Origin of the sequence: Microbacterium sp. NPDC091676, assembly GCF_044756645.1 — a bacterium.
Lineage (GTDB): Bacteria > Actinomycetota > Actinomycetes > Actinomycetales > Microbacteriaceae > Microbacterium > Microbacterium paraoxydans_D.
Window position 1 is genome coordinate 2,321,527 of sequence record NZ_JBIVTI010000001.1, and the last position, 55,210, is coordinate 2,376,736.

The following is a 55,210-nucleotide window of genomic DNA, read 5'->3' on the forward strand; positions in this document are numbered from 1 at the left end:
TCACCCGCATCACCATCCCCCTCGTCGCCGGATACGTCGTCATCAACGTGATCCTCGGCTTCAAGGGCTTCCTCAACGCCTACGACATCATCGTCGGCCTCACCAACGGCGGCCCCGGCACCGCCACCCGCAGCGTCGCGATGACGATCATCGCGGGCTTCAACGGCGGCGACTACGCCTACCAGATGGCCAACGCCACGATCTTCTTCATCGTGGCCGTGCTCATCTCCGTCCTCCAGCTCTCGCTGACCCGCGGAAGGAACACGTTCTGATGTCGACGGAGACCCTCACCACCATCCCCGCGGACGGACGCCGGAAGCGGCAGAAGATGGAGCGCGTCAACTGGTCGGGAACCATCATCCTGATCCTGTGCACAGCGACCATCCTCATCCCGCTGTACGTGACGATCTCGATGGCGTTCAAGACCACCGGGCAGGCGGTCGACGGCAACGCGTTCTCGCTGCCGGCCCCATTCAGCATCGACGGGTTCGTGCAGGCGTGGACGTTGACGAAGTTCCCCGTGGGGGCCGCGATCTCGCTGCTCGTCACGGCGGGGACGGTCATCGCGACCATCGTCCTCGCGGCCTTCGCGTCGTACGCGATCGTGCGCAACTGGGACCGCCGGCTGTTCCGGTACTCGTTCTTCTACCTGCTGGCGGCGATGTTCATCCCGTTCCCCGTCGTGGCGCTTCCGCAGATCCAGCTCACCGGACGCGTCGGCCTCGACAACCCGTTCGGCGTGATCATCCTCGCCACGATGTTCCAGCTCAGCTTCAGCGTGCTGCTGTTCACGGCCTTCCTGCGCTCGATCCCCATCGAGCTGGAGGAGAGCGCGCGGATCGACGGCGCCACGACCTGGCAGACGTTCTGGCGGCTCATCTTCCCGCTGCTCGCGCCGATGAGCGCCACGGTGGGCATCTTCGCCTTCCTCTACGCCTGGAACGACTTCATGATGCCGTCGCTCATCATCTCCGATCCGGCGCTGCAGACGCTCCCGGTGCGGCAGAACCTCTTCCAGAACCAGTTCAGCAACAACTACAACGTCGCCTTCGCCTCGTACCTGATGGCCATGGCTCCCGCGATCGTCGCCTATCTCTTCACTCAGCGCTGGGTGATGGAGGGCGTCACGCAGGGTGCCGTCAAGGGCTGACCCGACCCCCGCAAGAAACAAGGAGAGCCTCTTCCTCATGACCGATTCGCTGCTCACCGCGACCCGCGAAGACGACAAGACCGCGACCTGGTGGCGTCAGGCCGCCGTGTACCAGATCTATCCGCGGAGCTTCGCGGACGCCGACGGCGACGGCCTGGGTGACATCCCCGGCATCGTGTCGCGCGCCGACTACCTCGCCGAGCTCGGCATCGACGCGGTGTGGCTGAGCCCGTTCTACCCGTCGGAGCTCGCCGACGGCGGGTACGACGTGGCGGACTACCGGAACGTCGACCCCCGTCTCGGCACCCTCGACGACTTCGACGCCATGGTCGAGGCGCTGCACGCGCGGGGCATCCGCGTCGTCGTCGACATCGTCCCCAACCACACCTCCGACCAGCACGCCTGGTTCCAGGAGGCACTCGCCGCCGGCCGCGGCTCGGCCGCCAGGGAGCGCTACATCTTCCGCGAGGGCACCGGTCCCGACGGCGCGGAGCCGCCCACCGACTGGGTCTCGGTCTTCGGCGGCAGCGCCTGGGAGCGCGTCGCGGACGGTCAGTGGTACCTGCACAACTTCGCCGTGGAGCAGCCCGATCTCAACTGGGACCACCCCGAGGTGCGCGAGGACTTCCTGACGACGCTCCGCTTCTGGTCGGACCGCGGCGTGGACGGGTTCCGCATCGATGTGGCCCACATGCTGACGAAGGACCTCACCGAGCCGCTGCCGTCGCGCGCCGAGCTCGACGCGATGGACCGCACCTCGGGCACGCACCCGATGATCGACCGCGACGACGTGCACGAGATCTACGCGCAGTGGCGCGCAGTCTTCAACGAGTACGACCCGCCGCGCACCGCGGTCGCCGAGGCGTGGGTGGAGACCCCGGAGCGCCGCGCGAAGTATGCCTCCGCGGAGGGGCTCGGACAGGCGTTCAACTTCGACCTGCTCGTCGCCGACTTCGACGCGGCCGACTTCCAGCGCATCATCGCCGACAACCTCGCCCAGGCGCAGGCCGCGGGCTCGTCGACCACCTGGGTGCTCTCGAACCACGATGTGACGCGGCACGCCACCCGCTACGGCCTGCCGCCCCTGCGCGGGCGCGCGGTCAAGCAGGGCACGGAGTGGGTGCGCGCCGGAGGCCCGGAGGAGGGTCTCGACCGCGAGGGCGGCCTGCGCCGGGCGCACGCCGCGACCCTGCTGCTGCTCGGCCTGCCGGGCAGCGCCTACCTCTATCAGGGCGAGGAGCTGGGCCTGCACGAGGTCGCGGACATCGCGCCGGACCAGCGGCAGGACCCCGGGTTCTTCCGCGGTGCGGACTTCGACGGCCTCGGCCGCGACGGCTGCCGCGTGCCGCTGCCGTGGACGGCGTCCGGCAGCTCGTACGGCTTCGGCGCGGCCGGCGCGCATCTGCCGCAGCCCGGCTGGTTCGCGGAGCATGCGGTCGAGGTGGAGGACGCCGACCCCGGCTCGACCCTCAACCTGTACCGCGAGGCGCTGCGGCTGCGGCGGGTGCTGCAGACCGGGGAGACGCTCGAGTGGGTCGACACGGGGCGCGAGGACGTGCTCCGGTTCCGGCGCCCGAACGGCTGGGAGGTCGTGACGAACTTCGGCACCGCGCCGTTCGAGCTCGGCGCTGCGGCGGACGACGCCGTGCTGTCGACCGTGGCGCTCGATGGCTCCGTGCTGCCGGGCGAGGCCACGGCGTGGATCGCTCCGGGAGCTCTCGCGCGCTGACCGGGTCGGCGGGGCGAGGACGTCGGTTTGATAATGGTTCTCATTAGCGTTTAGAGTGGGACTCATGAAGAAGCCCGTCCTCGCCCTCACACTCGCCTCGGTCGCCGCCCTCTCCCTGGCCGGATGCTCGTCGACCTCCGGTGCGGCGGAGGACGACGGCGCGGTGACGGTGGTCGCGAGCACCAACGTCTACGGCGACATCGCCGCGCAGGTCGGCGGGGACCGGGTCGACGTCACCTCGATCATCGACTCGGTCACCCAGGACCCGCACTCCTACGAGGCGAGCGCTCGCGACCGCCTCACGCTGCAGAAGGCCGACCTCGTGGTGGAGAACGGCGGCGGCTACGACGCGTTCATCGACAGCCTCCTGCAGGATGCGCAGGACCCCCACGTCGTCACGGCCGTGGAGTTCTCGCACGACTACCCGGGCAACGAGGGTCACGACGAGGGCGAGGACCACGATCACGCCGACGACGAGACGACGGACGAGGCGCACGATCACGAGGCCGAGGGGGAGGACCACGCCGGCCACGATCACATCGAGGGCTTCAACGAGCACGTCTGGTTCGACCCGCACACGATGATCCACGTCGTCGAGGCGATCGCCGACGAGCTCACCGAGATCGACCCCGACGGCGCCGACACGTTCCGCGCGAACGCGGACGAGCTCGTCGCGGAGCTGGAGGGCTTCGAGGGCGACCTCGAGGCGATCAAGGCGGATGCCGCCGGTGCGACGGTGTTCCTGACCGAGCCGCTGCCCGGCTACCTGGCCACCGCCGCCGGACTCACGGACGTCACCCCCGACGGCTTCGCGGAGTCCGTGGAGGAGGGCAGCGACGTCGCGCCCGCCGTGCTGCTCGAGGCGCTCCGGGTCGTCGGGTCCGGCGATGTGACCGCCGTGCTCACCAACGCTCAGACCGGGGGCGCGGAGACCGAGCGCGTGGAGAAGGCCGCAGAGGATGCGGGCGTGCCCGTGGTCGCCTTCACGGAGCTGCTCGAGGACGGATCGTCGTACTCTGAGTGGATGAGTGACGCGATCCAGAGCCTCGCCGCCGCCGTCCAGTCGTGAGCGGAGCCGTTCGGCAGGCTCAGGGACCCGCGGGGGTCCCCGGTCCGGTCCTCGAGATCGCGGACGGCGCCCTGCAGCGCGGCGACCGTGAGCTCTGGTCGGGGCTCGACCTCACGGTGCAGCCCGGGGAGTTCATCGCCGTGCTCGGCCCGTCGGGATCCGGGAAGACGACGCTCCTCCGCAGCATCCTGGGACTCCAGCCCCTCTCGCGCGGCAGCATCCGCGTGGCCGGCGAGCCCGTGCACCGCGGCAACGCCCGCATCGGGTACATCCCGCAGCAGCGCGCGCTCGCTCCGGACACGAGCATGCGGGCCCGTGATCTCGTCGCCCTCGGCGTGCAGGGCAGCCGCTTCGGGTTCCCGGTCCCGCACCGCGGTGACCGGGCGAAGGTCGACGCGCTGCTGGCCGCGGTCGGGGCGAGTTCGTACGCGGACCGTCGGGTGGGCCTGCTCTCCGGCGGGGAGCAGCAGCGCCTCCGGGTCGGACAGGCGCTGGCCGACGAGCCCGCACTGCTCCTCTGCGACGAGCCGCTGTCGAACCTCGACCTCGCCAACCAGGTCGCCGTCACCGACATCATCGACCGCCAGCGTCGCGAGCGCGGGGCCGCGGTGCTCTTCGTCACGCACGACGTCAACCCGATCCTGAACCGCGTCGACCGCATCCTCTACATCGCCGGGGGCCGGTTCCTCCTCGGGACCCCGGAGGAGGTGCTGCAGACCCGCGTGCTGACGGATCTCTACGGCACCCCGGTGTTCGTGCTCCGCGCCGGCGACCGGCTCGTCGTCGTCGGCGTCCCCGATGCGGAGCCGCACCACGACCACGACCACGAGCACGGGGGAGCCGCATGACCGTCGGGTCCGCCCTCGTCCCCCTGGTCGGCTGGGACGACATCTTCTCCTTCCAGGACTACGGCGAGCTCGTCGCCCTGCTCTCGAACTCGATCATCGCGGGTGCCGTGCTCGGCATCGTCGGCGGCCTCATCGGGGTCTTCGTCATGCAGCGCGACCTCGCCTTCGCTGTGCACGGGGTGAGCGAGCTGTCGTTCGCCGGGGCGGCGGCCGCGCTCCTGTTCGGCGGCAGCGTCGTGCTCGGCTCGCTCGGCGGTGCCCTCGTCGCGGCGATCCTCATCGGGGTCCTCGGCGCCAGAGCCAGGGACCGCAACTCGATCGTGGGCGTGCTCATGCCGTTCGGCCTCGGGCTCGGCATCCTGTTCCTGTCGCTGTACGACGGCCGCAGCGCCAACCGGTTCAGCCTCCTGACGGGGCAGATCGTGTCGGTCTCGAGTCCCGACCTCGGCTGGCTCATCGGCATCAGCGTCGTGGTGCTGGTCGGCCTGCTCGTGATGTGGAATCCGCTGCGCTTCGACTCCCTCGACCCGGAGTCGGCGGCCGCCCGCGGGGTGCCCACCCGCACCGTGAGCCTGCTGTTCATGGTGCTGCTGGGGCTCATCGTCGCGGTGAGCGTGCACATCATCGGCGCGCTGCTGGTGATGGCGCTGCTGGTGACACCGGCCGCCGCGGCCATGCGGGTCACGGCGGGTCCGGTCGCGGTGCCGTTGCTGGCGGCGCTGTTCGGTTTCGTCTCGGCGGTGGGTGGGATCCTGCTCGCTCTCGCCGGAACCCTCCCGGTGAGCCCTTACATCACGACCCTGTCGTTCACGATCTACGTCGTGTGCTGGATCGTGCAGCGCGTCCGTTCCCGGGTCACCCGCGTCTGACCCCGTTCAAGTCGCGCACTGTGCTCCATCTCGGCCGGGGATGCCGCCAATCGGGCGATTCGAAGCGGGGGCGGGCCGCTCCCAGCCCTCGCCAACCGTCCCGGCCTAGAATCGAAGGCATGGCTCAGCGGAACACCTGGCAGCGCGAACGCGTGCGCGAAGCGCTCGCCGACGCGCGCGGTTTCGTGAGCGCGCAGAGCCTGCACGCGACGCTCCGCGACGACAACACCGGCATCGGCCTGGCCACGGTCTACCGCGCTCTCGCCGGGCTCGCGGCCGCGGGCGACGCCGACTCGCTGCAGAGCCCCGAGGGCGAGGCGCTCTACCGGGCGTGCACCACCCAGGGCCACCACCACCACCTCATCTGCCGATCCTGCGGCCTCACGGTCGAGATCGAGGCGAAGGACGTGGAGCAGTGGGCGCATCGCACGGCCGCTCTGCACGGGTTCACCGAAGCCGCCCACGTGGTCGACATCTTCGGGCTCTGCACCCCGTGCGCGAACAAGCGCGACGCCGAGAGGGCTGCGACAGCGTGACCGCCCCGGCACGAACGGCCACCCGTCCGGGCCACACGCACCGTCGAGCGCCCTCGCCGCGCTCGACGTGGATCGCCGTCGGCATCGGCGCCGTGATCGTCGCGGCGCTGTTCCTCATCGACGCCTTCCTCCCCACCCTCTTCCCCGCCTCGCTGCCGACCCGGGCGCAGGACGGTCTGACGCTCGCCCTCAGCGTGCTCATCGGGGCGCTGCCGTTCGTCGTTCTCGGGGTGCTGCTGTCGATCGTGGTGCAGGTCTGGCTCCCGGCGGACGTCATCCACCGCTGGCTTCCGCGACGGGCCTGGGCCCGCCGTGCCGTGCTCTCCCTGCTCGGCATGCTCATCCCGGTCTGCGAGTGCGGAAACGTCCCGTTCGCCCGCGGGCTCATGATGCGCGGACTCGCCCCCGCGGAGGCACTGACGTTCCTCATCGCGGCGCCGATCGTCAACCCGATCGTGATCCTCACGACGCACGCCGCGTTCGGATGGGACGGCGGCATCCTCGTCGCCCGTCTCGTCGGCGGCTACCTCATCGCGAACCTGATCGGATGGATCTACAGTCGCCACCCCTCGCCGGAGTCGCTGCTCACTCAGCGCTTCGTCGACACGTGCGAGCGCGTCACGCACGAACCGGGGACGCCCGTGCGTCGCAGCCTCACGCAGTTCCTCGTGGAGCTGCGTGCCGTGATGCCGGCGCTCGTGATCGGCTCCGCGCTGGCGGGGGCCGTGCAGGTGCTCATCCCGCGCGACGTCCTGCTCGCGATCGGCGCCAACCCCGTGCTCTCGATCGTCGCGATGATGCTGCTCGCGATCGTCGTGGCCATCTGCTCCAACGTCGACGCCTTCTTCGCGCTCTCGTTCGCGTCCACCTTCTCCTCGGGGGCGCTGGTGGCGTTCCTCCTCGTCGGTCCGCTCGTCGACATCAAGATGCTCGCGCTGATGCGCACGACCTTCACCACCCGCACGCTCGTCGGCATCACCGCCGTCGTGCTGGCATCCGCCTTCGCGATCGGGATCGGGGTGAACGTCCTTGCCTGAGCTCTCCGCCCGCTCCCGCGCCCTCGCCACCCGGTGGCTGGGCATCGGTCTCGCCTCGGTCGTCGCCGTCGTCACCCTCGGACTCGCGGTGACCGATCGCCTCAGTCTCTACATCAGCCCGGAATCGGTGTGGTTCGCGTGCGCCGCCGCCGTCGTGACGCTCGCCGGGGCGATCTGGTCGTGCGCCCTGCCGTTGGGTGCCGAGGAGGACCACGGGCACGACCACGGTCCCGCGGCCTCGCGCTCCGCCGAGCCGGAGGCATCCTCGCCCGCGGAGACCGCGCACCCCTCCGCGTCGTCCCGCCGGCGTCTCGCGGGCGTCGGTGCGCTGGCCGGCGGCGTGGTCGCGACCGGGGTCGTCGTCTCCGCGCTCGTCCTCCCGCCCGCCTCGCTCTCGGTGGAGCTCGCGATGTCCCGCGCCGGGGAGGAGACCGCGCTGTTCGCCGGGGCCGACACCGTCGCCCTCGGGGTCGCGGACACGTCGACCTTCGGTGTGGGCGACTGGGCGAGCGTCTTCGCCGCCGCGACGAACACCACGGCCTATGACGGTGCCGACGTCACGTTGCAGGGCTTCGTCACCCCCGGGGACGGAGACGGCGTCAACCTCACGCGCCTCGTGATCACCCACTGCGTGATCGACGCCCAGACCGCGGCGCTGCCGGTGAGCGTCGACGCCGACGCCTACAAGACCGGACAATGGGTCGAGATCACCGGCACGGTCCGGGCGGACGACGACGGCTCCCTGCGCATCGAGCCGACCGACGTGGTGGCGATCGACGAGCCGAAGGACCCGTATGAGTACTGACGACGAGCGGCCGGAGCCGCCCGCCGTCCCGCGGACCCGCGCCGAGCTGCGCGCCGCCCGGGAAGCGGACGAGCGCGCCGCGGAGGAGCAGACCGCGGCCGAGCGCGCCGCGGCCGAGCAGGCCGAGGCGGAGCAGGTCGCCGAGGAGCGAGCGGCCGTGGAACGCATGGCGGCGGAGGTCGCGGCCGAGCAGGCGGCCGTCGACCGGGAAGCCGCAGCCGAGCGCGAAGCCGCCGAGCGCGAAGCCGCCGAGCGCGAAGCCGCAGAGCGTGCGGCGGCCGAGCGGGAAGCCGCCGCGCGCGCCGCGGAGGAGTCGGCCGCGGGCATCCCCGCGATCCCGCAGGCGCCCGAACCGGTGTTCACCCCCGCGGGCCCGACGTCCGCCTCCCGAGCAGACGGCGTCGTCGAAGACACGTCGGAGCCGGGCTGGACGCCCACCACCGACCTTCCCGCCGACGACGAGGCGCCGCGGAGTGCCCCGTGGTCCCGTCGCCGGTTCCTTTTCACGATCGGAGCCGTCGTCGGGGTGCTCGTTCTCGTCGGCACCGGGCTCGGGATCGTGAGCCTGCTCCAGGGCCCGCGCGTCACCGACGTGCAGGTCGACGCCGCGCAGGCCATCGAATCGTCCGGGAGCCGCGTCATCCTCACGGCGAACCAGCCGCTCTCCGCCATCGACCCCGAGCAGGTCACCGTCGAGCCGTCCGTGCCGTTCACGGTCGACGCCGCCGGCCGCGGGGTGGGCGTGCGCTTCACCGTGCCCCTCGACGACGACACGACCTACACGGTGACCGTCTCCGGGGTGACCGGCGCCGGGGGCGGCCCGGCCGCAGACCTCACGACGTCCTTCGAGACGCCGCCGTCGTCGATCTTCCTCCTGCGGCGTGATCCCGACGGCGACGACATCATCTTCCGCACCGACCTGACCGGAGAGAACGCGCAGCCCGTGTTCTCCCACCCGCGCATCGACGACTTCCGGGCCACGTCCACGCAGCTCGTGGCCGCGGTGGAGGACGACGACCAGTCGCGGCTGCTCGTGATGGACAGGGACGGCTCCGACCAGCGCGAGCTCCCGCTGCCCGGCGAGGGCTTCGTGGGCGGGATCCAGGTGTCCGAGCGCGGCAACCTCGTGGGCTACAGCTACTCCGATCGCGAGCTCAGCGACACCGAGGGACGCGCGAGCGTGCTCGTCACCCAGTCGCTGAGCGGTGACGACGAGCCCCGCATCATCGAGGTCGGCGACAAGCAGGTGAGCGTCTTCGTGTGGCAGTTCGTGCCCGACAGCGCCGCCGTCCTGTTCATCGACTTCGACGGGGCGCTGTCGCTCGTCGATCAGTCCGCCGACACCGGCGTGCAGTCCCTCGGCCTCGCGACGACGATCCAGGGCATCTCCCGCGGCACGTACACCGCCATCGTCGAGCGGCTGGACGGATCGGTCGTCGAGCTCGACCTCGCGGACGGCTCGGAGGAGCCGCTCGCCCCCTCCGAGCCGGACTACGGCAGCGCCACCTCCATCACCCCGTTCCCCGGAGGGACCCTGCGACACGTCGTCGCCCGGGACGAGGGCGGTCTCCCGGTGGGCCAGGCCGTGGTCCGGGTCGACGACTCCGGTGCGGCCACCCCGCTCGTCGAAGTGAGTGCGGCCGACTCGATCCTCCAGGCCTGCGCCTCGCCGAGCGGCCAGTACGCTGCCGTCGTGATCGCCCCGGACATGGCCGACAACGCCTACGACGGGATGCTCCTGCCCCTCCCGGAGCAGCTCGAGACGCACCTGATCGACATGAAGACCGGGGACGAGCTCGTGGCGCTGACCGGGTTCGACGCATCCTGGTGCCAGACGGCACCGCGGTTCTGACGTGACGGAGTCCGAGGTCCTGCGCCGCGCCACCCGTGACGACGTGATGCGCTCCGCCGTGGACGTCGCGCCGACGCTGCTCGGCGCGGAGCTGCGGACCGTCGTCGTCGAGGACGGCCTCCCGGTCGAGGTGCGCGTGCGCATCACCGAGGTCGAGGCGTATCACGGGCAGGGCACGGGCGCCCTGGCCGACCCCGGGTCGCACGCCCGCATGGGGCGCACGGCCCGGAACGCCACGATGTGGGGGGAGCCCGGGCATCTGTACGTGTACCTCAGCCACGGCATCCACTCCTGCGTCAACGTGGCCTGCGGCCCCGAGGGGCAGGGCGACGGGGTGCTGCTGCGTGCCGGGGAGATCGTGTCCGGCGTGGAGGCGGCGGCTCGACGACGACGTGCGGTCCCGCCGCTCGGCCGCACCGCCCTCCGGGACCTCGCGCGCGGACCGGGACGGCTCGGACAGGCCGCGGGGCTGCGGCACTCCCTGCACGACGGCATCGACGCCGTCACGGGCGACGAGCAGAACGGCGCCAGGGCGGAGCTGTGGCTCGGCCCTCCCGTGGTCGACGTGGCCCAGGGTCCGCGGGTGGGGGTGGCGGGTGTCGCCGGGACGGACGCGTTCCCCTGGCGCTTCTGGATCCCCGGCGACCCGACGGTCTCCGCCTTCCGGTGGGGGCGGGGTGCTGCCGACGCTTCGAGTCGCGCGAATGGTGGCTTTTCGGGCTGAGATGGGACCATTCAGGCGATTCGAACGGCGGGCCGAGGCCGTGCTAGACTGACTCTTCGTCTGCGCACGCTCCTGTGCGCAGTTCGTGTGCTCCCCCTTCTTCCGCCGAGAGATCGGCATGCGGGGCGGCGTGCAGACAAGGGATCTTGGGTGAGGCCGTCCGGTCTCACGGTAATGAAGGAGTCATCATCATGGCAGCAGTGTGCCAGGTGACCGGAGCTGTTCCCGGCTTCGGTCACAACGTCTCGCACTCGCACCGCCGGACGAAGCGTCGCTTCGACCCGAACGTGCAGAAGAAGACCTATTTCGTGCCCTCGCTCGGTCGTAAGATCACGCTCAACGTGTCCGCCAAGGGCATCAAGGTGATCGACGTGCGCGGCATCGAGAACGTCGTCAAGGACCTCCAGGCGAAGGGTGTGAAGCTCTAATGGCCAAGAAGGCTCAGGACGTCCGTCCGATCATCAAGCTGCGTTCGACGGCGGGTACGGGTTACACGTACGTGACCAAGAAGAACCGCCGCAACACCCCCGACCGCCTCGTGCTCAAGAAGTACGACCCGGTCATCCGTCAGCACGTCGAATTCCGAGAGGAGCGTTGATCCATGGCTAAGAAGAGCAAGATCGCGCGCAACGAGCAGCGCAAGGTCATCGTCGAGCGCTACGCCGAGCGTCGTGCCGAGCTGAAGAAGACCCTGGTCGACCCGAACGCCACCGACGAGGCCCGCGAGGCCGCCCGCGTCGGCCTGCAGAAGCTGCCGCGCAACGCGTCGCCGGCTCGCGTGCGTTCGCGCGACGTCATCGACGGCCGCCCCCGTGGTGTCCTCACGAAGTTCGGCATCTCGCGTGTCCGCTTCCGTGACATGGCGCACCGTGGCGAGCTGCCCGGCGTGACCAAGTCGAGCTGGTAAGCATCGAGCGAAGAAGGGCGAGGATCTCGGATCCTCGCCCTTCTTGCATGCCCGGCGACGCAGGCGATCGCGCGGGATCAGGCACGTAGGCGGGCGAGCGCCTGATCCCGCGCGGGGGCCTGAACCGGCGAGCGAGCGTCCGAAAACCTGTGACGCGAGTGGCCAATGTGACGCGACACGCCGGGAAATCGGTCGAAACCCGCGAAATGACGCGGAAATCCGGGTGGCCGTTGGTACATTCGAGGCGGTCACACGACCAACGGGGAGCACCCGCTCCTCGCACCCACACACGATGCGACGGTCCTTCGTCGCTGGAGGATGACATGGCTGACAAGTCCATCACCAAGACCGAGCTCGTCGCGAGCATCGCTTCCGCCACCGGCCAGAGCCAGGCCACCGTCTCCGGTGTCCTCGACTCGCTGTTCGCCACGGTCTCCGACGCCGTCGCCAAGGGCAGCAAGGTCTCCATCCCGGGCTGGATCTCGTTCGAGCAGGTCGACACGGCCGCCCGCACGGGCCGCAACCCGCAGACCGGCGCCGAGATCAAGATCCCGGCCGGCAAGCGCGTCAAGGTGACCGCCGGTTCCAAGCTCAAGGCTGCCGTCAAGTAAGACCGCACCCTTTCGAAGGCCGCCCTCGATCCGGGGGCGGCCTTCGTGCTTCCTCCCTGCTGCGCGCGCCTAGGCTGGAGGGGTGAGTTCCCGCACCGAGACGCCGCGCTCGACGTCGGCGTACCGTCTCGCCGGCATCGTCATCCTCCTCGCCGCCGCCGGCGTCGCCCTCGCCTGGGCGCTCCTGGTCGGCGGAGGGGCGAACCCGCCGCTGCTGCAGGACCCCGGACCCGTGGTGCTGTGGGGCACACCGCTGGCGAAGCTCGTGATGAACCTCGCCGGCGCGCTCATGCTCGGATCGCTCGTGCTGGCCCTGTTCGGACTGCGGGCCGGAGAGCGCGCGTTCGACACGGCCCTGAACATCGCCTCGGTCGGCGCCGCCGTCTTCACCGTCTCCGCCGGACTCGCCGGATTCTTCTCCTTCATGGCGGCCTTCAACCCGCAGCTCAGCATCGAGCGCGAGTTCGGCTCGCAGCTCGGGCGCTTCCTGCTCGAGCTCCCGCTGGGACAGTCGTGGCTGATCACGACGATCCTCGGTGCGGTCATCACGGTGCTCGCGTTCGCCTGGCGCACCTGGACGCCCACACTGCTCACGGCGCTGCTGGCCGCGGTGTCGTTCCTGCCGCTCGCGACGCAGGGACACGCGGGGGACCTCGACGGACACAACATGGCCGTCAACTCGATCCTCCTGCACACGATCGGCGCGGCGGTGTGGCTGGGCGGCCTGCTCCTCCTCGTGCTCCTCCGCGGGCAGCAGGGGGTCGACCTGCCCGCACTCGTCTCGCGGTACTCCTCCCTCGCGATCGCCGCCTTCGCGGTCGTCGCGGTCTCCGGCTTCACCCGATCGATCGTGGCCGTCGGAAGCTGGGAGGCCGTGTGGACCACCCCGTACGGGCTCATCGTCGTGGTCAAGGCCGCTCTCCTCGTCGGCATGGGGCTGCTCGGCGCCTGGTACCGCACGCAGCTGATCCCGAAGCTGAGCGGCGCCCGCGCCTCGCGGTGGTTCTGGGCGCTCGTGCTCGGCGAGGTGGCGCTGATGGGTCTCGCCTCCGGTGCCGCCGCCGCGCTCGCCCGCACACCCCCGCCCACCGGCGAGGTCGCGGCGTTCGCGCAGACCCCGGCCCAGATCCTCACGGGATCGCTGCTGCCGCCCGAGCTCACGCTGGAGCGCTGGTTCACGGCGTGGGACATCGACGTGCTGTGGCTCGTCGCGGCGGGTCTCGGACTCTTCTTCTATCTCGCAGGGGTGCGCCGGCTCCGGCTCCGCGGCGACCGCTGGCCGATCCACCGCACCGTCTTCTGGGTGCTCGGTCTGCTCCTGCTGGTGTGGGTGACCGGCGGTCCCATCAACGCCTACCAGGAGTACCTCTTCAGCGTGCACATGCTGGGGCACATGATGCTCTCGATGGCGATCCCGCTGCTGCTCGTCTCCGGGGCGCCGATCACCCTCGCGCTGCGCGCCATCCACAAGCGCGACGACGGCACCCGTGGCGGCCGTGAGTGGATCATGTGGGCCGTGCACTCGCCGTTCGCGCGGGTCGTCACGCATCCGATCGTGGCGGCGGCGATCTTCATCCTCTCGCTCTGGGCGTTCTACTTCACCGACCTCGTGCGCTGGTCGATGTACGAGCACCTCGGGCACGAGTGGATGGTCATCCACTTCCTCATCTCGGGCTACCTGTTCGTGATGAGCCTGATCGGCGCCGATCCCGTGCCGTACCGACTGCCGTACCCCGGCCGGCTCATCACCCTCATCGCGGTGATGGCCATGCACGCGTTCTTCGGCATGGCGATCATGATGCAGGAAGGACTCATGGTCGCCGACTGGTTCGGTGCGATGGGCCGCGACTGGGGCGCCGACCCCATGACCGACCAGTACGTGGGCGGCGGCATCGCGTGGTCGATCGGCGAGATCCCGACGCTCATCCTGGCCATCACCGTCGCGATCCAGTGGAGCCGGAGCGACACCAAGCTCCAGCGCCGCCGCGACCGCCACGCCGACCGCACGGGCGACGCCGAGCTGGAGGAGTACAACGCCCGGCTGGCCGACCTCGCTGCCCGTGATCAGCGCGCCGCGGAGCGCCAGCGCCGCTGACGCGGCGAGGGTCTCACTGCCCGAGGTCGTCCGGCGATCCGACGCGGATCGAGGCGGAGCCGTCGGGGAGGATGGCGATCGACCCGTTCACGCGGAACGGCACGTCTTCGGAGACCGGCTCGACGGAGCCGTCGAAGAGCGACTGGATCTCGACCTCGACGTGGGCCACGGCGTTCGCGGCCGGGATCTGCCAGTGGCCGTCGTCGGAGGGCGCGACCATGATCTCGGGCTGCTGGGTGATCGACCACTTCGGCGGCGCCGCGATCCGGTTCTCGACGCGGAGCCCGAACGGGCAGGCCGTGGGCTGCAGCACCTCCTGCGTGGTGCAGCGGGTGAGGAACTCCTCGACGCGCTGCTGGACGACGTCGACGAACTCCTCCGTCGGCTCCGACTGCACGTCCAGAGGGGTCACCGCGAGCGGCGTGTCGGCGAGGACGCCGTGGCCGGACGACTCCGAGATCGCCGTGTCCACCGTGACGGAGTACACGCCGGGGGTGAAGACCAGCAGGGGCAGAGGCTCGAGCGGAGGAGCGGCGGTACCGGCGGCGGAGACCTGCCGACGGTCGACCTCGAAGCCGTTCACGGCGAAGCGGTCGGACCCGCGCACGGTGAGCTCGACGACCGCCAGCGGGCTCGTGGTGAAGCGCCAGTTCGGCGTGATGCCGGCCCAGCCGTCCTGCGCGACGTGGAAGGTGGTCGTCCCGGAATGCCCACCCGCCTGGTAGCTCACCGTGACCGCGGTGTCGTCGCCGGAGGTCTGCTCCGACTCGACCTCGATGTCGGTGAGGGGGCCGAGGGCGGAGCGGCGCAGCAGGGCCTCCGATGCGGCGGGGTCGATGCCCGCGTCATCGAGGGTCTCCCGGTCGATCGCGACGCCGGGCACGCGGAGGGCGTCGGCCGCCCGCCCCTCGGCGAGCAGATCGAGATAGCGGACCACGAACGCCGACGGGCCGTAGAACTGCCGGTAGAGCGTGGCGCCTCCGGCGCCGATCGCGGCCAGCAGGAGGACGCCGATGAGCCCGAGGATCGCCAGATCGGCGCCCAGGCGCGACCGCCGGGGCGCGCGCGTCCCGGCCCGCTCCATGCCGGCCAGTCTAGGAGGGCGTCCTGGGGGGACGCCGAGCGTCGGCGGGCCCCCGCCGGACGGGGCACGTAGCATGGGGGAGCGTCCCGTGTCCGCCCCGCCAGCCCTGTGAGAACCGTGTCCCTTCCCGCCCTGTCCGAGGAGCAGCAGGAGCTGTTCCGGCTCATCGAGGACACGAGGGAGCACGTCTTCATCACGGGACGCGCGGGCACCGGCAAGTCCACGCTCCTGCAGCACTTCGCCTGGAACACGAAGAAGCAGATCGCGATCTGCGCCCCCACCGGCGTCGCCGCGCTGAACGTCGAGGGGCAGACGATCCACTCCCTCTTCCGGCTGCCGATCGGGCTGATCGGGGACGGGGACATCGACCAGAACGATGCGACCCGCCGCATCCTCAACGCGATCGAGACCCTCGTCATCGACGAGATCTCCATGGTCAACGCCGACCTCATGGACGCCATCGACCGATCGCTCCGGCAAGCCAGGGGGCGGCGGGGGGAGCCCTTCGGCGGGGTGCAGATCGTCATGTTCGGCGACCCGTACCAGCTCGCCCCTGTCCCGCCGCGCGGGGACGAGGCCCGGTACGTGAAGGATCACTACCGGTCGTTCTGGTTCTTCGATGCGAAGGTGTGGGCGGGCCCTTCGACAGCCCCTTCGACAGGCTCAGGGACCCAGGGGACCCAGGGGGCGCTGTTCGAGGTGGACACCCGGGCCGAGCTGCACGTGCGGGAGCTCGTGCAGATTCATCGCCAGTCGGACGACGGCTTCAAGTCCATGCTCAACGCCGTCCGCTATGGACGGGTGACAGCGGAGATCGCCGGGATCCTCAACGCTCAGGGCGCGCGCACCCCTCCGGAGCCCGAGCCGGGCGAGGTGCCGATGATCACCCTCGCCACCCGCAACGACATCGTGAACAGCATCAACAGCCGGCATCTCGCCGCGCTGCCCGGCAAGGAGCAGACCGCGCGAGCGGAGGTCAACGGCGACTTCGGCCGCGGCGAGGCCTCTCTCCCCGCCGAGTCCGAGCTCAAGCTCAAGGTGGGGGCGCAGGTGATGTTCCTGCGCAACGACACCGCGATGACCGGAGAGCCGCCGCGCTGGGTCAACGGCACCATCGGGACGGTGACCCGGATCCTCGGCGGGACCGTGCGCGTGGAGATCGACGGCGAGGAGGTCGACGTCGAGCCGGCCGTCTGGGAGCGGTTCCGGTACGCCTACGACCCGAACACGAAGAAGCTCTCCCGTGACGTCGTCGCCGAGTTCACCCAGTTCCCGCTGCGGCTGGCCTGGGCCGTGACGATCCACAAGTCGCAGGGCAAGACATACGATCGGGCGGTGATCGACCTGGGCTCCGGGGCGTTCGCGCCGGGGCAGACCTACGTCGCGCTGAGCCGGCTCACATCCCTGGAGGGGCTGTACCTCTCGCGTCCGCTGCGGCCCAGCGACATCCGCGTGGACGAGGACGTGCGGCGGTTCATGCGCGACGCGTGGCTCGCGGCCTCCACGCCGGAGCTGCCGAGGACCTGAGGCCGGCCGGTCAGGCGGCGGCGCGGGCGCGGTCCAGGTCTTCGAAGAGCTCCGTGTTGAAGCGGTACGCGAGCAGCACCTCGTCGATGACGCGCTCGCGCTCCGCCTCGTCCCAGGGGGCGGCGTCGAGCTGGTCGCGATAGACGTCCTTGAAGGCGGAGGGGTCGGCGATGTCGTCGAAGAGGTAGAAGCCGATGCCGTTCGTCTCGAAGCCGAAGCGCCGCGCCATCACCCGGCCGATGAAGATGCCGCCGGAGAGGTCGCCGAGGTAACGGGTGTAGTGGTGCGCGACGAAGCCGCCCGCCCAGGTCGCGCCCACCTGCCGGATGCGCTCGACGTAGCGCTGCGTGGTGGGCAGCGGGGCGATCCGCTCGCGCCACTCGGGCCCGAGGAGGAAGGCCAGGTCGGCCTCGAGCGCCGGGAGGCGCGTGAGCTTGTCGCTGAGGAACACCGACGCCACCGGGTCCTGGCGCATGCGCTCGCCGGCCTCCTCGAGCGCGTCGTAGATGAAGTAGTGCTGTGCGACCAGCGCGATGTAGTCCTCGCGCGATCCCTCGCCCTTGAGCAGATCGGACATGAAGCCCGCCGTCTCGCTGCGGGAATGCGAACCGGAGGAGCGCTCCCGGAGGGCGGCGGAGAAGGAGAGGATCTCGGGCATGGCTTCAGTGTAAGGGCAGCCTAACCTTGGAGGGAAGCCCGCGGCCGCAGCGACGGTCAGTCGTGGGGCCGGGGCTCCACGCCGAGGCGGGAGCAGGCGTCGTCGTACAGCGCCACGATCTCCCGGCGCACCTCCCGGCGCTCGGTGATGGGGCCGCCCGGCCACGGCACCCGGAGCTCCGACGCCGCGGCGTCGCGCGAGACCTCCCACACTCCGGCCTCCCCGTCGAACCCGGTCATCACGGCGCCGTCGACGTCGTCCGTGGGCGGTGCGGAGAAGGCGCGGGCGATCAGCAGGTTGTCGTCCGTGTGGTCGTCGTTCATGTGGCGGAGGACGGCGGCGATCACGTCGGCGGCGAAGTCATGGGGCACAGGGACACCCTACGACGGCTCGCGGGGCCGACTTTCAGCATCCGCGCTCTAGACTCAGGAGACACGTCTTCGGGGGTTCCCACACATGCACCTTCTCTCGTCGCGCCGGTGGCGCGCCGCAGCGGCCACGGCGGCCGTCCTCGGTCTCGTCCTCACCGGATGCTCCTCTGAGGAGACCTTCAGCTATACGCCGCCCGAGCAGGTCGACGCGACCCTTCCCGACGAGACCGTCGCCGCGCTCCAGGGGGCGGTCGACAACGCCATCGCCGCCTCCGGCGCCAGCGGTGCGATCGTCGGCGTCTGGGTGCCGTGGAGCGGGACCTGGGTCGCGGCCACCGGCACGCAGAGCAAGGCGGACGGCGGCGAGCTCTCCACCGACATGTCGTTCCGCATCGCCGACGTGACCCGCCTGATGACCTGCGACGTGCTCTACGCGCTCGCCGACGAGGGCACGGTCGAGCTGGACGCGAAGGTGCCGGAGTACGTCTCCGGCGTCGCCGACATGGACGACATCACCCTGCTCGACCTCTGCAACGGGACCAGCGGTGCCGGCTCCTCGGAGAAGACGGTCAAGGCGGCGTGGAAGAACACCCCCGACCGGGTGTGGGCACCGCTCGAGCTCGCCGGCTACGGCCTCGGTCGTACCCGGGTGGCTCCGCACACCACGTTCCGCGACTCCGACGCCGGATACCTCCTGCTCGGGCTCGCCCTCGAGCGCGCGTCCGGGATGAGCGCCCGCGAGCTCATCGCGGAGTACGTCACCGAGCCGCTCGGGCTCGCCGAGACCTCGCTCCCGCCGGCGGCCGCGGCGCCGCCCTCGGACGGCCCTGTGCTCGAGGGGCACTACATGAACAAGGGCGAGGGCGGGTACGACTGCGCCGCCCCGGTCGACATCACCACCCTGTCGTCGAGCACCGGTTTCACCGACTCCGGGGCCGTGTCCACCATCACCGATCTCGGCCGTTACATCCAGGCGGAGGCGACGCAGGCGCTGCGCACCAAGGACGACCCCGACCGGTTCGCGACGCCGCTGCCCGTGGCCGAGGACGCGCCCACCTGGTATCAGGCGACCGGGGGAGCGTACATCGCCGGCTCGATGATCGGCCAGCACGGCTGGACGCCCGGATACGCGACCGCGGCCTACTCGGATCCGACCACCGGGTTCACCGTGGCGGTCGTGCTGAACGACTCCACCGCCGGAGCCGTGTTCGCCCAGCAGCTCTCCTGGGAGCTCGCGGCGATCGCCTCCAAGGCGCCGGCCGCGTCCGGGGAGACGGCCCCCGACTTCGGTCTTCCCTTCACCGCGGAGCAGTACCACGCGGCGACGGCGGAGGCCGCTCTCCCCTGCATCCCCCCGGCGGAGTGATCCCGGCCCGAGCGAGCGAGGTCCGCATGGCGATCGTCGACAACGCGATCTACGTGGACGGTGTGCGCGCCGAGAACCCGCGCAGCCTCAACGAGACGTTCGAGCGGATCCGCGAACGGCGGGGCATGGGGTGGATCGGCCTCTATCGTCCGAGCGCCGAGGAGGTGCGGGCCGTCGCCGACGAGTTCGGCATCCACGAGCTCGTGGTGGAGGACGCCCTGTCCGGGCATCAGCGCGCCAAGCTGGAGCGGTACGGCGACGTGCTGTTCATGGTGCTGCGGCCCGCGCGCTACCTCGACGAGCGCGAGGAGGTCGAGTTCGGCGAGGTGCACGTGCTGGTCGGGCCGGACTTCGTCGTGACGATCCGTCATGCGGAGTCGCCGGACCTCGGCCGCGTGCGTCGCCGGCTCGAGGCCGACCCGGCGCTGCTCGCCCACGGCCCCGAGGCGGTGCTCTACGCGATCCTCGACGAGGTGGTCGACGAGTACTCCCCGGTCCTTGCCGGTCTCGAGAACGACATCGACGAAATCGAGGGTCAGCTCTTCGAGGAGGACGCCGACGCGACCCAGCGGATCTACGACCTCGGCCGCGAGGTGATCGACTTCCAGCGGGCGACCCAGCCGCTGGCCGGCATGCTGGAGGCGCTGCTCCGCGGCTCCGAGAAGTACCGCGTGAGCGAGGAGCTCCAGCGGTACCTGCGCGACGTTCTCGACCACACCCTGCGCGTGAGCGACAAGGCGGCCACCTTCCGCTCCGTGCTCGACAACGCCCTCACGGTCGAGTCGACCATCGTCGCACGGCGGCAGAACGACGAGATGCGCCGGATGACGGAGCTGAGCATCCGCCAGAACGACGAGGTGAAGAAGATCTCCGGCTGGGCGGCGATCCTGTTCGCCCCGACGCTGGTCGGCACCGTCTACGGCATGAACTTCGACCACATGCCCGAGCTGCACTGGGTGTTCGGGTACCCGATGGCGGTGCTGCTCATGGTCGCGATGGGGGTCGGACTCTACGCGGCCTTCAAGCGCAAGGGCTGGCTGTAGCGGGATCCGGGTCGCGGCCGGCCAGCGCGACGGGCGGTGCGGTCGGGCATGGGATGATCGCACCATGGAACTCGTGGCGGGAATCGACTCCTCGACGCAGTCCTGCAAGGTCGTCATCGTCGACGCGGTCTCCGGCCGGGTGATCCGGGAGGGTCGCGCTCCCCACCCGCCGGGGACCGAGGTCGATCCCGAGGAGTGGTGGCGTGCTCTGCAGGCGGCGATCGCAGCCGCAGGCGGCTTCGACGACGTGGAGGCCTGGGCGCTCAGCGGTCAGCAGCACGGCATGGTCGCGCTGGACGCCCAGGGCCGGGTCGTCCGGCCCGCTCTGCTGTGGAACGACCTGCGCTCCGCCGATGCCGCCGCCGCGCTCATCGCCGAGCACGGTGCGGCGGTTCTCGCCGCGCGTACGGGACTCGTGCCCGTGCCCTCCTTCACGCTCACCAAGGTGCGCTGGCTGCGGGAGCACGAGCCCGCGAACGCGCGCCGGGTGGCCTCGGTGGCGCTCCCGCACGACTGGCTCACGTGGCGCCTGCGCGGCTTCGGACCGGAGAGCGAGCGCGGCGCCGCGCTGGAGGAGCTCGTCACCGATCGCTCGGAGGCGTCCGGCACCGGGTACTGGACCGATGCCGGGTACGACCGCGACCTGTTCTGCGCGGCGCTCGGACAGGATGCGATCCTGCCGCGGGTGCTCGCGCACGACGCGGCCGTCGACGACGCCAGGGGGCGCCCGGTCGGTCCCGGGTCCGGGGACAACGCCGGCGCCGCACTCGGTCTGGGCGCGGGCGCCGGCGACGTGGTGCTCTCGCTCGGCACGAGCGGCACCGTCTTCGCCACGAGTGCGCACCGCACGGTCGATCCCACCGGAACCGTGGCGGGCTTCGCGGATGCGGCCGGCGGCCATCTGCCCCTCGTCGCCACGGTGAACGCCGCCCGGGTGCTCGACGTGGTCGCGGCCCTTCTCGGCGTCGACCACGAGGGGCTCGGCCGACTCGCGCTCGCCGCGGAGCCCGGCGCGGGCGGACTGACGCTCGAACCGTACTTCGAGGGGGAGCGCACGCCGAACCTCCCGGATGCGACCGGGACGCTCTTCGGCATGACACTCGGGTCGACGACGCGGGAGAACCTCGCCCGCGCCGCGTTCGAAGGGGTGCTCGGCGGTCTGCGCTACGGCCTCGACGCCATCCGGGACCTCCGGGTGCCGGCGGAGCGCGGGATCCTCATCGGCGGCGGTGCCCGGTCGGCGGCGGTGCGGGCGATCGCGCCGCTGATCCTCGACATCCCGATCGACGCGCCGCCGCCCGGCGAGTACGTGGCGTGGGGCATGGCCCGGCAGGCGGCGCGGACGCTGGGGCGGGATCTGCCCCCGGCCGCCTGACCGCGATCAGGCGAGGATGTCGGCCCAGGCCGCGGTCCGGTCGCCGACGAGATCGGTGCCGACGACCACCCAGTCCGCCCCGGCCGCCGCGAGGGCTGCGGCATCGGCCCGGCGCACGCCACCGTCGACGCCGATGCGACGCGACGGCGAGGATTCCCGCAGGGCGGTGACCTTGGCGAGGACGGCGCGGTCGAAGGCACTGCCGGCCTGACCCGGCACGATCGACATGCAGAGCACCGCCATGTCCGCCGGCACGCTCGTCGCCGGTGTCTGCGGTGACACCGCCAGACCGGGCGTGCCGCCGCGACGCGCGATGCGATCGACCGCGGCCTCCCAGTCGTCGCTCTCGACGTGCACGATCACGAGATCGCAGAAGTCGGTCCACGGGTCGACCTCCACTGCCGAACGCCGCGCCATGACGTGTGCCTCCGCCGTCAGACCGGTCTCGGTGGCGAGGCTCGCCGCCTCCTCGGGGCGAAAGCCGCCCGCTGCGGCGAACCGTCCGTCGGTCGTGTCCCAGTGCAGGCGGCGCAGTCCGGCCGCCCGCAGCCGCGCGGCGGTCGCCCGCCGTTCGGTCGCGGGCACCGACCACAGCGACCCGGCGACCTGGATCACGCGTCCTCCGCGAGCACGGCCTGGGCGAGCGCGTGATCGGTGAACAGCTCGGTGATGAGGCCCACCCGGGAGACCGTGCGGATCGCGTCGGCTTTGGCGGCGCCGCCCGCCACAGCGACGACGCGGGGCACCTTCTGCAGCTCCGCGTAGGAGATGTTCACGCAGCGGTCCTGGAACTCCTCGTCGACCGGGGTGCCGTCGCTGCCGATGAGGATCCCTGCGATGTCGGCCACGCATCCCTTCTTCAGGGCATTCGCCAGATCGTCGATGGGGAGCACGTCCCGCACCTGCGACACGGGCGGGTCCCAGGCGCCGACCGAGAGCAGGGCTGTCGTGACGGAGGGGAACAGGTCCATCGCGGAGCGGATGTCGGGGTGATTGCGCAGGCTCGCCGCGGTCTCGCGATCCCCGACGATGAGCGGCGAGAAGATGGGGTAGACCGCGCCGCCCGCGCGCCGCGAGGTCTGCCGGACGACCTCGATGGGGGAGGACGCGAGATCGCCGGCGACCACACCGGTGAGCTGCACGATCGACAGGCGCGGCAGATGGGCGAACTGGCTCGCGGTGGCCGTGAGCGTGCGCCCCCAGGTGACGCCCAGCACCTCGTCCTCATGGAGGGTGTCGCTGAGGGCGCGGGCCGCGGCAGCGCCGATCTGGCGGCGGACGTCGTCGTCGTCGCCATGGGAACGGACGACGAGGCAGTTCTCGAGGCCGAGCTTGTCCTGCAGGCGCTGACTGAGCTCGACGTCCGGCAGACCCCAGTCGTGGATCTCGATCGTGACCACGCCCTCCTCCTTGGCGCGAGCGAGCAGCCGGGCCACCTTGAAGCGGGAGATACCGAGGGCATCGGAGATCTCGACCCGGGATCGGTCCTCGAGATAGTGCGCCCTGGCCACCGCGGCCATCAGTGCGCGCTCGTGTTCCAGGCCCTTCGGCACCTCGCTCGTTTGAGCGCTGAAATCACGAAATTGTGACATATGTGATTCTGCCTTCCTCCGGCTCCGGCCGCTTTCCTATGCTCAAACGTACATCCAAGCATCACAGATGAGCGAAGTGAATCTTCACGCGCGATCAAAGGAGACGTGTTGACGGTCAATGACGACATCCTGGCGGTGGCGCGCGAGCGCTTGCGGGCCGAGGCCGATGCCGTGACGGCGCTCATCGACACGATCGACGACACCCTCGTGACCGCCGCGTCGCTGATCCTCGCCGGTGCGGGCAAGCTCTTCGTCGGCGGCTCGGGAACGTCCGGCACCGTGGCCCGTCGCATGGCGCACATCCTGTCCGTCACCGGCACTCCTGCACTGCCGTTCTCCCCGATGGACGGCCTTCACGGCGCGTCCGGAGCGATCACGGCCGACGACGTCGTCCTGCTCATCTCGAACGGCGGGGCCTCCGACGAGGTCGTGCAGCTCGCCCGCATCACCCGCGGTCGCGGTGCCCGCGTCATCGCGCTCACCCGGAGCCACACGACCCCGCTGGCGCAGCTCGCCGACCACAGTGTGGCCGTCGCGGTGTCGCCCTCCGCCGACATCGGCGGCATCGTGGCCACCGGCATCACCATCGCCCAGTCCGCCTGGGGCGACGCGCTCGCCGAGGTGCTCATGCGCGGCCGCGGGTACACGTGGGCGGAGTTCATGACCACCCACCCCGCCGGTGCGGTCGGTCGCCTCGAGGACCTGCCGTCGGACCCCGCGCGCATCGTCATCCCCGCTCCCGGCGGAGGTGCGCGATGATCGACGTCGTCGCCGGAGTCGACAGCTCGACGCAGTCCTGCACCGTCGAGCTCAGGGACGCCACGACCGGAGCCCTCATCGGCACCGGCCGGGCGCCGCACCCGATCACCCACCCGCCCGTGAGCACGCAGGACCCCCAGGCATGGTGGGAGGCGCTCGTCCTCGCCATGGCCGCGGCGCGGGCCGACCACGACGTCCGCATCGTCGGCGTCGGCGTCGGGGCGCAGTGCCACGGACTCGTCGTCTCCGGCGCCGACGGAGGCGTGCTGCGCCCTGCGCGCCTGTGGAACGACACGACCTCCGCCGGTCAGGCGGCCGCGCTGGTCCAGGCCCGCCCCGCGGCGTGGTGGGCCGAGCAGATCGGCGTCGTGCCGTCGGCGGCGCTCACCCTGCCCAAGCTCGTCCAGCTCGCGGAGACGGATGCCGAGACGTGGGACCGCACCCGTCACCTCGCCGTGCCGCACGACTGGCTGACCTTCCGCCTCACCGGCCGCCACGTCACGGACCGCTCCGACGCCTCGGGCACCGGCTACTACGCGGCCGCCGCAGGGCGGTGGCGCACCGACATCCTGGACGAGTGCGTAGGACCCCGCGACTGGGCGGCCCTGCTGCCCGAGGTCCTCGGACCCGACGAGGCCGCCGGCCGCATCCTCCCCGAGGCCGCTGCGGCGCTGGGCATCGATCCTGCGGCCGTCGTCAGCGCGGGCGGAGGCGACCAGCACCTCGCGGCGCAGGGCATCGGTCTCGGCGCCGGCGACATCGCCTACAGCCTCGGCACCTCCGGCGTGGTGTTCGCCACCACGCCCGACCCGATCGTCGACCCCCGCGGAGCCGTCGACGGCGTCGCCAACGTCACCGGCGGGTACCTGCCGCTCGTCTGCACGCTCAACGCCACCAAGGTCACCGACACGATGGCGCGGCTGCTCGCCGTCGACCATGCCACGCTGACGGCCCTCGCCCTCGACGCGCCGCTCGACCCCGAGCGTCCCGTGCTCGCCGCCTACCTCGACGGGGAGCGCTCGCCGCGGCTCCCCGCCGCGCGGGGCATGCTCGCCGGACTCACCACCGCGACCAGCCGTGAGCAGCTCGCCCTGGCCGCCTTCGAGGGCGTCGTGCTCGGCCTGGTCCGCGGCGAGCGGGCCCTCGCCGACCTCGGCATCCCGGTGACGGGGAACACCATCGCCATCGGCGGCGGCGCGCGGTCGCTCGCCTACCGCCAGGTGATCGCCGACCTCACGGGTCGCCCGGTGCACACCGTCGACGCGCCCGAGGGCACCGCGCGCGGCGCCGCCGTGCAGGCCGCGGCCGTGTGGCGCGGGACCACGGTCGCCGCCGTGACCGCGCAGTGGCGACCGGAGATCACCTCCGTCACCGCCCCCGCCGCCGATCGCACCGACATCGCGGACCGCTACCTCGAGCTCGCCGAGCTCCAGGCCGACGGCCGACGGTTCTAGGCGGACGCATGCCCGCTTCCACAGGAGAGAGAGGACACCCATGACGGAGATCCCCACCACCATGACCGCCAGCGTGCTGCGGGGGGTGAAGGACCTGGCGCTCGAGGAGCGCCCCGTCCCGGTCCCCGCGGCCGACGAGGTGCTGATCGAGGTCGCCAGCGTCGGCGTCTGCGGCTCCGACGTGCACTACTACGAGCACGGCCGCATCGGCCCGTACGTCGTCGACAGCCCGCTCATCCTCGGCCACGAGGTGAGCGGACGCATCGTCGCGGTGGGTGCGGACGTCGACCCGGCGCGGATCGGCCGGCGCGTCGCCATCGAGCCGCAGCGGCCCTGTCGTCGCTGCGACTTCTGCCGGGCTGGCGACTACAACCTCTGCCCGCAGATGGCCTTCTACGCCACCCCGCCCGTGGACGGCGCGTTCTGCGACTACGTGCTCATCCAGGACGACTTCGCCTACGACGTCCCCGACGCGATCAGCGATCACGCCGCCGCCCTCATGGAGCCGCTGTCGGTCGGGATCGCGGCCGCGCAGAAGGGCGGCATCAAGGTCGGCGACACCGTGCTGATCGCCGGAGGCGGTCCCATCGGCATCATCACGGCGCAGGTCGCGAAGGCGTTCGGTGCGGTCGACGTCGTGATCGCCGACATCAACCCCGCCCGCCGCGAGCTCGCCGCGTCCTACGGCGCGCGCACGATCGATCCGGCCGCCGACTCCACGGTGGAGCTGGAGGCGAACGTGTTCATCGACGCCTCCGGCGCGACGCCGGCCATCGTCAACGGCATCCGCTCCACCCGCGCCGGCGGCACGGTCGTGCTCGTGGGCAGCGCCGACGAGTTCCCGCTGTCGGTGCCCGAGGTCGCCATGCGCGAGCTCAACGTCACCGGCATCTTCCGGTACACCGGCACGTGGCCCATCGCCCGCGCGCTCCTCGAATCCGGTCAGGTGGAGCTCGACTCGCTCGTGACCCACGTGTACGGCATCGAGCAGGTGGAAGAGGCGCTGTCGGGCGAGGGATCGATCGACTCCCTCAAGCGCATCGTCCTGCCCCGCGTCCGGCGCGTCGACGAGCCCGCCGTGAAGGCGGCGTCATGACCGAGACCCTGCTGTCCGTCGAGGGCGTCTCGAAGTCGTTCCCCGGGGTGAAGGCCCTGGACGACGTCTCGTTCGACGTGCGTCCCGGCACCGTCCACGCCCTGTGCGGAGAGAACGGCGCCGGCAAGTCGACGCTGATGAAGATCATCAACGGCATCTACCAGCCCGACGCCGGGACCATCCGGGTGCGCGGCGAGGAGGTGCGGATCAAGAACCCCATCGACGCCCGCGCTCGCGGCATCGCCATGATCTCGCAGGAGCTCAACTACGTGCCCGGCATGACCATCGCCGAGAGCTTCTTCCTGGGCCGCCTGCCGATGAAGTTCGGCAAGGTCGACTGGCGGTTCATCCGCAGCGAGGCCCGGCGCATCCTCGCCGAGGAGGGGCTCGACTTCTCCATCAACCGCCGCCTCGGCACCCTCACCGTGTCGGAGATCCAGACGCTCGAGATCCTCCGCGCCGTGTACCACAGCGCGGACGTGCTGATCATGGACGAGCCGACCTCGGCGATCGCGCACAAGGAGGTCGAGTCGCTCTTCGCGAAGATCCGCGACCTGCGCGCCCAGGGCAAGTCGATCATCTACATCTCGCACAAGATGGACGAGGTCTTCGAGCTGGCCGACGACATCAGCGTGCTGCGGGACGGCACGGTGGTGAGCTCGCAGCCGGCCTCCGAGATCACGTCGAGCCAGGTGATCGCGCAGATGGTGGGCCGTGACCTCGACCACCAGTCCTACCCGAAGGAGCACGTCGAGATCGGCGACACGGTCTTCCGGGCCACCGGGCTGTCCGCCGAGCACATGTTCGAGGACATCGACCTGCACATCCGCGCCGGCGAGATCGTCGGGCTTGCCGGGCTCATCGGCGCCGGGCGCAGCGAGGTCATCCGCGCCGTGTTCGGCCTCGACAAGCTGGACGCCGGGGAGATCGAGGTCGACACGCAGACCGTGAAGATCAAGAACCCGACCCAGGCGATCAAGGCGGGTGTCGCGATGCTGTCCGAGGACCGCCGCCTGGTCGGGATCGTCCCGCAGCTGAGCATCATGAAGAACGCCACCCTCGCCAGCCTCCGCAAGGTGATCCACGGCGGCTTCGCCCGGCGACGGGAGGAGGAGGAGCTCGTCACCGAGTACTTCCGGAAGATGAACGTCAAGGCGCCGAGCCTGCAGACACGCATCGCGAACCTCAGCGGCGGCAACCAGCAGAAGGTGCTCCTGGCCCGCTGGCTGATCGCCGATCCGAAGGTGCTCCTCCTCGACGAGCCCACGCGCGGCATCGACGTGGGTGCGAAGTTCGAGATCTACAAGATCATGACCGAGCTCGCCCGCCAGGGGCGCGGCATCCTCATGATCTCGTCCGAGCTCCCCGAGCTCATCGGCATGTGCGACCGCATCTACGTGATGTCGGCCGGACGCCTCACCGCGGAGCTGACGCCCGATCAGTTCTCGCAGGAAACCATCCTCACCTACGCCATGAATGAAATCGAGGTGGCATGACAATGCTCCAGACACTGAAGAGACTCGAGGTGAACCGCTTCTCGATCTACATCATCTTGCTGGTGGTGATCGTCGCGGCGAGCTTCCTGAGCCCGAACTTCCTGAGTTCGGACAACATCTTCAACGTGCTGCGCCAGGTCGCGGTGATCACGATCCTCGCCTTCGGGGCGATGACGCTGATCATCGGCGGCATGATCGACCTGTCCGCCGGCGCCGTCATGGCGTTCGCCGGTGTCGTGTCGGTGCTGGTCTACAAGTCGACGGGCAACCTGCTGCTCGCGATCCTCGCCGGGATCCTCATCGGCATGCTCTGCAACCTCGTGAACGCCTTCCTCGTCGCGACGTTGAAGACCCCCGCGTTCATCGTGACGCTCGGCATGATGCTGATGGCCCGCGGCGCGGTGCTGGAGCTGACCCAGGGGCAGAACGTCCTCCAGCTGGGCGACTTCATCCTCATCGGCCAGGGCAACCTCGGCTGGCTGCCGATCCCGGTGCTCGTGCTGATCGGCGTGACGATCGTGATCTGGTATCTCATGAACCAGACCAGGTACGGCCGCTCGGTCTACGCGGTGGGCGGCAACGAGGAGGCGGCACGCGCCGCCGGAATCTCCGTGGAGCGCGTGAAGTACCAGGCGTTCCTCGTGAACGGCGCCCTGGTCGGCATCGCCGGTGTCATCTTCATGTCCCGCGTCAACGCCGGTCTCCCCAACGCGGGCGTCGGCTACGAGCTGCAGGCCATCACCGCCCCGATCATCGGTGGCACGAGCTTCTCCGGCGGCGTCGGCACCGTGATGGGCACCCTCGCCGGTGCGCTCATCGTCGGCATCCTCGGCAACATCATGAACCTCATCGGGATCGGCTCGTACATCCAGCAGATCGTGATGGGCGCGATCATCGTCGTCGCCGTCGCCTACGACGTGTTCAGCAAGCGCGGCAAGGCCAAGACCACGATCCTCAAGTCCGACGCGAAGGGCGATCCCTTCCCCGTCGGAGCCTCCGCCTCCGCATCCTCATCCGACCCGGGAGGCGGCAGGACGTCGTCCTGACCGCTCCCACCCGACCGCTTCACCCCACCCAGAGAAACAGGAGAAGACAATGAAGAGTCTTACCCGCAGGATCATCGCGTTCGGCGCCGCTGCCGCCGCGGCGATCAGCCTCGCCGGCTGCGCCGTCACCACCGGGAACCCGACCGGGAACGGCGGAGGCGGTGGCTCCGAGGACAAGGACGAGTACCGCGTCGCGTACATCGCCCGTGCGCAGGCCGACTCGTTCGCCGCCTGGCTCGCGAACGAGATGAAGACGGCCGCCGGCGAGTACGACGACATCACCCTCGAGGTCTTCGACGGCCAGGCCGACGACGAGATCGAGAACAAGATGATCGAGAACGCGATCGCGAACAAGTTCGACGCGATCATCGTCCAGGCCAACAACGCCGACGCCCAGCTGCCGTACATCCAGCAGGCCATCGACGCGGGCATCGTGACCATCACGACCAACCCGCGCGTCGAGGGCCTGACCGGTGGCGACTCGGTCGACGCCGACCCCTACAAGCAGGGCGCGGTCGTCGCCGAGCTCGCGGTGGAGCAGATCCCGGACGGGGCCAACGTCGTGGTGCTGAACGGCCCGGCCGGCAACTTCCACAGCACCGCCCGCCGCGACGCCTGGGAGAAGGAGTTCTTCGCCGAGCGTCCTGACGTGACCATCGTCGCCGAGGACATCGCGAACTGGAACAAGGACGAGGCGATGACCCTGATGGAGGACTGGTCGCTGGCCAACTCCGACATCGACGCGATCATCTCGATGAACGACAACATGGCCTCCGGCGCGCTGGAGGCGGTGAAGGGCAAGGGCGGCTTCGACGGCATCCTCGCCTACGGCGTCGACGGCACCCCTGAGGCCGTGCTGCTGATCGAGGCGGGCACCATGACCGCCACCTCCCTGCAGAACGCCCGCGAGCTGGCGGAGCTCAACCTCAAGGCCGTGCACGATCTCCTGACGGGCGCGGAGGACGAGGTGAACGTCGACATCGGCAACCCGCTCATCACGAAGGACGGCGTCCAGGAGTACATCGACCTGTACAAGGACGCCGGACTGCTCGACCAGTGACACCGGTCGGGGAGCGGGCGCCCGCCCGCTCCCCGATCCGTGCCCGACCACCGCCGAGGACCGCTGATGCACGCACTCACCGCCGCCGATGCCCTGACCCGGGTGCGGGAACTGTCCCGCGACGGGCGGCCGTTCCTGCTGGGCGTCGTCGGGCCGCCCGGGGCCGGCAAGTCCACCCTCGCCGAGCGGCTCGGGATGCCGGTCCTCCCGATGGACGGGTTCCACCTCGCCAACGACGACCTCGATCGCCGCGGACTCCGCGACCGCAAAGGGGCACCGGAGACGTTCGACGTCGCCGGTTTCGCGGCCCTCCTCGGCCGCCTCCGCGCGGGGGAGGACGTGCGCGCCCCACGGTTCGACCGCGACATCGACGCCGCAGTCGCCGAGGTGCTGCCGCTCTCCGCCCGGGACCGCGTGATCGTGGTGGAGGGCAACTACCTGCTGCACGACGCCGACGGGTGGGAGCACGTGCGCCCCCTGCTCGACGAGACCTGGTACCTCGACGTGCCCGAGGACCTGCGGCTGCGTCGTCTCGTCGCCCGCCACGAGGCGTACGGGAGATCGCACGCCGACGCCGTCGCCTGGGCGGCCGACGTCGACGGCCCCAACGCCGTCCTCATCCGCGCGACCCGGCATCGGGCCGACGCCCTCATCACCCTGAACGAAGGAGACGACGCATGAGCGTCATGGATGCATTCGCCCTCACCGGCAAGACCGCGCTGGTCACCGGCGCCACCCGCGGTCTCGGCCGCGAGTTCGCCCGTGCCCTCGCCGAGGCCGGCGCCGACGTGGTCGTCCACGGTCGGGACGAGGCCGCAGCGCAGGAGACCGCGGCCGAGATCGAGGCCGTCGGGCGGCGGGCCTGGGTCGTGCTCGGCGACCTCACCGAGCGTCCCTCCGTCGACCGCATCGCGGCGGAGGCGATCGAGGCCGTGGGCGGACGTCTCGACATCCTCATCAACAACGCGGGCGCCTGCATCCACCGCCCGGCGCTCGAGGTGACGGACGACGAGTGGGCGCACGTCATCGACACGAACCTCACCGCCTTGTGGCGACTGTCGCAGACGGTCGGTGCGCACATGGTGGCGCGCGGCTCCGGATCGATCGTGAACGTCGGCTCCATCTCGGCCCAGATCGTCAACCGTCCGCAGATGCAGCCCGCCTACAACGCCTCCAAGGCCGCGGTGCACCACCTCACCAAGTCGCTGGCGGCCGAGTGGGCGCCGGCGGGGGTGCGCGTGAACGCCGTGGCGCCCGGCTACATCAAGACCGACATGTCGCCGGTGGACGAGCCGCGCTTCCGACGGTTCTGGATCGAGGACTCCGCGCAGCAGCGCTACGCCACGCCGAGCGAGGTCAGCCCGTCGGTGGTCTTCCTCGCGTCGGATGCCGCGAGCTTCATGTCCGGCACCGTCCTGGTGGTCGACGGCGGGTACACGCTGTTCTGACCGCCCTGCACGTGCGAGCGCCCGCTTCCGGGGAGGAGAGCGGGCGCTCGTGCGTGTACGGGGTCAGTCAGTCCTCGCCGTCGGCCTCGGGCATGCCAGGGCCGGGGCCCGGACGCACCTCGGCGTCGTCCCTGATGTCGATGCGGGTGTTGCCGTCGTGCTCCGAGACGTCCACGCGCGGCGCGGCGTCGGCCTCCGTGGCGTCGGGGGCCGAGGTCAGCTGGTCGTGACGGTTCTCCTCGAACGTCTCGTCGGCGGTGTCGTCAGGCGTGCTCATGGCTCTCCTTCGTGTCGGTGGTCTGGGAACGGTTGCGGGTCCATCGGGCGAGAGCATAGAGGACGCCCCCGACGGCGAGGAGGATGGCGCCGAACAGCCACACCTGCGGGCGCTGCTGGGTGAGCAGCAGGATGCACGACGCGACGCCGAGCACCGGGACGAACGTCCACACGCGGAAGTGGTCGTGCTCGACCTTGTCGCGGCGCAGCACCAGCACCGAGATGTTGACGCTGAGGAAGACGACGAGCAGCAGCAGCACGACGGTCTCGGCGAGGGTCGCGAGGTCTCCGACCAGCGTGAGGCCCATCGCCACGAGCGTCGTGGTGAGGATCGCGACCCAGGGGGTCTTCCGCTTCGGCAGGACGCGCCCGAGCGCGGACGGCAGGAGGTTCTGCTCCGCCATGCCGTAGGTGAGGCGGCTGACCATGATCATCGTCAGCAGGGCCCCGTTGGCGACGGCGATGAGCGCGATGAGGCTGAACAGCCAGGACGGGACGCTGACCCCGGTGGCCTCGACGACCGCGAGCAGCGGACCGCTGGACTCCTGCAGCTCGGAGGCCGGCAGGGCGACGGCGCTGGCGATGCCGACGAGCACGTACACGACACCGGCGGTGAGGAGCGCACCGAACAACGCGCGCGGGTAGGTGCGCCGCGGGTCCTTGACCTCTTCGATCATGTTGGCCGAGGTCTCGAAGCCGACGAAGGAGTAGTACGCGATCACCGCGCCGGAGAGGACCGCCAACGCGACGTTCGCCCCCTCGGGCACCTGCGTCGCCCGGGACAGGTCGCCGCCCCCGCCGCCGACGAACACCGCCACGACGACGATCACGATCACGAGGCCGCTGAGCTCGATCGCCGTCATCACGAGGTTCGCGCCCATCGACTCGCGGATGCCGCGGGCGTTGAGCAGGCCGACGATCGCGAGGAAGATGATCGCGACCGGGATGGTCGGCAGGTCGATGAAGGTGCTGAGGTAGTCGCCGGCGAAGGCGATGGCCAGTCCGGCCGCACTCGTCACCCCGGCCGCGAGCATGCTGAAGCCGACGAGGAAGGACACCAGCGGGCTGTGGAACGCCCGCTCGGCGAACACCGCGGCGCCGCCGGCGCGGGGGTACTTGGTGACCAGCTCGGCATATGACCCTGCGGTGAGCATGGCGAGGAGGAGCGCGAGGACGAGGGGCGCCCAGAGCAGGCCGCCCACGTCCTCCGACAGCACCCCCATGAGGGCGTAGATCCCCGCCCCGAGGACGTCGCCGAGGATGAACGCGAACAACAGGGGGCCGGTGATGGCGCGGCGCAGCCGGGTGGGTGTCTCGGCGCGCGGCTCGGTCTGGACGGTCATCCTTGCACCGTAGGGTCCGGAACTCCGGCGGGCGACGGGCTTGACAGTTCCGCCGCCAATGAGCCAGCGGGAGAGGACGGCGCGCTATCCTCGGTGCCGCAAGGCGGGTCGTCGCCCGGGCCGTTCCGGGGAGACGGGGGGCCGCCTGCGATCCCACAGAAGGACACCATCATGATCGGTACACCTCGCAAGGCGCTCGCGGAAGCGGTCGCCACGTTCCTCTTCGTCCTCGCGATCATCGCCGCGGTGAACAGCGGAAGCCCGCTCACCCCGCTCGCGATCGGCTTCACACTGATGGTGCTCGTGTACTCCACGGGCCACATCTCGGGCGCCCACCTCAACCCGGCGGTCTCGCTGGGCGTGTTCCTGCGCGGCGGGCTCAGCGTCGCCGACTTCGTCTCCTACCTCGTCGCGCAGTTCGCCGGCGGGGCGCTCGCGGCTCTCGTGGCCCTCGCCGTCTGGCCGGCCGGCGAGAAGGCGATGGTCATCGAGGTCGGCCCGGCATTCCTCGTCGAGGCGCTGTTCACGCTGATCCTCGTCTGGGTCGTGCTGAACTCCGCCACCTCGAAGGACACGGCGGGCAACTCGTTCTACGGACTCGCGATCGGTGCGACCGTCTTCGTCGGTGCGGCGACGGTCGGCTCCATCTCGGGCGGCGGATTCAACCCCGCGGTGGCCCTCGGCCTCTCGGTCAGCGGGCACTTCGCGTGGGGCTCGCTCTGGCTGTACATCGTGGCTCCCGCGGTCGGTGCCATCATCGCGGCCCTGCTGTTCCGCGTGCTCAACGCCGACGATGCGCGGAAGATCGCGGCGGACGCCGAGTAGAAGCACACCCTGCGGAGCGCCGCATCCCTGCCGGGGTGCGGCGCTTCGTCGTGTCGGCCCTCAGCGGCGGCGGCGTCGGCTCCGGCGACGCAGCGCCGCGGACGTGACGGCCACGACCGTCCCGACCACGACGCCGATGATCGTCTCCAGCACGCGGTCGGTCAGCAGGTCGGCGACCGGGGTGGGTGCGGCCAGGTGCACCATCAGGAGGGCGAGCGGGGTGACGAACACCATCGCGATGCCGTAGTTGCGGCCGATGAACAGTTCGGCCGTCCCCTGCAGGACCACGACGACGGCGATCACCGCGAGCGGCGGCATGTCGAGGGCGAGGATCCCGGCGGCGACCAGCACGCCGAGCAGCGTGCCGACGAGGCGCTGGATGCCGCGGATCACGCGGGCGTTGAGCTGCGCGCCGCTGACCGCCGCCACCGCGCCGACCGCCGCCCAGTACCAGTGGGTGCCGCCGAGGAGCAGGCCGACGACGCCCGCTCCGACGATCGCGGCGGCGACCGAAGCGGCCATCTCGGCGGCGACCGGCCCGACGGACGGGCGCGCCTTCGGTGCCGCCTCCGCCGTGGTCCGGGTGACGACGGCGACGAGGGCGGTGAGCGCGAGGCCGAAGAGCACGCTCGCCCCGCCGACGAGCAGGACCGCGCCGAAGGAGGCGCCGGTGGCGGGGATGGTCGCGCACGCCCCGGTCGCGAAGACCGTGAACAGCGGACCGGGCGGGTGCCACTGCAGGACGTAGGCCAGCAGGGTCACGGCCGCGGCGACGAGTGCGACGACGACGATGCTCAGCACCGCGGGTGCAGCGAGGACCGACAGGGCCGTGCCGATCAGCATCGCGCCGAGCAGCACGCCGCCGGCGCTGGCCTGCATGCGGATCCGGTCGCGGAAGACGTCGTGCCGGCCGTAGAGCGCGGCGAAGGCACCGAAGCTCGCATAGATGCTGAGATCGAGCCGGCCGACGGCCCACAGCACGAGAAGCGGGACGGCGACACTGACGGCGGCGCGCAGGGCGACCCGGTGATCCCCGCGGTGCGGACCGACGCGGAGGACCCCCGTCCACACCCGCCCCTGCGATTCCGTCACCGATCAAGCCTACGTCCGTCGCTCGGCGGCGATGTGCGAGGGTGGGAGGGATGACCACTCCGCCTCCGCCGCGCCGCACCCTCCTGGTCGGCTTCGGGAAGCTCGGCACCCGGCTCGCTCCGCTGCTCCTCGCGGACGGCGGTGAGGTCCTGGCCCTCCGCCGCAGTGACGGGCCCGTGCCGGACGGTGTCGAAGCGATCTCGGCCGACCTGACCGTTCCGCTCACCGCGCCGCTGCCCGAGGTCGATGCGGTCGTGATGACCCTGCCGCCCGGTCCGGACGTGTCGTCGTATCGCACGGCGCTCGCGCACCTCGCGGCGGCGCTGCCGGCCCGGCCGGCGCGTGCGGTCTTCGTCTCGTCCACCGGGGTGTTCGACGGCGCCGGGAGCTCCGAGCCTGTGACCGAGCGGGTCGAGCCGGTGCCCACCACAGACCGGGGCCGCGGTCTGCGGGACGGCGAGAAGGCGGCCGTCGAGCTCTTCGACGCGGTGGTCGTGCGGCCTGCGGGCATCTACGGTCCCGGGCGCGAGTTCCTCCTCCGGAAGGTCAGGGAGGGCGCTCCCGTCACGCACCGCCGGCGCACGAACCGGATCCACGAGACCGATCTCGTACGCATCCTCGACCTCCTGCTGCGGGTGCCGGAGCCCCCGGCGCTCGTGCACGCCGTCGACCAGGCGCCCGCTCCGCTGGGAGACGTCGTGGCCTTCCTCGCCGACCGCCTCGGCGTGCCCGTGCCCCCGGACGACGGCGGTGCGGCGAGCGGCTTCGTCTACGACGGCTCGCTGGTGCATGCGGTCCTCGGCGGGCTCGACTACCCGACCTACGAGGACGGCTACGCGGAGATGACCGCCCCGCGGTAGGAGTGGCGCGGAATACACCCCGAGGCGGAGGTCTCTCCGTCCGGCGGCCGATGTCCCCGCGCAGCGGTCCGGCCTAGCGTCGAGAGCATGCCGTCCACGCCCCTGTCCCGTCGCGCCCTCCTCCCGCTCCTCGCCGCCCTCGGGCTCGCCGCCGTGCTGCTCCTGCTCCCGATGCCCGGGAGCCTGAGCGTCGTCGGCACCCGATGGCTGGCGGGCCTCGGCACGGACCTCCCGCGCGTCGAGCTCGTCTCCGAGGTGGGGCTCGCCGCGCTCGCCGCCGCGACGGCGGCCGCCATCCTCTTCGCCTGGTTCCGACGGCCGGACCGTCGTCTCCCGGTCGCGGCCGCAGCGTTCGGCGTCGTGGTCGCCTACGTCGCGAGCGAGGGTGCGAAACTCCTGTTCGCACAGCCGCGTCCCTGCCTGCGGTGGCCGAGCGCCGGGGAATGCCCGCCGGTGGGCGACTGGTCCCTCCCCTCGAACCACGCGACGCTCGCGTTCGGCGCGGTGGTCGTGATCGCCGTCGCCGTGGGCCGGGTGTGGATGGTGTGGGCGGCGCTCGCCCTCGCAGGGCTCGTCGCGGTGGGCCGCGTGATGCAGGGCGTGCACTACGTGCACGACATCGCACTGGGTGCGACGTTCGGGGTGGTCATCACGGGCGTCGTCGTGCTCGCCGCGGTGGGCCTTGCCGCACGGCGCGAGCGTCAGGCATCGGGGGACTGAGACCATTCCGAGCGTCCGTCCTCCGGCGTACCGTGGGCGCATGACGAATGCGCAGACGGCCGTCGAGGTCGTCGACTGGCGGCGGCGGGTGTTCGCCCTGTACGAAGCGGTGCGACGGGCTGACTCCCCGGAGGAGGCGCACGAGCTGTGGCGGATCGAGCGCGACGAGCTGCTGCTGCGGCACGCGGCGACGCCCCTCCTCCCGCAGGACAGGGCGCTGTTCGAGGGGCTGCCGATCGCCTCGTACGACCCTTCCTGGCGGTTCGAGCTCCCGATCCTCGACACCGACCCGGCCACGTTCGAGTTCGCCACGGGGACGGACGGCATCGTGCCGTTCGAGCGCGTCGGCGTCGTGGAGATCCCTGACGTCGGGTCTCTCGACGTGTGGCGGCTCGCCTCTTACGGCGGCGGCCTGTTCGTGCCGGTGCGCGATGCCTCCGCCGGGCAGAGCGGGGGGACGTACGGCGGCGGGCGGTACCTCATCGACACGATCAAAGGCGCCGACCTCGGGGCCGACCCGCGCCGCGGCACGCTCGTGCTCGACTTCAACTTCGCGTACAACCCGTCCTGCGCCTACGACCCGGCGTGGGCGTGCCCGCTCGCGCCGGCCGGCAACGTGCTGACGGTGCCGATCCCGGTCGGAGAGCTCCGATGAGACCGCTGCGGTACGCGATCAACGTGACGCTCGACGGCTGCTGCCTTCACGAGGCCGGACTCCCGCCCGACGAGGAGTCGATGCGCTTCTGGACCGCGGAGCTGCAACGCGCCGACGCTCTGCTCTACGGCCGGGTGACGTACGACATGATGCGGGCCGCGTGGCGGCGTCCGGAATCCGGGGTCTGGCCGGACTGGATGGAGGAGTGGGAGACGCCCTTCGCCGAGACCATCGATCGCCTGCCGAAGCACGTGGTGTCGGCGACGCTCGATGCCGTCGACTGGAACGCGGACCTCGTGCGCGGCGATCTCCCGGAGGCGGTGCGGGCGCTGAAGGATCAACCGGGGGAGGGTCTGTCGGTCGGCGGAGTGGCGCTGCCCGCGGCGCTCGCCGACCTCGGGCTGATCGACGAGTACCTGTTCGTCGTCCATCCGGTCGTCGCGGGGCATGGTCCCCGGCTGCTCGACGGCGTGCACGAGCGTCTCCGGCTCGAACTCGTGGAGCGGCGGGAGTTCCGCTCCGGCGCCGTCGCGCAGCGGTACCGTCCGGTGGCGTGAGCGACGCACAGCGACCCCGACGAATCAGCCGGCGTCAGCGTTGCGTCCGGAGGCCGGTCGCCCCGGCCACCAGATGCGGTCGCCGACGAGGGCGAACAGCGCCGGGACGATCACGGTCCTGACCACCAGGGTGTCGACGATCACGCCGACCCCGACGATCAGCCCGAGCTGCCCGAGGGTGACCAGCGGCAGGACGCCGAGCGCCGCGAACACGGCGGCGAGCACGATCCCGGCGCTTGTGATGACTCCGCCGGTGTGGGCGACCGCTTCCACCATGCCGTCCCGGGTGCCCCGCAGCGCCGATTCGTTCCGGGCGCGATGGACGAGGAAGATCGTGTAGTCGATGCCGAGGGCGACCAGGAACAGGAAGGCCAGCAGCGGTACCGGGAGATCGAGCGCGTGCTGCCCGAACAGCACGCGACTGAGCCAGGCCCCGGCGCCGATGGCGGCCACGGCACTCGCCACGTTGACGGCGAGCAGCAGCAGCGGCGCGACCAGCGACCGCAGCAGGAACGCCAGCACCAGGAAGCTCACCGCCAGCACCAGCGGCACCACGACGCCGAGGTCCGCGAGGTTCCCGGCACGGGCGTCGAGATCCGTCGCCACCGCGCCGCCGACGACAGCCCCCGCTCCCGGCACGTCGTGCACGGCGTCCCGGAGATCCGTGATCTGAGCCAGGCTCTCGTCGGTACTGGGCGCATACTCGCTGGTCACCAGGATCTTCGTGAGCTTCCCATCGTCCGTCGTCCCGACAGGAGTGGCGCGGACGATGCCCTCCACGTCGCGCGCCGCGGTGAGGACGGCTTCGGCTTCACCGCTGTCCGTGACGATGAGGATCGGCTGCGCCTCTCCGGCCGGGAAGTGGTTCGAGAGCACCTCGAGACCCGTCGCGGACTCGGACGGGACCCGGAACTTGTCGACCTGGTCAAGCCCGACCGTCGTCCCGACGAGGCCGACCGTCATCACGGCCAGCAGGGCCGCACCCCCGAGGAGGCTCACGACCGGCCGGCTCACGACACGCGTCGCGATCGTCCGCCACACCCCGCCGCGCCGTGTGGCAGCGCCGGGACGAGGGACGAACGGCCAGAACACCTTCCGTCCGCACACCGCCAGCAGGGGAGGCAGCAGGAAGAGGACGGATGCGAGGGCGACCAGCAGCCCGATGGCGGACGAGACGCCGAGTCCGTGCGTGCCGGGGATCACCGCCAGGGCGAGTGTCAGGAGGGCGAGGACGACCGTGAGGTTCGAGGCGAGGATCGCCGGAGCGGTCCGGCGCCAGGCCGTGCTGAGCGCGCGGCGGTGGTCCGTCGTGGTGGTGAGCTCCTCCCGATATCTCGAGATCAGGAGCAGGGCGTAGTTGGTCCCGGCGCCGAAGACGAGGACGCTGATGATCCCGGCATCGAACTGCAGGTCCCACGCGGAACCGGCAGCCGCGGTCAGTCGTCCGGCGAGTCCGTCGGCCAGGCCGACGGCGGCGAGCGGCAGCAGCCACAGCACCGGTGACCGGTACGTGACGATGAGGAGCACGGCGACGATCAGGACGGTCACGAGGAGCAGCGTGAAGTCGGCGCCTTCGAAGGAGGCGGCGATATCGGCGCCGAAGGCCGGTCCGCCGGTCACGAGCAGGGTCATCCCGTCCGGTGCGTGCTCGTCGATGTCGGCCCGCAGCGCCGCGATCACCGCGGCGGTGTCGGAGCTCGTCTGGCCGACCGCGATCGGCGTTACGAGAACCGCGGCCTTCTCGTCCTCGCTCACGAGAGGCCCGGTCGGATCCGCGTCCGCGTGCGTGCCGAGCACCGGGAGGAGGCCTTCGAGCGCGTCGACGTCCGGTGCCGAGAGCGTCGCGCCGTCGTCGCGCGACGCGACCACGGTCACGGACTGCCGATCCGCGTTCGGGAACTCCGCCAACAGGGCGCTCGTGCGCGCCGACTCCGACCCCGCGGGGGCCTGCTCGTTGCCGGCGGGTGCCTTCGCCGACCCGAACAGGCCGAAGAGAGTCATCATGATCAGGAGGACCGCGCCGAGCGTGATCCATGCGCCGCCACGGGAGGTCATCCACTCGGGAAAGCGCCGAAGAGCGCGAGAATCTGCCATACCTGTCACTCCACCAGGAGCGTCGTACGGCGACATCGTCAAGACGATGGAGGGAAGTCTCCCTCTTTCGATGGATGTCGGTCGGGCGGGGTCGGGCACGCCGAACCGGTCGCATCGAGGCGAGGATCAGAGAAGTGGAGGGGCTGACGGGAATCGAACCCGCGCTGTCTGCTTGGGAAGCAGAAGTTCTACCATTGAACTACAGCCCCGTACCCGCCCGAGAGCAGGTGGAGCAAGCCTACCTGTCGCGGGCCGGATGGCCAAAGCGTGAGGCGCTCATGACTAGGCTTGTGCCGTGCTTCTCAGCGATCGCGACATCAGAGCAGAACTCGCCTCCGGCCGCGTCGGCCTGGAACCGCATGCGCCGGAGATGATCCAGCCGTCGAGCATCGACGTGCGGCTGGACCGCTACTTCCGCCTCTTCGACAATCACAAGTACCCGTTCATCGATCCCTCGGTCGACCAGCCGGAGCTCACGCGGCTGATCGAGGTCGACCCGGACGAGCCGTTCATCCTCCACCCCGGCGAGTTCGCGCTGGGGGCCACGTTCGAGCAGGTCACCCTGCCGGACGACATCGCCGCGCGGCTGGAGGGGAAGTCGTCGCTCGGTCGCCTCGGGCTCATCACCCACTCGACCGCCGGCTTCATCGACCCGGGCTTCTCCGGGCATGTGACGCTGGAGCTCGCGAACGTGGCGACGCTGCCGATCAAGCTGTGGCCCGGCATGAAGATCGGCCAGCTCTGCTTCTTCCGGCTCACCTCGCCGGCGGAGAACCCGTACGGCTCCGGTCCCTACGGCAACCGCTACCAGGGTCAGCGGGGTCCGACGGCGTCCCGGTCGTTCCAGAACTTCCACCGCACCGACGTGGGTGTGACTGACATCGGAGCCGTCGGAGGCTGACATGAGCGACGCGAGCGGGACGGGTTCCGACGAGTCCGCGGTGCCCGAGGGGGCGGCGCTGCCGGATGAGTCGGGGCTGGAGATCGCTCCCGCCGACGCGGTGATCCCGCCGGCCGACGCCGTGATCCCGCCGCCCCCACCGGAGACACCGATCCCGGAGGGGCTGCTGACGGCACCGGACGCGGCAGGCGATGCGCTTCCAGCACCGACCCGTCGCTCGGAGCGGTCCCGTCCGACGCCCGCGATCCTCCAGGGCGAGCAGCCCGCGGCGGCTGCGGACGACTGGGCGCAGCGGTCGATCGCCCCGGAGGTCGCCGACACCGGTAGCTACCGGGTGTTCGCGATCGTCGTCTTCGTCGTGCTCTTCCTCCTGCTCGCGGCGGCCGTGGTGACGCTCGTCGTGCTGATCGCCACTGTCGGGCTGCCGTTCGCGGCCGCCGGCCCGGGCGCGGGCTTCCTGCCGACCCGGTTGTAGGGCTCCGAAGGCAGCGGACGGGTCGCCGGTACGGGACGGATAACGTGCCGCGATCCCGCGTCGGAAGGCCGTTTCTGATCCCGTCCGAGGCCGGAACGTCCCCCGCCGCCCCGCCCCGGGCCCGGGTCCCGGCGCGGCGCGGCGCAGATCGCGGGATCGAAAGCGTGCCGGGGGAGCGCTCTGGAGGGACGTTTCTGATCTTGTCTCGAGTGCGGAACGCGCGGGGCCTCGGGTGGGGGATCGAAGACGTGCCTCCGGTGCGCTCGGGAGGGGCAATAGTGATCCCGGAGGGGGTGGCGCGGCACGCGGAAGCGCCCCAGCCGGGGTTCCGGTGGGGCGCTTCGGGGAGGTGAGGTCAGGCGGCGTGGCCGCGGTGGAATCCGGCGTCGAAGCCGCGCTCGAATGCGCGCTCCGCCATCCGCTGCGCGCGGTGGCCGTGGCCGTGGCCGTGGCCGTGGCCGCGGTGTGCGTGACCGTGGTCGCGGTGGTCGCGGTGGTCGCGGTGGTCGTGGCCGTCGTGGTGACCGCGCCCGCGGTACCCGCCGTCCTCCTCGCCGTCGTGACGACCGAAGCCGTGCCCGGGGCCGAAACCGTGCCGGGGGTCGAAGCCGTGCCCGGGGCCGAAGCCGCGCTCGTGCCCGAAGCCGTGCCCGGGGCCGAAGCCCCCGCGGCCGAAGCCGTGGCGGGGGCCGAAGCCGAACCCGGGGCGCTGCTTCCGGGGGAGAGGCGTCTCCTCGTCCCACCCGAAGGCGCGGGCGATCTTCTCGAGCGCCGCGAGGGTCGTCGCCATCTCCTCGTCGGAGACCGCGCCGGCGACCTTCGCACGGATGCCGTCGACGGTGGCGCCGAGGCGCTCCTTCGCCGCGCGGCCCTCGTCGGTCAGCGCCCATCCGTCGCCGTCCGCCTCGACCCAGCCGCGGTCGACGAGATCGTGCAGCTTGTGCGGGTGCAGCGGGCGGCGCGCGGGGACCGACCCGTCGACGACGTTCAGCAGCCGCCAGTCGCGGCGGGTCGCGCCCTCCGCGGCGAAAGCGGTGGCGAAGTCCTGTGCCATCAGGCGGTCGACGGCCTGGAGCCAGAAACCGAACGGGCGGGAGGTGTTGTCAGAAGTGCTGTCTGCAGTGGTGTTCATGGTGATCCTTCATGGTCTGTGGTGCACCGATGACGGATGTCATCCGACATATCAATGTCACTGTGCATGTACATGCAGTGTGACATGAAAAGTAAACGCATGTCAAGCTGCATGTAAAATCGGGGCATGGCCACCGATCCGATCGACCCCGCGTCCCCCGACGCCGCCGAAGCGATCGCGCAGGCGCTCGCCCGACTGCGCGGACGCCGACCCGGACCCGGCGGCCGCGAGCACGGCGGGCCCCGCGGTGCACACGGGCACGGGCCCCACGGAGACCCGCGCGAGCACTTCGCCCACCACCGCGGCCACCCGGGGATGCCGCCGTGGATGGCCGACGGCGGCCGCCTCGGCGGACCGGCCCGTCTCCGCATGCTCGAAGCCCTCGCCGCCGCGCCGGAACCCCTCAGCGTGAGTGCGCTCGGGCAGGCGATCGGCGTGGATCAGCCGCGGGCGTCCCGGCTCGTGCAGCAGGGCGTGCAGGCCGGATTCGTGCGGCGCGAGGCCGATCCGGACGACGCCCGCCGCACCCGCATCGCGCTGACCGACGAGGGGTGCCGACTGGCCCGCGGGATGCGGGGCGAACGCCGCGAGCTGCTCGGTCGCGCGCTCGAGTCGTTCACCCCGGAGGAGCGCACGGAGCTCGCGCGGCTGCTCACCAAGCTCGCCGACAACTGGCGCGCCTGACCGGCCTCACGCGCGGGCGAAGTCCAGCGAGGGCTCGTCGTCCACCGAGAGGGACAGCACGACGGTCTCGACCGCGTCGTGCGCCTCGATCCGCCGCTCCACCTCCCGCAGCCGCCGGGCCACATCGTGCTCGCGTGCATCGCCCGCGAGGTCGACCTCGGCGACGAGGAACAGCCGGTTCGGCCCCACGTACTCGATGTGCAGGTAGGTGACCCGCTCGATGTCGTCCATGCCGAGGAGGGCCGTGCCCACCCGCGAGCGCAGTGCGGGGGACACCGACGTGCCGACGAGGAACGCGATGTTCCGTCCGATGAGGATCACGGCGACGACGCCCAGCAGGATCCCGACGAGGATCGACCCGATCGCATCCCACGCGGCGACACCGGTGAGCTGATGCAGGAGGATCGATCCGCCCGCCAGCACGAGGCCGATGAGGGCGGCGGAGTCCTCGAAGAACACCGCCCGGAGCGTGGTGTCGCTCGTCTCCAGCACGAAGTCCCACGTGGAGGACCCGCGCTCCTGGGCCAGCCGACGGGAGCGGACCATCGCCTGCGTGAACGACGCCCCCTCCAGGACGAAGGCGATGCCGAGCACGATGTACGCCACGACCGGGCTCTCCACGGGGCCGGTGTCGGACAGCTCCTGGATGCCGTGCATGATCGAGACGATCGAGCCCGCGGTGAAGATGCCGAACGCCGCGATGAGGGACCAGACGAACGCGTTGCGGCCGTAGCCGAGCGGATGCCGGGCGTCCTTGGTCTTCGCGCCGCGCCGGTCGGCGATGAGCAGGAAGATCTCGTTCCCCGCGTCCGCCCAGGAGTGCGCGGCCTCGGCCACCATCGACGCGGACGAGGTGATGACGGCGGCGACCGTCTTCGCGATCGCGACGAGGATGTTGGCGAGGAAGGCGAGGACGACGGTCACCGGGTCAGGCTACTCCCGCCCGACCCGTCCGATGCCCGGGCTCAGCGCGGCGCCTTCACCGGGAGCAGGAGCAGGAACCCGATGATGAGCACGATGACGATGCCGAGGATCCCGTAGGCGGTCTGGCTCGTCGAGACGATCAGCACGGTCCAGGCGGCCGAGGCCATCCAGCTCGCGGCCCTGCCGGTCGTGGCGTAGAGACCGAAGATCTCGCCCTCCCGGCCGGCCGGGGTGACGCGGGCGAGGAAGGAGCGTGCCGCCGCCTGCGCCGGGCCGACGAAGGCGCAGAGCACGAGGCCGCCGATCCAGAACACGAGGGACCCGGCGTCGCGGAGCAGGAACACGGCGAGGCCGGCGACGATCATCGATCCGATCGAGCCGAGGATGATCCGCTTGGGGCCGAGGCGGTCGTCGAGGCGCCCAGCGATGATGGTCGAGACGCCGGCGACGAGGTTCGCGGCGATGCCGAAGACGATGATGTCCTGGGTGCCGAACCGGAACACCGCGGTGCCGATGATGGCGCCGAACGCGAAGACCCCGCCGAGGCCGTCGCGGAACACGGCGCTGGCGAGCAGGTACCAGAACGTCGACCGGGTCTGCGGGTCGCGGTAGAGGCCGATCACGTCCTGCACGAGGAGGACGTAGGAGCGGAAGAACCCCACCTTGCGCTCCGGCCGACCGAGCGACGGCTCCGGCACGTTGAGGAAGATCGGGATGCTGAAGACGATCGCCCAGACCGCGCACCCCACGGCGATGAGCCGGTACGCGAGGCCGTTGTCGGTGGACATGCCGAACCAGTCGAAGGTGTCGAGCAGGACGACGATGACGAGGGCGATGATGCCGCCGAGGTAGCCGAAGCCCCAGCCCAGGCCCGAGATGCGGCCGACGTTCTTCGGGTTCGCGATGCCGATGAGCATGGCGTTGGAGTTCACCGCGGCGATCTCGCCGAACACGGAACCGGCGGAGATCAGCGCGACGCCGAGCCAGAACAGGGCCGGCTGCGGCTCGACGAACCACAGTCCCAGCATGCAGAGGATGAGAGCGCCGGTGCCGATGCCCAGCCAGAGCTTCTGTCGTCCGGCGGCGTCCGCGCGCTGACCGAGGACGGGGGCGAGCAGGAGGATGCCGAGCGCGGCGATCGTCGAACCGAGTCCGAGACCGGAGGCGAGGTCGGCTTCCGCGGCGACGCGGACCGGGTCGCTCGGGTCGAGGGCGGCGATCTCCGACGGCAGGAACGAGGCGCTGACGAGGTACAGCGCGGTGAAGACGAACGTGAGGATGACGGTGTTGAACGGCTGCGTCGCCCAATCCCACAGCGCCCAGGAGTACACCTGCTTCCGAGGTGCGGGGGTGTCTCCGCGCAGATCGAGGCCGACGACGGCCACGGCGCCGCTGTTCGCTGTCGCCACGGGCTCGGGGGCGCCCGCCGCGGGATCGGGTGAGGTCATGGTCGAAGTCTGGCCGCGGACGGTGAACGCCCGGTGACGGCGCGCCGTCGGCGTCGGGCGACCGGGGCGTTCAGAGGGCGGGGCCGCGGCGGATCCGGACGGGGCCCCGGGCGTCGGCGATGCTCACCTGCTCGCCCTTCTGCGTGACCACGACCACCTCGCGGGACGCCAGGTCGGCGGCGACGCGGCGCACGTCGGGCATCCGGTCGCGCCACTCCGCGCCGCCGACCGCGCGGGCGACGTCGCTCGGGCAGATCGACGAGTCCGCGCGTTTCCGAGTGAGGGCGCGCATCGTCGCGGCGATCCGCTCCTCGGCCTGCGCCGCGGAGGGCTCCTCCCACCACGGGGCACCCCGCTCGCCGAGGGCGGTCTTCGCATCCTGCACGCGACGGCGGGCGTCGGGCTCCGCCGCCTTGACCGCGCGCCGTGCGGCCATGAGCTCGTCGACGAGCTCCTGCCGCAGGTTCTCGGGGATCGACGGATCGGTGGCGCGCCACCGACGGCCGTTCACGACGATGTGGTGTCCGTCCGCGGTGGGCGCGGGGCCGTCGTCCGTCATACCGGCCATCCTGCGCGGCGGCCGCGGGCGCCGCCATCCCCTTGACGTCCGCGCGGCTGCCGGTCAGCGGTAGAGGAGGTCGGCGTCGACGAGCCCCGGCCAGTCCGGCACCGCGAGCGACTCCGGTTCGTCCCACTCGCCCGCCGTGATCCGGCGGAAGGCGCCCTCGACCCCGAAAAGCTTCTCCAGCGGGGACCAGTCGGACTCCCCGGGCATCGGCACCAGCGCCCGCTCGGCCAGGGCCTCGGGGTAGAGGGTGGCGAGCAGGGACAGCAGGCGGACGCCGGTGTGCACCGGCCGGAAGGCGACCGGGTTGGTCACGTGCAGGAGGAGTCCCTGGCAGGCCTCGCCGGCGTGATCCCGCACCAGAGGGGTGAAGCCGTAGGGGGAGGCGGTGACGCCGGGAAGGGCGAGCTCGACGAACGCGGTCGTGTACTCCTCGGCGTCGATGAACGGGGCGCCGACGACGCGGAAGGGCACGGCCGTGCTGCGACCCTCGGAGACGTTCACGCCCTCGGCCAGACACGTGCCGGGGTACAGGAGGGCGGTCGCGGCGCTGGGCAGGTTCGGCGAGGGCGGCATCCAGGTCAGCTCCTGCCGGCCGAGGGCGGTCTGATCGCGCGTCCAGCCCTGCACCTCGACGACGTGCAGCTCCACGTCGATCCCGCGCGTGCGCACCCAGTGTCGCGCGAGCTCGCCGATCGTCAGACCATGGCGGACGGGCATCGTCCACCGTCCGACGAGCGAGTTCGCCGCCTCGTCGAGCATCGGGCCCTCGGCCTGCTCCAGGCGTCCGCCGAGCGGATTCGGGCGGTCGAGCACCATCACGGCGACGCCCGCGTCGGCGCACGCCTCGAGCACATGGCTCATCGTCCAGATGTACGTGTAGAAACGGGCACCCACGTCGGGAAGGTCGACGAGCACGACGTCGAGGTCGGCGAGGTCGGCGGCCGCGGGACGCACGTCCGCGCCGTAGAGGCTGCGCACCGGGAGCCCGGTCAGCGTGTCCCGCAGATCCCCGATCAGCTCTCCCTCCCGAGCCCGGCCGTCCAGGCCGTGCTCGGGGCCGAAGAGGAGCGTGAGCGGGAAGCCGGCGTCGGCGAGGCCGGCGCGTCCACGGGCGAGGGTCGAGGTGAGGGCCAGGTCGTTCGTGACCATCCCGAGGCGGGCGCCCCGGAGGCGGTCCCGCTGCGGCTGCGTCAGGTCGTCGTGGAGGAGGCGGTCGATTCCGAGCTGCATGATCAATCGATTCTGTGAGCGGTGACGGCGTCGTGCGTGCGCTGGAGGTTCGCGGAGATCCGGTCGTAGTCGGCCTGGGCGATGCGCGTGTAGAGGAAGTCGAGGACGGCGAGCTGGGCGATGCGGCTGGCCATCGCGCCGGAGCGGAAGGTCGACTCCGACACCGCCGTGACGAGGGTGTGCGCGCACGCGCGGGCGAGCGGCGAGCGCGGGTTGTTGGTGATGGCGATGGTGGTGGCGCCGGCGGCGGCGGCCACCTCGGCCGCCTGCACGATCTCCAGGGTGCGGCCGGAGTGCGAGATGGCGATCGCGGCGTCCCGATCGTCCAGGAGCGCGGCGCCGGTGAGAGCGAGGTGGTGGTCGGTCCGCGCCTGGGCGACGAGGCCGGCGCGATGGAGCTTCTGCTCGAGGTCCTGCGCGGCGAGTCCGCTGGAGGCCGCGCCGTAGATGTCGATGCGACGCGCGCCGCGGACCGCGGCGACGCACCGCTCCAGTTCGGCGATGTCGAGCTGGCGGGCGGTGCGCTCGATGGCCTCGGCCTCCGCGAAGGCGATCTTGCGCACCGTGGTCGCGGCGTCGTCGTGGCGGCTCACATCGCCCGCGGACACCTGGAAGCGCTCGCGCTCGGACGCGCTCCGCGTGAGCTCTCCGGCCAGGGCGATCCGCAGGTCGGGGTACCCGGGGAACCCGAGGCTGCGGGTGAAGCGGGCGACGCTGGCGACCGACACCCCGCACTCCTCGGCGAGTCGGGTGATGGAGTTCTCCAGGACCGCCTGCGGTTCGGCGAGCACGCGTTCGGCGATGCGGCGTTCCGTGGGGGTGAGCGCGGAGAGGCGCTGATGGATGGCTGTCACGACACTGTTCGGCACGAGCCCATGATGGCAGGTCGGGTGCACACTCGGTAGGAATTTTCAGAAACGCTTGCATTTTTGTAAGAGATTGCCCACAGTGGCAGTGTCGGCATCGTCCCCGTGCCGCGACGAAGACGTCACCCGAGAGGAACACCATGCGAAACCGCCCCGTCCGCCTCGCTCTCACCGGAGGGATCCTGGTCGCCGGACTCGCCGTCGCCGGCTGCGCGCCCGCAGCTTCGAGCGGCGAAGGCCAGGATGATGTCACCCTGACCATCTGGTCCTGGCAGGCCTCGTCGTCCCCGAAGTGGGAGGCCGTCTTCGACGCCTACGAAGAGTCCCACCCCGGCGTCACCATCGAGTTCGAGGGCTTCCAGCCCACCGAGTACAACCAGATCCTCGCCACCGGCCTCGAGGGCAGCGACGGTCCGGACATCGCGATGCTGCGCGCCTATGGCGGGGTGCAGTCGGCGATCCAGTCGGAGCAGATCGTGCCGATCGACGACATCGTCGACGGTCTCGACCAGTTCGACCCCACGGTCCTGCGCGCGGCCCAGGGCAAGGACGACGGCAAGACCTACGGCGTCCCCTTCGCGTACCAGACCATGCAGATGTTCTACAACAAGACCATGTTCGACGAGATGGGCCTCGAGGAGCCCACCGACTGGGACGAGTTCATCGAGCTGCAGGAGACCCTCCTCGAGGAGGGCGTCACCCCCATGGCGCTCGGCGCCCGCGAGGACTGGGTCCTGCCGATGTTCCACGACATCGTCGGTTCGGCCCACTACGGCGGTGCGGACTTCGAGGAGAAGGTGCTCGCCGGCGACGTCGACTTCACCGACCCCGCCTACGTGTCCTCTCTGCAGATCGTGCAGGACATGCAGAAGTACCTCGACAAGAACGTCAACGCGATCGCCGTCGCCGACGCCGTCCTGCAGTTCACCTCGGGCCAGGCCGCGCAGTGGCCCGGCGGCTCGTTCGACCTGCCCACGTTCCAGAGCTCCGCGCCCGACACCGAGTGGGGCGTCTATGAGGTCCCGCCGTCCCCCGACAGCGCGCTCGACCACGCGGTCACCCCGGGATACGCGGACGGCAGCTTCGGCATCAACGCGGCCAGCGAGAACCAGGAGGCGGCCACCGAGCTGCTCAACTGGATGACCACGAAGGAGTTCGGCCAGCTCGTCGCCGACGAGGTCGACCAGTTCTCCGCGCTCCCCGGGGTGGAGTACTCCGACCCGCTCATGCAGGAGATGAACGAGCAGTACACCGCCAACCCGGCTCCGTACCTGCTGCTCGTCGACTTCCGTTACGGCGACCCGACCGGCACCGCGGTGCTCGGCCCGGACATCCAGGCCATGTTCCTCGGTCAGAAGACCCCGGAGCAGCTGGGCGCCGACCTGCAGTCGGGCATCTCCACCTGGTTCACCCCCTCCTCCTGATCCGAGCGTGGTGGGGCGCCGCATCCGGTGCCCCACCACGAGCGAAGGACCCCCCATGGCTCTGACCCTCCCCGTGCGCCCGCCGAAGAGCCGGCGCCCCCGCACCGGCATCGCGCTGTCGACGCCGACGGCCGCGCTGTTCGTGCTCCCGGCCGCCGTGCTCTTCGCGGTGCTGATCCTCTACCCGATGCTCGCCGCGCTCAGCTACTCGTTCTTCGACTGGCAGGGCACCAAGCAGGGTGGATTCGCCGGTATCGGCAACTACCTCACGCTCCTCACCAAGGAGCCCTACGCCTCCGAGCTGTGGAACGCGTTCGGCCACAACCTGCTGCTCTTCGCCGGCGCCCTGGTCTTCCAGAACTCGCTCGGCCTCGGCATCGCCACGCTGCTGCACCGCCGCAAGCGCACCAAGCGGTTCTTCCAGACGATCTTCGCCCTGCCCTACCTCGTGAGCCCGATGGTCATCGGCTACCTGTGGTCGCTGATGCTGTCTCCGCTGTTCGGGCCCGTGAACGCGATCCTCCGCGGCGTCGGCCTGGAGAGCCTCGCGCTGCCGTGGCTCGGCGATCCGCAGCTCGCGATCTGGGTCATCGTGCTGGTCAGCGCCTGGCAGTGGATCGGATTCCCGATCCTGCTGTACGGCGCCGCCCTCGGCGGCATCCCCGAGGAGATCGAGGAGGCGGCGTCGCTCGACGGCGCCACGGCCGCGAAGCGCTTCCGCTACATCACGCTCCCCATGCTCACGCCGACGATCGGCATCATCACCGTGCTCACCTTCATCGGCAGCATGGAGGCGATGGCCATCCCGTTCGCGCTCGCCGGGTCGAACGGCGCTCCCGCCGGCTCCACCGACGTGATGATGCTGCTCTTCTACCGCACCGCGTTCGAGTCCGGGAACCCGAACTCCATCGGGGTCTCGTCGGCCCTCGCGACCGTCCTGTTCATCTTCATCATGGTCATCTCCGTCGTCATCACGACGACGATGCGCCGCGCCGAACGAAAGCTGTTCTGATGAGCACCGCCTTCGACACCCGTCAGGAACCGACCACCGAGGCGATCGTCTCCGGCCGGCCCTCCGCCCCGCGGCGCCGCTCCCGTCGCACGAACGACACCCCGTTCGTGGGCCGCCTCCTCGCCAACGTGTTCCTGTGGGGATACGCGCTGGTCGCGATCGGTCCGCTGCTGCTCATGGTCAACAACTCCCTGCGCACGCAGCAGCAGATCGCCACCGAGCCGCTCGGACTCCCCGTCCCCCCGACGTTCACGAGCTTCCAGAACGCGTGGATCACCGCCTCGTTCGACACGTACTTCGTCAACTCGATCACCGTCACGGTCGGGTCGGTCATCGTCACGACGGTCGTGTCGGTGCTGGCCGCCTACGCCTTCGCGCGGGCCAGGGCGAAGTTCTTCCGCGGGATCGAGGCCGTGTTCCTCTCGGGCCTCATGCTGCCGGTGCACCTGGCGATCCTGCCGCTGTTCTATCTGCTCGACGCGCTCAAGATGACCAGCAACGTCTTCAGCCTCATCCTCGTCTACGGCGCCCTCGGCATCCCGTTCACCACGTTCGTGCTGACGGTGTTCTTCCGAGCGCTGCCGATCGAGCTGGAGGAGGCCGCGCGCATCGACGGCGCCGGACCGCTGCGCACGTTCCTGCAGATCCTGCTGCCGCTCGTGCGCCCGGCGCTCGCGACCGTGATCGTCTTCCGGTTCGTGCCGGTCTGGAACGACTTCTTCTACCCGCTGATCCTGCTGCGCGACCGCGACTCGTACACGCTCCCCGTGGGCCTGACCCGGTTCTTCGGCGAGTACTCGACCGACTGGCCGCAGCTGTTCGCCGGACTCACGATCGCCACCATTCCGCTCGTGGTGCTGTTCCTGCTGGCGACGAAGCAGATCATCAACGGCCTCACCTCCGGCATGAGCAAGTGACGGCCGCGGGCGGATCATGGTGAACGGAGCCCCGGGCTCGGCGTGGGCGTCGGTGCGTGCGGTCGCCGGGGGCGCGGAAGAGCTGCAACTCCTCGGGTCGCCGGCGCACGACGATCCCGCTCCGCTCACCGCCGCGCACCTGTTCGATCTTGCATCGCTGACGAAGGTCTTCACCGCCATCGCCGCCCTGCGGCTCGTCGACGCGGGCGTGATCGACCTCGATGAGCCCGTCGAGCGCGTCCTCGCGGTGGGCAGCGGCGCCGGAGCGGAGCGGATCACCCTCCGGCACCTCCTCACCCACACCTCCGGGCTCCCGGCGGAGGGGCGCGAGTGGCGGGAGGGCGTGCGCGGGGACGAACTGCGTGTCCGCGTGCGGCGTCGGGCGCTCGGTGCCGAGCCGGGCACTCGCCACCTGTATTCCGACGTCGGGTACATCGCGGCCGGAGACTGTCTGGAACGGGTCTCCGGGCGGCCGCTCGCGGCGCTCTGGGCGGAGGTGGCCACGGGGATCGGCGCCGCGTCGCTGACCATGGCTCCGGAGCGGGAGCGTGCGGTCGCCACGGAGACGCAGCCGCACCGCGGGAACGTGCGTGGTGAGGTGCACGACGAGCTCGCCCATGCGCTCGGCCGTCCCGCCGGCCACGCGGGACTGTTCGGCACGGTGGCGGATGTCGCCGCTCTCGCCCGTCTCCTCCGCGATGAGGGCGAGGGGCCGCACGGGCGCGTGCTGTCGCGGGAGTCCTTCCGCGGCATGACGACCCCGTCGATCCAGGCCGACGCCGGTTACGGCCAGGCGGTCGGTCTCCGCGTGCGCGATGCCGCGTGGATGGGTGTCCTCGACGCGGTCGGCCACACCGGCTTCACCGGCACGTGCTTCGCGGTCGTCCCCGAGACGGGCGCCTACGGCGTGCTGCTCCTCAACCGCGTGCACCCCACGCGCGAGGACGCCGACGTCGCCGCCGTCCGCCGCGCCTTCCTCGCCCCCCTCACCCCCTGACCCCCCCGCCCCGCCCCTTCCCGGTCTCGCCCCGGTCTCACCCCGGACCCGCCCCGGTCCCGCCCCGGTGCCGTTCCCCCCGGATCCCGGGATCGATAAGGCCCCTCCCCGCACCTTCCGACGCCCTTTATTCATCCCGCACCGAGAACCCCTCCCGGTGGGAGTGCGTAAACGTGCCCGGGACGCGAGCGGGAGGCGCGTTCTCGATCCCGGCATCGGGGGCGGACGGGCCGGTGCGCGATGGGGAAGGCGGAGGGGAGCTGTGTCGGAGATGGCTGAGGTCGGTCCCGCCGCGCCACCTGCGGGATCGATGAGGCCCCTCACCGCGCCTCCCGACGCCCCTTGTTCATCCCGCACCGAGAACCCCTCCCGGTGGGAGTGCGGAGGGCGCCGGATCAAAAAGGATCCTCCACGCGCCTCCCGAAGCGCCGTATTCATCCCGCGTGGGGAACTCCCCGCGGTGGGAGTGCAGAAACGTGCCGGGGATGGGTGAAAGAGGCGCGGTTTTGATCCCGGGCGGGACCGGAGGGGGCGCGGACGGGACGGGAGGGGGCCGGACGGGGCGGGGGCGGGGCGGGGTCAGTCCGTGCGGAGGGGGCGGAGGGTGCGGGCGTAGTCCTCCTTGAGCACCGCGAGATGCAGCCACGCCTCGATCCGGGTCACTCCGGGGAGGGCGCGCAGCCGCTCGAGACTCGCGTACAGGGCTCCGGCGGAGGGCTCCACGAGGGTCGCGACGGCGTCGAACCGCCCGAGGGTCCGCGCCGCGAAGTCGACGCCGCGCCCCCGCCGCAGCTCGTCGATCACGGCTTCGTCGTCGTCTCCGAGCGTCATGCCCACGCCCATCGAGAGCTGTCGGTGCGCGAGCCCTCGGGCCTCCACGGCGCTGATCTTGATGACACCGGCGTCGATGAGCCGCTGCACCCGGGTGGCGACCGCGCTGGGGGAGAGCCGCACCTGCTCGCCGAGGGCACGGAAGCTCATCCGTCCGTCGGACTGCAGGTGCTCGATGAGGGCTTCGTCGATGCCGTCGAGGGTCACGCCGCCGTGGTACTCCGAGACGAAGAACCCCTTGATCACGGTCGAGTAGATGATGGTGTTGATGTCGAGCACGCCGGCGCTCCCGCGGATGCGCGCGAGCAGGTCGTGGAGCTCCGACATCGACCCCACCCGCACCTCCGTCACGATGTCGTGGGCGCCGCCGACCGCCGACACCAGCACGGTCTCGGACATGTCGCGCAGGTGCTCGGCGACCACCTCGACGGCCCCGTCGGTCCGGATCGACACGTGGGCGAGCACGTGCTGGCCGAGGAACACGGGGTCGACGGCCGCGACCACCCGCACCGTGCGGTCGCTGAGCAGCGTGCGCAGACGGGCCGCCACGACCGCGCGGGACTGGCCGACGCGCTCGGCGAGGGAGAGGATGCTGGCGCGGCCGTCCTCCTGCAGCGCCCGGATGAGTTCCGCGTCGAAGTCCATGTGCCGTCCGATTCCGTCGATTTCCCCGCAGTGCACGCTCGCCCCCGCAGAACCTCAGCGTAGAGGGCCACTTGACCGAGCGGAAGGCCCGGAGTGCGCGGTGCTGTCGACACAACTCCAGTGAATGGCGCGGATCGCTGGAGTTCTGCCCTTGCCCGCGGCGCTCCGCGTCCGTAGCATCCTTCGCTATCCGACACCATCCGCGAAGGAGCGGGTCCATGACCACCACCCCCACCCCCCGAAGCGGCGTCCACAGCCGCGCACGCCGCGCCGGCATCGCCGCCTTCGTCGGCACCACCATCGAGTGGTACGACTTCTACGTCTACGCCACGGCCGCCGCCCTCGTCTTCGGCCCGCTGTTCTTCCCGAGCGACGACCCCCTGGCCGAGACCGCCGCGGCCTTCGCGACGTTCGCGGTCGCCTTCCTCGTCCGCCCCCTCGGCGGCATCGTCTTCGGGCACATCGGCGACAAGCTCGGCCGGCGTGTCTCGCTGGTCATCACGCTGCTGCTGATGGGGGCCGCGACCGTCCTCGTCGGCTGCCTCCCGACCTACGAGAACATCGGCATCCTCGCGCCGATCCTCCTCATCCTGCTCCGCGCCATCCAGGGCCTCGCGGTCGGCGGCGAGTGGGGCGGCGCGGTCCTCATGAGCGTCGAGCACGCTCCCGAGAAGTCGAAGACGTTCTACGGCGGCTTCACGCAGCTCGGCAACCCGGCCGGTGCCCTCCTCGCCTCCGGCATCTTCGCGATCATGGCCCGCGGCGGCGACACGTTCATCATCGACGGCGGCTGGCGCATCCCGTTCCTGCTGTCCATCGTGCTGATCGCGGTCGGCCTCTGGGTCCGGTATCGCGTCGAGGAGTCTCCGGTCTTCGAGGAGAAGATCGAGGGGCGCAAGCAGTCCATGCCGCTCGCGTTCGCCCTCCGCGTCAACTGGAAGCCGATCCTCCTCGGCATCGGCATCCTGCCCATCTCCACCGGCGGTTACTACCTGGCCACCACCTTCGCCACCGCCTACGCGACGGGCGAGCCCATCGCGATCAGCGAGCAGGTCATCCTCGACGCGATGACCCTGGCCTCCTTCGTGGAGTTCGTCGTGACCCTGCCGGTCGCCTGGCTGGGCGAC

57 protein-coding genes and 1 tRNA gene (2 of these 58 running past the window's edge) are annotated in these 55,210 nt (G+C 71.0%); 41 read left to right on the plus strand and 17 right to left on the minus strand.

The annotated features are described in order from the left end of the window. The 16 genes from ACIQID_RS11320 to ACIQID_RS11395 form a co-directional block, all read left to right on the plus strand. Positions 1–272 carry the 3' portion of a carbohydrate ABC transporter permease gene (locus ACIQID_RS11320; RefSeq protein ID WP_172400071.1) on the plus strand. Its footprint begins 673 nt before the window's first position, so only the last 272 of its 945 coding nucleotides appear in the window; its start codon lies off the left edge, out of view; it ends in the stop codon at positions 270–272. Further along, positions 272–1,150 carry a carbohydrate ABC transporter permease gene (locus tag ACIQID_RS11325; protein ID WP_085605188.1) on the plus strand — a complete coding sequence of 293 codons (879 nt, stop codon included), beginning with the start codon at positions 272–274 and terminating at the stop codon, positions 1,148–1,150. The genes ACIQID_RS11320 and ACIQID_RS11325 overlap by 1 nt, the downstream gene beginning before the upstream one ends. Before the next feature lie 37 nt (positions 1,151–1,187). After that, positions 1,188–2,879 carry a glycoside hydrolase family 13 protein gene (locus tag ACIQID_RS11330; protein WP_136052301.1) on the plus strand — a complete coding sequence of 564 codons (1,692 nt, stop codon included), beginning with the start codon at positions 1,188–1,190 and terminating at the stop codon, positions 2,877–2,879. A 64-nt stretch (positions 2,880–2,943) separates the two neighbouring features. Next, positions 2,944–3,948, plus strand: coding sequence for a metal ABC transporter substrate-binding protein (locus tag ACIQID_RS11335; protein ID WP_400284919.1), 1,005 nt, complete (start codon positions 2,944–2,946; stop codon positions 3,946–3,948). Next, positions 3,945–4,796: a metal ABC transporter ATP-binding protein gene (locus ACIQID_RS11340; protein ID WP_396654647.1), complete on the plus strand. Its 852-nt coding sequence runs from the start codon at positions 3,945–3,947 to the stop codon at positions 4,794–4,796. The genes ACIQID_RS11335 and ACIQID_RS11340 overlap by 4 nt, the downstream gene beginning before the upstream one ends. Beyond that, the gene (locus tag ACIQID_RS11345; RefSeq protein WP_400284923.1) at positions 4,793–5,665 is read left to right on the plus strand and encodes a metal ABC transporter permease; all 873 of its coding nucleotides are present in this window, start codon (positions 4,793–4,795) and stop codon (positions 5,663–5,665) included. The genes ACIQID_RS11340 and ACIQID_RS11345 overlap by 4 nt, the downstream gene beginning before the upstream one ends. Before the next feature lie 119 nt (positions 5,666–5,784). After that, on the plus strand, positions 5,785–6,201 hold the full coding sequence (locus ACIQID_RS11350; RefSeq protein ID WP_025102734.1) for a Fur family transcriptional regulator: 417 nt from the start codon (positions 5,785–5,787) through the stop codon (positions 6,199–6,201). Continuing rightward, the gene (locus ACIQID_RS11355) at positions 6,198–7,238 is read left to right on the plus strand and encodes a permease (protein ID WP_400284927.1); all 1,041 of its coding nucleotides are present in this window, start codon (positions 6,198–6,200) and stop codon (positions 7,236–7,238) included. Before ACIQID_RS11350 ends, ACIQID_RS11355 begins: the two co-directional genes overlap by 4 nt. Next, positions 7,231–8,043, plus strand: a complete 813-nt coding sequence (locus ACIQID_RS11360; RefSeq protein ID WP_400284930.1) for a TIGR03943 family putative permease subunit — start codon at positions 7,231–7,233, stop codon at positions 8,041–8,043. Before ACIQID_RS11355 ends, ACIQID_RS11360 begins: the two co-directional genes overlap by 8 nt. Next, on the plus strand, positions 8,033–9,895 hold the full coding sequence (locus ACIQID_RS11365) for an Ig-like domain-containing protein (protein ID WP_400284932.1): 1,863 nt from the start codon (positions 8,033–8,035) through the stop codon (positions 9,893–9,895). The genes ACIQID_RS11360 and ACIQID_RS11365 overlap by 11 nt, the downstream gene beginning before the upstream one ends. A 1-nt stretch (position 9,896) precedes the next feature. Then, positions 9,897–10,619, plus strand: a complete 723-nt coding sequence (locus ACIQID_RS11370; protein ID WP_400284934.1) for a DNA-3-methyladenine glycosylase — start codon at positions 9,897–9,899, stop codon at positions 10,617–10,619. A 191-nt stretch (positions 10,620–10,810) separates the two neighbouring features. After that, positions 10,811–11,047 (plus strand): 50S ribosomal protein L28, encoded by a 237-nt coding sequence (rpmB, locus tag ACIQID_RS11375; RefSeq protein WP_017203559.1) that lies wholly within the window; start codon positions 10,811–10,813, stop codon positions 11,045–11,047. After that, positions 11,047–11,217 (plus strand): 50S ribosomal protein L33, encoded by a 171-nt coding sequence (rpmG, locus tag ACIQID_RS11380; RefSeq protein WP_017203558.1) that lies wholly within the window; start codon positions 11,047–11,049, stop codon positions 11,215–11,217. The genes rpmB and rpmG overlap by 1 nt, the downstream gene beginning before the upstream one ends. A 3-nt stretch (positions 11,218–11,220) precedes the next feature. Beyond that, positions 11,221–11,526, plus strand: a complete 306-nt coding sequence (rpsN, locus tag ACIQID_RS11385) for a 30S ribosomal protein S14 (RefSeq protein WP_017829734.1) — start codon at positions 11,221–11,223, stop codon at positions 11,524–11,526. A gap of 323 nt (positions 11,527–11,849) precedes the next feature. After that, complete coding sequence (locus ACIQID_RS11390; RefSeq protein WP_017203554.1) at positions 11,850–12,137, plus strand: HU family DNA-binding protein; 288 nt, start codon at positions 11,850–11,852, stop codon at positions 12,135–12,137. Between the two features lie 82 nt (positions 12,138–12,219). Beyond that, complete coding sequence (locus ACIQID_RS11395; protein WP_400284946.1) at positions 12,220–14,232, plus strand: cytochrome c oxidase assembly protein; 2,013 nt, start codon at positions 12,220–12,222, stop codon at positions 14,230–14,232. Positions 14,233–14,245: 13 nt separating this feature from the next. On the opposite strand, the gene ACIQID_RS11400 is transcribed toward ACIQID_RS11395, so the two are convergent. Beyond that, positions 14,246–15,316: a hypothetical protein gene (locus ACIQID_RS11400; protein ID WP_312674603.1), complete on the minus strand. Its 1,071-nt coding sequence runs from the start codon at positions 15,314–15,316 to the stop codon at positions 14,246–14,248. Between the two features lie 117 nt (positions 15,317–15,433). Between ACIQID_RS11400 and ACIQID_RS11405 the strand changes: the two genes are divergently transcribed. Continuing rightward, positions 15,434–16,843, plus strand: a complete 1,410-nt coding sequence (locus ACIQID_RS11405) for an ATP-dependent RecD-like DNA helicase (RefSeq protein ID WP_400284950.1) — start codon at positions 15,434–15,436, stop codon at positions 16,841–16,843. 10 nt (positions 16,844–16,853) lie between these two features. On the opposite strand, the gene ACIQID_RS11410 is transcribed toward ACIQID_RS11405, so the two are convergent. Continuing rightward, positions 16,854–17,501 (minus strand): biliverdin-producing heme oxygenase, encoded by a 648-nt coding sequence (locus tag ACIQID_RS11410; protein ID WP_312674606.1) that lies wholly within the window; start codon positions 17,499–17,501, stop codon positions 16,854–16,856. Between the two features lie 56 nt (positions 17,502–17,557). Further along, positions 17,558–17,872, minus strand: a complete 315-nt coding sequence (locus tag ACIQID_RS11415; RefSeq protein WP_400284954.1) for a DUF2470 domain-containing protein — start codon at positions 17,870–17,872, stop codon at positions 17,558–17,560. 85 nt (positions 17,873–17,957) lie between these two features. Between ACIQID_RS11415 and ACIQID_RS11420 the strand changes: the two genes are divergently transcribed. The 3 genes from ACIQID_RS11420 to ACIQID_RS11430 all read left to right on the plus strand — a co-directional run bounded on the left by ACIQID_RS11420 (position 17,958) and on the right by ACIQID_RS11430 (position 21,656). Further along, a complete protein-coding gene (locus tag ACIQID_RS11420; protein ID WP_312674608.1) occupies positions 17,958–19,238 on the plus strand; it encodes a serine hydrolase domain-containing protein in 1,281 nt (426 codons plus the stop codon). A gap of 26 nt (positions 19,239–19,264) precedes the next feature. Continuing rightward, on the plus strand, positions 19,265–20,281 hold the full coding sequence (gene corA, locus ACIQID_RS11425; RefSeq protein WP_025102722.1) for a magnesium/cobalt transporter CorA: 1,017 nt from the start codon (positions 19,265–19,267) through the stop codon (positions 20,279–20,281). 64 nt (positions 20,282–20,345) lie between these two features. Next, entirely contained in the window at positions 20,346–21,656 is a 1,311-nt protein-coding gene (locus ACIQID_RS11430; protein WP_400284958.1) for an FGGY family carbohydrate kinase, read from the plus strand. Between the two features lie 6 nt (positions 21,657–21,662). Here ACIQID_RS11430 and ACIQID_RS11435 read toward each other — a convergent pair whose 3' ends face one another. Together ACIQID_RS11435 and ACIQID_RS11440 are read right to left on the minus strand one after the other, a co-directional pair. Continuing rightward, positions 21,663–22,271: a hypothetical protein gene (locus ACIQID_RS11435; protein ID WP_400284961.1), complete on the minus strand. Its 609-nt coding sequence runs from the start codon at positions 22,269–22,271 to the stop codon at positions 21,663–21,665. Continuing rightward, a complete protein-coding gene (locus tag ACIQID_RS11440; RefSeq protein ID WP_312674611.1) occupies positions 22,268–23,248 on the minus strand; it encodes a sugar-binding domain-containing protein in 981 nt (326 codons plus the stop codon). The genes ACIQID_RS11435 and ACIQID_RS11440 overlap by 4 nt, the downstream gene beginning before the upstream one ends. Positions 23,249–23,353: 105 nt before the next feature. Between ACIQID_RS11440 and ACIQID_RS11445 the strand changes: the two genes are divergently transcribed. The 8 genes from ACIQID_RS11445 to ACIQID_RS11480 all read left to right on the plus strand — a co-directional run bounded on the left by ACIQID_RS11445 (position 23,354) and on the right by ACIQID_RS11480 (position 31,607). Next, a complete protein-coding gene (locus ACIQID_RS11445; RefSeq protein ID WP_312674612.1) occupies positions 23,354–24,007 on the plus strand; it encodes an SIS domain-containing protein in 654 nt (217 codons plus the stop codon). Beyond that, positions 24,004–25,461, plus strand: a complete 1,458-nt coding sequence (locus tag ACIQID_RS11450; RefSeq protein ID WP_400284965.1) for an FGGY family carbohydrate kinase — start codon at positions 24,004–24,006, stop codon at positions 25,459–25,461. Before ACIQID_RS11445 ends, ACIQID_RS11450 begins: the two co-directional genes overlap by 4 nt. 40 nt (positions 25,462–25,501) lie before the next feature. Continuing rightward, positions 25,502–26,557 (plus strand): NAD(P)-dependent alcohol dehydrogenase, encoded by a 1,056-nt coding sequence (locus ACIQID_RS11455; RefSeq protein WP_312674616.1) that lies wholly within the window; start codon positions 25,502–25,504, stop codon positions 26,555–26,557. Then, entirely contained in the window at positions 26,554–28,053 is a 1,500-nt protein-coding gene (locus ACIQID_RS11460) for a sugar ABC transporter ATP-binding protein (RefSeq protein ID WP_210676004.1), read from the plus strand. The genes ACIQID_RS11455 and ACIQID_RS11460 overlap by 4 nt, the downstream gene beginning before the upstream one ends. Positions 28,054–28,055: 2 nt before the next feature. Beyond that, positions 28,056–29,099: an ABC transporter permease gene (locus tag ACIQID_RS11465; protein ID WP_312674620.1), complete on the plus strand. Its 1,044-nt coding sequence runs from the start codon at positions 28,056–28,058 to the stop codon at positions 29,097–29,099. A 49-nt stretch (positions 29,100–29,148) separates the two neighbouring features. Beyond that, the gene (locus ACIQID_RS11470; RefSeq protein ID WP_136052281.1) at positions 29,149–30,159 is read left to right on the plus strand and encodes a sugar ABC transporter substrate-binding protein; all 1,011 of its coding nucleotides are present in this window, start codon (positions 29,149–29,151) and stop codon (positions 30,157–30,159) included. Between the two features lie 66 nt (positions 30,160–30,225). Then, entirely contained in the window at positions 30,226–30,840 is a 615-nt protein-coding gene (locus tag ACIQID_RS11475) for a nucleoside/nucleotide kinase family protein (RefSeq protein ID WP_400284971.1), read from the plus strand. Then, positions 30,837–31,607 (plus strand): SDR family NAD(P)-dependent oxidoreductase, encoded by a 771-nt coding sequence (locus ACIQID_RS11480; protein WP_400284974.1) that lies wholly within the window; start codon positions 30,837–30,839, stop codon positions 31,605–31,607. Before ACIQID_RS11475 ends, ACIQID_RS11480 begins: the two co-directional genes overlap by 4 nt. A gap of 67 nt (positions 31,608–31,674) precedes the next feature. Here ACIQID_RS11480 and ACIQID_RS11485 read toward each other — a convergent pair whose 3' ends face one another. Both ACIQID_RS11485 and ACIQID_RS11490 read right to left on the minus strand, forming a co-directional pair. Further along, positions 31,675–31,884 carry a hypothetical protein gene (locus ACIQID_RS11485; RefSeq protein WP_062637928.1) on the minus strand — a complete coding sequence of 70 codons (210 nt, stop codon included), beginning with the start codon at positions 31,882–31,884 and terminating at the stop codon, positions 31,675–31,677. Beyond that, complete coding sequence (locus ACIQID_RS11490) at positions 31,871–33,226, minus strand: APC family permease (RefSeq protein ID WP_400284977.1); 1,356 nt, start codon at positions 33,224–33,226, stop codon at positions 31,871–31,873. The genes ACIQID_RS11485 and ACIQID_RS11490 overlap by 14 nt, the downstream gene beginning before the upstream one ends. A gap of 171 nt (positions 33,227–33,397) precedes the next feature. Here ACIQID_RS11490 and ACIQID_RS11495 point away from each other — a divergent pair, with 171 nt between their 5' ends. Then, positions 33,398–34,051, plus strand: coding sequence for an MIP/aquaporin family protein (locus ACIQID_RS11495; protein ID WP_136052277.1), 654 nt, complete (start codon positions 33,398–33,400; stop codon positions 34,049–34,051). 60 nt (positions 34,052–34,111) lie between these two features. Here the strand turns inward: ACIQID_RS11495 and ACIQID_RS11500 are convergent, their stop codons facing one another. After that, the gene (locus tag ACIQID_RS11500; protein ID WP_312674625.1) at positions 34,112–35,143 is read right to left on the minus strand and encodes an FUSC family protein; all 1,032 of its coding nucleotides are present in this window, start codon (positions 35,141–35,143) and stop codon (positions 34,112–34,114) included. Positions 35,144–35,193: 50 nt separating this feature from the next. Between ACIQID_RS11500 and ACIQID_RS11505 the strand changes: the two genes are divergently transcribed. From ACIQID_RS11505 to ACIQID_RS11520, 4 genes are all read left to right on the plus strand, one after another. Continuing rightward, complete coding sequence (locus ACIQID_RS11505) at positions 35,194–36,003, plus strand: sugar nucleotide-binding protein (protein ID WP_400284982.1); 810 nt, start codon at positions 35,194–35,196, stop codon at positions 36,001–36,003. An 87-nt stretch (positions 36,004–36,090) separates the two neighbouring features. Further along, entirely contained in the window at positions 36,091–36,723 is a 633-nt protein-coding gene (locus ACIQID_RS11510) for a phosphatase PAP2 family protein (RefSeq protein ID WP_312674628.1), read from the plus strand. Positions 36,724–36,763: 40 nt separating this feature from the next. Further along, on the plus strand, positions 36,764–37,378 hold the full coding sequence (locus ACIQID_RS11515) for a DUF1684 domain-containing protein (protein WP_400284986.1): 615 nt from the start codon (positions 36,764–36,766) through the stop codon (positions 37,376–37,378). Continuing rightward, positions 37,375–37,935, plus strand: coding sequence for a dihydrofolate reductase family protein (locus ACIQID_RS11520; RefSeq protein ID WP_400284989.1), 561 nt, complete (start codon positions 37,375–37,377; stop codon positions 37,933–37,935). Before ACIQID_RS11515 ends, ACIQID_RS11520 begins: the two co-directional genes overlap by 4 nt. A gap of 24 nt (positions 37,936–37,959) precedes the next feature. Here ACIQID_RS11520 and ACIQID_RS11525 read toward each other — a convergent pair whose 3' ends face one another. Together ACIQID_RS11525 and ACIQID_RS11530 are read right to left on the minus strand one after the other, a co-directional pair. Continuing rightward, on the minus strand, positions 37,960–39,990 hold the full coding sequence (locus ACIQID_RS11525; protein WP_400284992.1) for an MMPL family transporter: 2,031 nt from the start codon (positions 39,988–39,990) through the stop codon (positions 37,960–37,962). A gap of 174 nt (positions 39,991–40,164) precedes the next feature. Then, positions 40,165–40,238, minus strand: a tRNA-Gly gene (locus ACIQID_RS11530). A gap of 86 nt (positions 40,239–40,324) precedes the next feature. Between ACIQID_RS11530 and dcd the strand changes: the two genes are divergently transcribed. Further along, positions 40,325–40,930 (plus strand): dCTP deaminase, encoded by a 606-nt coding sequence (dcd, locus tag ACIQID_RS11535; RefSeq protein WP_025102697.1) that lies wholly within the window; start codon positions 40,325–40,327, stop codon positions 40,928–40,930. Between the two features lies 1 nt (position 40,931). Next, positions 40,932–41,405, plus strand: coding sequence for a hypothetical protein (locus tag ACIQID_RS11540; RefSeq protein WP_400284995.1), 474 nt, complete (start codon positions 40,932–40,934; stop codon positions 41,403–41,405). Between the two features lie 355 nt (positions 41,406–41,760). Here the strand turns inward: ACIQID_RS11540 and ACIQID_RS11545 are convergent, their stop codons facing one another. Further along, positions 41,761–42,537 (minus strand): MarR family winged helix-turn-helix transcriptional regulator, encoded by a 777-nt coding sequence (locus ACIQID_RS11545; RefSeq protein WP_400284998.1) that lies wholly within the window; start codon positions 42,535–42,537, stop codon positions 41,761–41,763. Between the two features lie 126 nt (positions 42,538–42,663). Between ACIQID_RS11545 and ACIQID_RS11550 the strand changes: the two genes are divergently transcribed. Further along, positions 42,664–43,221: a MarR family winged helix-turn-helix transcriptional regulator gene (locus tag ACIQID_RS11550; RefSeq protein WP_400285001.1), complete on the plus strand. Its 558-nt coding sequence runs from the start codon at positions 42,664–42,666 to the stop codon at positions 43,219–43,221. A gap of 6 nt (positions 43,222–43,227) precedes the next feature. On the opposite strand, the gene ACIQID_RS11555 is transcribed toward ACIQID_RS11550, so the two are convergent. From ACIQID_RS11555 to ACIQID_RS11575, 5 genes are all read right to left on the minus strand, one after another. Continuing rightward, a complete protein-coding gene (locus ACIQID_RS11555) occupies positions 43,228–44,145 on the minus strand; it encodes a cation diffusion facilitator family transporter (protein ID WP_071329309.1) in 918 nt (305 codons plus the stop codon). Positions 44,146–44,186: 41 nt separating this feature from the next. Beyond that, positions 44,187–45,593, minus strand: a complete 1,407-nt coding sequence (locus tag ACIQID_RS11560) for an MFS transporter (RefSeq protein WP_331201413.1) — start codon at positions 45,591–45,593, stop codon at positions 44,187–44,189. Positions 45,594–45,663: 70 nt separating this feature from the next. Next, positions 45,664–46,152, minus strand: a complete 489-nt coding sequence (locus ACIQID_RS11565; protein WP_259952476.1) for a DUF3253 domain-containing protein — start codon at positions 46,150–46,152, stop codon at positions 45,664–45,666. 63 nt (positions 46,153–46,215) lie between these two features. Beyond that, positions 46,216–47,391, minus strand: coding sequence for an exo-beta-N-acetylmuramidase NamZ domain-containing protein (locus ACIQID_RS11570; RefSeq protein WP_400285006.1), 1,176 nt, complete (start codon positions 47,389–47,391; stop codon positions 46,216–46,218). Between the two features lie 2 nt (positions 47,392–47,393). Continuing rightward, positions 47,394–48,260 (minus strand): MurR/RpiR family transcriptional regulator, encoded by an 867-nt coding sequence (locus ACIQID_RS11575; protein ID WP_060921606.1) that lies wholly within the window; start codon positions 48,258–48,260, stop codon positions 47,394–47,396. A 137-nt stretch (positions 48,261–48,397) separates the two neighbouring features. On the opposite strand from ACIQID_RS11575, the gene ACIQID_RS11580 reads away from it, so the two are divergent. From ACIQID_RS11580 to ACIQID_RS11595, 4 genes are read left to right on the plus strand one after another with little or no spacing between them, the layout of a single operon-like run. Beyond that, entirely contained in the window at positions 48,398–49,681 is a 1,284-nt protein-coding gene (locus ACIQID_RS11580) for an ABC transporter substrate-binding protein (RefSeq protein WP_400285009.1), read from the plus strand. A gap of 55 nt (positions 49,682–49,736) precedes the next feature. Next, positions 49,737–50,693, plus strand: coding sequence for a carbohydrate ABC transporter permease (locus tag ACIQID_RS11585; RefSeq protein WP_025102684.1), 957 nt, complete (start codon positions 49,737–49,739; stop codon positions 50,691–50,693). Continuing rightward, complete coding sequence (locus tag ACIQID_RS11590; RefSeq protein ID WP_400285014.1) at positions 50,693–51,610, plus strand: carbohydrate ABC transporter permease; 918 nt, start codon at positions 50,693–50,695, stop codon at positions 51,608–51,610. The genes ACIQID_RS11585 and ACIQID_RS11590 overlap by 1 nt, the downstream gene beginning before the upstream one ends. Positions 51,611–51,626: 16 nt before the next feature. Then, on the plus strand, positions 51,627–52,607 hold the full coding sequence (locus ACIQID_RS11595; protein ID WP_400285017.1) for a serine hydrolase domain-containing protein: 981 nt from the start codon (positions 51,627–51,629) through the stop codon (positions 52,605–52,607). A gap of 579 nt (positions 52,608–53,186) precedes the next feature. Here the strand turns inward: ACIQID_RS11595 and ACIQID_RS11600 are convergent. Beyond that, positions 53,187–54,083: an Lrp/AsnC family transcriptional regulator gene (locus ACIQID_RS11600; RefSeq protein WP_025102681.1), complete on the minus strand. Its 897-nt coding sequence runs from the start codon at positions 54,081–54,083 to the stop codon at positions 53,187–53,189. A 218-nt stretch (positions 54,084–54,301) separates the two neighbouring features. Here ACIQID_RS11600 and ACIQID_RS11605 point away from each other — a divergent pair, with 218 nt between their 5' ends. Beyond that, positions 54,302–55,210, plus strand: the 5' portion of a protein-coding gene (locus ACIQID_RS11605; protein ID WP_400285021.1) for an MFS transporter. The gene runs 435 nt beyond the window's last position; 909 of the gene's 1,344 nt are visible here — the first part of the coding sequence; it begins with the start codon at positions 54,302–54,304; its stop codon lies off the right edge, out of view.

Excerpts from the sequence above, each read along its gene's own strand:
- ACIQID_RS11410 (WP_312674606.1), bottom strand. The coding sequence starts at position 17,501 with ATGCCCGAGATCCTCTCCTTCTCCGCCGCCCTCCGGGAGCGCTCCTCC.
- ACIQID_RS11490 (WP_400284977.1), bottom strand. The coding sequence starts at position 33,226 with ATGACCGTCCAGACCGAGCCGCGCGCCGAGACACCCACCCGGCTGCGC.
- ACIQID_RS11600 (WP_025102681.1), bottom strand. The coding sequence starts at position 54,083 with ATGGACTTCGACGCGGAACTCATCCGGGCGCTGCAGGAGGACGGCCGC.
- corA (WP_025102722.1), top strand. The coding sequence starts at position 19,265 with ATGGCGATCGTCGACAACGCGATCTACGTGGACGGTGTGCGCGCCGAG.
- ACIQID_RS11570 (WP_400285006.1), bottom strand. The coding sequence starts at position 47,391 with ATGCAGCTCGGAATCGACCGCCTCCTCCACGACGACCTGACGCAGCCG.
- ACIQID_RS11420 (WP_312674608.1), top strand. The coding sequence starts at position 17,958 with ATGCACCTTCTCTCGTCGCGCCGGTGGCGCGCCGCAGCGGCCACGGCG.
- ACIQID_RS11440 (WP_312674611.1), bottom strand. The coding sequence starts at position 23,248 with ATGTCACAATTTCGTGATTTCAGCGCTCAAACGAGCGAGGTGCCGAAG.
- ACIQID_RS11585 (WP_025102684.1), top strand. The coding sequence starts at position 49,737 with ATGGCTCTGACCCTCCCCGTGCGCCCGCCGAAGAGCCGGCGCCCCCGC.
- ACIQID_RS11590 (WP_400285014.1), top strand. The coding sequence starts at position 50,693 with ATGAGCACCGCCTTCGACACCCGTCAGGAACCGACCACCGAGGCGATC.
- rpmB (WP_017203559.1), top strand. The coding sequence starts at position 10,811 with ATGGCAGCAGTGTGCCAGGTGACCGGAGCTGTTCCCGGCTTCGGTCAC.
- ACIQID_RS11390 (WP_017203554.1), top strand. The coding sequence starts at position 11,850 with ATGGCTGACAAGTCCATCACCAAGACCGAGCTCGTCGCGAGCATCGCT.
- ACIQID_RS11330 (WP_136052301.1), top strand. The coding sequence starts at position 1,188 with ATGACCGATTCGCTGCTCACCGCGACCCGCGAAGACGACAAGACCGCG.
- ACIQID_RS11335 (WP_400284919.1), top strand. The coding sequence starts at position 2,944 with ATGAAGAAGCCCGTCCTCGCCCTCACACTCGCCTCGGTCGCCGCCCTC.
- ACIQID_RS11550 (WP_400285001.1), top strand. The coding sequence starts at position 42,664 with ATGGCCACCGATCCGATCGACCCCGCGTCCCCCGACGCCGCCGAAGCG.
- ACIQID_RS11430 (WP_400284958.1), top strand. The coding sequence starts at position 20,346 with ATGGAACTCGTGGCGGGAATCGACTCCTCGACGCAGTCCTGCAAGGTC.
- ACIQID_RS11365 (WP_400284932.1), top strand. The coding sequence starts at position 8,033 with ATGAGTACTGACGACGAGCGGCCGGAGCCGCCCGCCGTCCCGCGGACC.
- ACIQID_RS11325 (WP_085605188.1), top strand. The coding sequence starts at position 272 with ATGTCGACGGAGACCCTCACCACCATCCCCGCGGACGGACGCCGGAAG.
- ACIQID_RS11520 (WP_400284989.1), top strand. The coding sequence starts at position 37,375 with ATGAGACCGCTGCGGTACGCGATCAACGTGACGCTCGACGGCTGCTGC.
- ACIQID_RS11515 (WP_400284986.1), top strand. The coding sequence starts at position 36,764 with ATGACGAATGCGCAGACGGCCGTCGAGGTCGTCGACTGGCGGCGGCGG.
- ACIQID_RS11565 (WP_259952476.1), bottom strand. The coding sequence starts at position 46,152 with ATGACGGACGACGGCCCCGCGCCCACCGCGGACGGACACCACATCGTC.
- ACIQID_RS11560 (WP_331201413.1), bottom strand. The coding sequence starts at position 45,593 with ATGACCTCACCCGATCCCGCGGCGGGCGCCCCCGAGCCCGTGGCGACA.
- ACIQID_RS11505 (WP_400284982.1), top strand. The coding sequence starts at position 35,194 with ATGACCACTCCGCCTCCGCCGCGCCGCACCCTCCTGGTCGGCTTCGGG.
- ACIQID_RS11525 (WP_400284992.1), bottom strand. The coding sequence starts at position 39,990 with ATGACCTCCCGTGGCGGCGCATGGATCACGCTCGGCGCGGTCCTCCTG.
- ACIQID_RS11460 (WP_210676004.1), top strand. The coding sequence starts at position 26,554 with ATGACCGAGACCCTGCTGTCCGTCGAGGGCGTCTCGAAGTCGTTCCCC.
- ACIQID_RS11455 (WP_312674616.1), top strand. The coding sequence starts at position 25,502 with ATGACGGAGATCCCCACCACCATGACCGCCAGCGTGCTGCGGGGGGTG.
- ACIQID_RS11475 (WP_400284971.1), top strand. The coding sequence starts at position 30,226 with ATGCACGCACTCACCGCCGCCGATGCCCTGACCCGGGTGCGGGAACTG.
- ACIQID_RS11595 (WP_400285017.1), top strand. The coding sequence starts at position 51,627 with ATGGTGAACGGAGCCCCGGGCTCGGCGTGGGCGTCGGTGCGTGCGGTC.
- ACIQID_RS11495 (WP_136052277.1), top strand. The coding sequence starts at position 33,398 with ATGATCGGTACACCTCGCAAGGCGCTCGCGGAAGCGGTCGCCACGTTC.
- ACIQID_RS11510 (WP_312674628.1), top strand. The coding sequence starts at position 36,091 with ATGCCGTCCACGCCCCTGTCCCGTCGCGCCCTCCTCCCGCTCCTCGCC.
- ACIQID_RS11540 (WP_400284995.1), top strand. The coding sequence starts at position 40,932 with ATGAGCGACGCGAGCGGGACGGGTTCCGACGAGTCCGCGGTGCCCGAG.
- ACIQID_RS11580 (WP_400285009.1), top strand. The coding sequence starts at position 48,398 with ATGCGAAACCGCCCCGTCCGCCTCGCTCTCACCGGAGGGATCCTGGTC.
- rpmG (WP_017203558.1), top strand. The coding sequence starts at position 11,047 with ATGGCCAAGAAGGCTCAGGACGTCCGTCCGATCATCAAGCTGCGTTCG.
- ACIQID_RS11465 (WP_312674620.1), top strand. The coding sequence starts at position 28,056 with ATGCTCCAGACACTGAAGAGACTCGAGGTGAACCGCTTCTCGATCTAC.
- ACIQID_RS11470 (WP_136052281.1), top strand. The coding sequence starts at position 29,149 with ATGAAGAGTCTTACCCGCAGGATCATCGCGTTCGGCGCCGCTGCCGCC.
- ACIQID_RS11485 (WP_062637928.1), bottom strand. The coding sequence starts at position 31,884 with ATGAGCACGCCTGACGACACCGCCGACGAGACGTTCGAGGAGAACCGT.
- ACIQID_RS11345 (WP_400284923.1), top strand. The coding sequence starts at position 4,793 with ATGACCGTCGGGTCCGCCCTCGTCCCCCTGGTCGGCTGGGACGACATC.
- ACIQID_RS11545 (WP_400284998.1), bottom strand. The coding sequence starts at position 42,537 with ATGAACACCACTGCAGACAGCACTTCTGACAACACCTCCCGCCCGTTC.
- ACIQID_RS11400 (WP_312674603.1), bottom strand. The coding sequence starts at position 15,316 with ATGGAGCGGGCCGGGACGCGCGCGCCCCGGCGGTCGCGCCTGGGCGCC.
- ACIQID_RS11350 (WP_025102734.1), top strand. The coding sequence starts at position 5,785 with ATGGCTCAGCGGAACACCTGGCAGCGCGAACGCGTGCGCGAAGCGCTC.
- ACIQID_RS11480 (WP_400284974.1), top strand. The coding sequence starts at position 30,837 with ATGAGCGTCATGGATGCATTCGCCCTCACCGGCAAGACCGCGCTGGTC.
- ACIQID_RS11450 (WP_400284965.1), top strand. The coding sequence starts at position 24,004 with ATGATCGACGTCGTCGCCGGAGTCGACAGCTCGACGCAGTCCTGCACC.
- rpsN (WP_017829734.1), top strand. The coding sequence starts at position 11,221 with ATGGCTAAGAAGAGCAAGATCGCGCGCAACGAGCAGCGCAAGGTCATC.